The sequence below is a fragment of the Paenibacillus cookii genome (assembly GCF_018333375.1).
Taxonomy (GTDB): domain Bacteria; phylum Bacillota; class Bacilli; order Paenibacillales; family Paenibacillaceae; genus Paenibacillus_AQ; species Paenibacillus_AQ cookii.
Genome location: NZ_BORW01000032.1, coordinates 1 through 54,748, shown reverse-complemented (window position 1 = coordinate 54,748; position 54,748 = coordinate 1). Strand labels below are relative to the sequence as shown.

General features: G+C 50.7%; 73 protein-coding genes, 1 rRNA gene and 1 other annotated feature (1 of these 75 cut by a window edge). Of the genes, 69 read left to right on the top strand and 5 right to left on the bottom strand.

The genetic code is table 11. The features are described from left to right. Positions 1-494, top strand: partial view of a CDP-diacylglycerol--serine O-phosphatidyltransferase gene (gene pssA / locus KI367_RS21650; RefSeq protein ID WP_036712512.1) — the 3' portion only. Its footprint begins 235 nt before the window's first position; only the last 494 of its 729 coding nucleotides appear in the window; its start codon lies off the left edge, out of view; its stop codon occupies positions 492-494. Between the two features lie 97 nt (positions 495-591). On the opposite strand, the gene KI367_RS21645 is transcribed toward pssA, so the two are convergent. Then, positions 592-987: a nucleoside triphosphate pyrophosphohydrolase family protein gene (locus tag KI367_RS21645; RefSeq protein WP_212952137.1), complete on the bottom strand. Its 396-nt coding sequence runs from the start codon at positions 985-987 to the stop codon at positions 592-594. A gap of 207 nt (positions 988-1,194) precedes the next feature. Here KI367_RS21645 and KI367_RS21640 point away from each other — a divergent pair, with 207 nt between their 5' ends. The 59 genes from KI367_RS21640 (at position 1,195) to rpsI (ending at position 45,303) form a co-directional block, all read left to right on the top strand. Next, the gene (locus KI367_RS21640; RefSeq protein ID WP_212952136.1) at positions 1,195-2,271 is read left to right on the top strand and encodes a PIN/TRAM domain-containing protein; all 1,077 of its coding nucleotides are present in this window, start codon (positions 1,195-1,197) and stop codon (positions 2,269-2,271) included. A gap of 59 nt (positions 2,272-2,330) precedes the next feature. After that, complete coding sequence (gene ispD / locus KI367_RS21635; protein WP_036712517.1) at positions 2,331-3,035, top strand: 2-C-methyl-D-erythritol 4-phosphate cytidylyltransferase; 705 nt, start codon at positions 2,331-2,333, stop codon at positions 3,033-3,035. Further along, positions 3,032-3,520 carry a 2-C-methyl-D-erythritol 2,4-cyclodiphosphate synthase gene (ispF, locus tag KI367_RS21630; protein WP_212952135.1) on the top strand — a complete coding sequence of 163 codons (489 nt, stop codon included), beginning with the start codon at positions 3,032-3,034 and terminating at the stop codon, positions 3,518-3,520. Before ispD ends, ispF begins: the two co-directional genes overlap by 4 nt. Before the next feature lie 51 nt (positions 3,521-3,571). Next, on the top strand, positions 3,572-5,035 hold the full coding sequence (gltX, locus tag KI367_RS21625) for a glutamate--tRNA ligase (RefSeq protein ID WP_036712522.1): 1,464 nt from the start codon (positions 3,572-3,574) through the stop codon (positions 5,033-5,035). A gap of 530 nt (positions 5,036-5,565) precedes the next feature. Continuing rightward, the gene (cysE, locus tag KI367_RS21620; protein WP_212952134.1) at positions 5,566-6,249 is read left to right on the top strand and encodes a serine O-acetyltransferase; all 684 of its coding nucleotides are present in this window, start codon (positions 5,566-5,568) and stop codon (positions 6,247-6,249) included. Between the two features lie 137 nt (positions 6,250-6,386). Continuing rightward, positions 6,387-7,793 carry a cysteine--tRNA ligase gene (gene cysS / locus KI367_RS21615; RefSeq protein WP_212952133.1) on the top strand — a complete coding sequence of 469 codons (1,407 nt, stop codon included), beginning with the start codon at positions 6,387-6,389 and terminating at the stop codon, positions 7,791-7,793. Next, positions 7,790-8,260 (top strand): Mini-ribonuclease 3, encoded by a 471-nt coding sequence (locus KI367_RS21610; RefSeq protein ID WP_052147138.1) that lies wholly within the window; start codon positions 7,790-7,792, stop codon positions 8,258-8,260. Before cysS ends, KI367_RS21610 begins: the two co-directional genes overlap by 4 nt. A 17-nt stretch (positions 8,261-8,277) precedes the next feature. After that, on the top strand, positions 8,278-9,021 hold the full coding sequence (rlmB, locus tag KI367_RS21605) for a 23S rRNA (guanosine(2251)-2'-O)-methyltransferase RlmB (protein ID WP_212952132.1): 744 nt from the start codon (positions 8,278-8,280) through the stop codon (positions 9,019-9,021). A gap of 6 nt (positions 9,022-9,027) precedes the next feature. Next, positions 9,028-9,549 carry an NYN domain-containing protein gene (locus KI367_RS21600; RefSeq protein WP_036712528.1) on the top strand — a complete coding sequence of 174 codons (522 nt, stop codon included), beginning with the start codon at positions 9,028-9,030 and terminating at the stop codon, positions 9,547-9,549. A 162-nt stretch (positions 9,550-9,711) separates the two neighbouring features. Then, positions 9,712-10,356: an RNA polymerase sporulation sigma factor SigH gene (gene sigH / locus KI367_RS21595; protein WP_036712530.1), complete on the top strand. Its 645-nt coding sequence runs from the start codon at positions 9,712-9,714 to the stop codon at positions 10,354-10,356. Between the two features lie 395 nt (positions 10,357-10,751). Next, positions 10,752-10,901 (top strand): 50S ribosomal protein L33, encoded by a 150-nt coding sequence (gene rpmG, locus KI367_RS21590; RefSeq protein WP_076176720.1) that lies wholly within the window; start codon positions 10,752-10,754, stop codon positions 10,899-10,901. A 21-nt stretch (positions 10,902-10,922) separates the two neighbouring features. Continuing rightward, complete coding sequence (secE, locus tag KI367_RS21585; protein ID WP_036712533.1) at positions 10,923-11,114, top strand: preprotein translocase subunit SecE; 192 nt, start codon at positions 10,923-10,925, stop codon at positions 11,112-11,114. Between the two features lie 31 nt (positions 11,115-11,145). Next, positions 11,146-11,679 (top strand): transcription termination/antitermination protein NusG, encoded by a 534-nt coding sequence (gene nusG, locus KI367_RS21580; RefSeq protein WP_036712536.1) that lies wholly within the window; start codon positions 11,146-11,148, stop codon positions 11,677-11,679. Between the two features lie 71 nt (positions 11,680-11,750). After that, the gene (gene rplK, locus KI367_RS21575; RefSeq protein WP_036712539.1) at positions 11,751-12,176 is read left to right on the top strand and encodes a 50S ribosomal protein L11; all 426 of its coding nucleotides are present in this window, start codon (positions 11,751-11,753) and stop codon (positions 12,174-12,176) included. Between the two features lie 90 nt (positions 12,177-12,266). Then, positions 12,267-12,959 carry a 50S ribosomal protein L1 gene (gene rplA, locus KI367_RS21570; RefSeq protein WP_160045365.1) on the top strand — a complete coding sequence of 231 codons (693 nt, stop codon included), beginning with the start codon at positions 12,267-12,269 and terminating at the stop codon, positions 12,957-12,959. 68 nt (positions 12,960-13,027) lie between these two features. Next, positions 13,028-13,188, top strand: a sequence feature (ribosomal protein L10 leader region). 105 nt (positions 13,189-13,293) lie between these two features. After that, positions 13,294-13,797, top strand: coding sequence for a 50S ribosomal protein L10 (gene rplJ, locus KI367_RS21565; protein WP_212952131.1), 504 nt, complete (start codon positions 13,294-13,296; stop codon positions 13,795-13,797). A gap of 69 nt (positions 13,798-13,866) precedes the next feature. Next, positions 13,867-14,232: a 50S ribosomal protein L7/L12 gene (gene rplL, locus KI367_RS21560; protein ID WP_036712545.1), complete on the top strand. Its 366-nt coding sequence runs from the start codon at positions 13,867-13,869 to the stop codon at positions 14,230-14,232. A gap of 148 nt (positions 14,233-14,380) precedes the next feature. After that, positions 14,381-14,986, top strand: coding sequence for a class I SAM-dependent methyltransferase (locus KI367_RS21555; protein ID WP_212952130.1), 606 nt, complete (start codon positions 14,381-14,383; stop codon positions 14,984-14,986). A gap of 358 nt (positions 14,987-15,344) precedes the next feature. Then, positions 15,345-18,890 (top strand): DNA-directed RNA polymerase subunit beta, encoded by a 3,546-nt coding sequence (gene rpoB, locus KI367_RS21550; RefSeq protein ID WP_212952129.1) that lies wholly within the window; start codon positions 15,345-15,347, stop codon positions 18,888-18,890. A gap of 80 nt (positions 18,891-18,970) precedes the next feature. Beyond that, positions 18,971-22,585, top strand: a complete 3,615-nt coding sequence (gene rpoC, locus KI367_RS21545; protein ID WP_212952128.1) for a DNA-directed RNA polymerase subunit beta' — start codon at positions 18,971-18,973, stop codon at positions 22,583-22,585. A 184-nt stretch (positions 22,586-22,769) separates the two neighbouring features. Continuing rightward, positions 22,770-23,021: a ribosomal L7Ae/L30e/S12e/Gadd45 family protein gene (locus KI367_RS21540; protein WP_212952127.1), complete on the top strand. Its 252-nt coding sequence runs from the start codon at positions 22,770-22,772 to the stop codon at positions 23,019-23,021. A 165-nt stretch (positions 23,022-23,186) separates the two neighbouring features. Next, the gene (gene rpsL, locus KI367_RS21535; protein ID WP_036712553.1) at positions 23,187-23,606 is read left to right on the top strand and encodes a 30S ribosomal protein S12; all 420 of its coding nucleotides are present in this window, start codon (positions 23,187-23,189) and stop codon (positions 23,604-23,606) included. Positions 23,607-23,654: 48 nt separating this feature from the next. Beyond that, on the top strand, positions 23,655-24,125 hold the full coding sequence (gene rpsG, locus KI367_RS21530; RefSeq protein WP_212952126.1) for a 30S ribosomal protein S7: 471 nt from the start codon (positions 23,655-23,657) through the stop codon (positions 24,123-24,125). Positions 24,126-24,175: 50 nt separating this feature from the next. Next, complete coding sequence (gene fusA / locus KI367_RS21525; RefSeq protein ID WP_212952125.1) at positions 24,176-26,257, top strand: elongation factor G; 2,082 nt, start codon at positions 24,176-24,178, stop codon at positions 26,255-26,257. A 110-nt stretch (positions 26,258-26,367) separates the two neighbouring features. Beyond that, entirely contained in the window at positions 26,368-27,558 is a 1,191-nt protein-coding gene (gene tuf, locus KI367_RS21520; RefSeq protein WP_036712560.1) for an elongation factor Tu, read from the top strand. A gap of 337 nt (positions 27,559-27,895) precedes the next feature. After that, positions 27,896-28,204 (top strand): 30S ribosomal protein S10, encoded by a 309-nt coding sequence (rpsJ, locus tag KI367_RS21515; RefSeq protein WP_005544556.1) that lies wholly within the window; start codon positions 27,896-27,898, stop codon positions 28,202-28,204. A 42-nt stretch (positions 28,205-28,246) separates the two neighbouring features. Beyond that, entirely contained in the window at positions 28,247-28,870 is a 624-nt protein-coding gene (gene rplC, locus KI367_RS21510) for a 50S ribosomal protein L3 (RefSeq protein WP_036712563.1), read from the top strand. A 26-nt stretch (positions 28,871-28,896) separates the two neighbouring features. Then, the gene (rplD, locus tag KI367_RS21505; RefSeq protein ID WP_036712566.1) at positions 28,897-29,520 is read left to right on the top strand and encodes a 50S ribosomal protein L4; all 624 of its coding nucleotides are present in this window, start codon (positions 28,897-28,899) and stop codon (positions 29,518-29,520) included. Next, on the top strand, positions 29,520-29,813 hold the full coding sequence (gene rplW / locus KI367_RS21500; protein ID WP_036712569.1) for a 50S ribosomal protein L23: 294 nt from the start codon (positions 29,520-29,522) through the stop codon (positions 29,811-29,813). The genes rplD and rplW overlap by 1 nt, the downstream gene beginning before the upstream one ends. A 12-nt stretch (positions 29,814-29,825) precedes the next feature. Further along, a complete protein-coding gene (gene rplB, locus KI367_RS21495; protein WP_212952124.1) occupies positions 29,826-30,656 on the top strand; it encodes a 50S ribosomal protein L2 in 831 nt (276 codons plus the stop codon). A 69-nt stretch (positions 30,657-30,725) separates the two neighbouring features. Beyond that, a complete protein-coding gene (gene rpsS, locus KI367_RS21490) occupies positions 30,726-31,004 on the top strand; it encodes a 30S ribosomal protein S19 (RefSeq protein WP_036712573.1) in 279 nt (92 codons plus the stop codon). Between the two features lie 35 nt (positions 31,005-31,039). Continuing rightward, the gene (gene rplV / locus KI367_RS21485; protein ID WP_212952123.1) at positions 31,040-31,372 is read left to right on the top strand and encodes a 50S ribosomal protein L22; all 333 of its coding nucleotides are present in this window, start codon (positions 31,040-31,042) and stop codon (positions 31,370-31,372) included. A 13-nt stretch (positions 31,373-31,385) separates the two neighbouring features. Then, positions 31,386-32,051, top strand: coding sequence for a 30S ribosomal protein S3 (gene rpsC, locus KI367_RS21480; RefSeq protein WP_036712579.1), 666 nt, complete (start codon positions 31,386-31,388; stop codon positions 32,049-32,051). Positions 32,052-32,053: 2 nt separating this feature from the next. Continuing rightward, positions 32,054-32,488, top strand: coding sequence for a 50S ribosomal protein L16 (gene rplP / locus KI367_RS21475; protein WP_036712583.1), 435 nt, complete (start codon positions 32,054-32,056; stop codon positions 32,486-32,488). Further along, on the top strand, positions 32,478-32,675 hold the full coding sequence (gene rpmC / locus KI367_RS21470) for a 50S ribosomal protein L29 (protein ID WP_036712586.1): 198 nt from the start codon (positions 32,478-32,480) through the stop codon (positions 32,673-32,675). The genes rplP and rpmC overlap by 11 nt, the downstream gene beginning before the upstream one ends. Before the next feature lie 43 nt (positions 32,676-32,718). Next, positions 32,719-32,985, top strand: coding sequence for a 30S ribosomal protein S17 (rpsQ, locus tag KI367_RS21465; protein WP_025336666.1), 267 nt, complete (start codon positions 32,719-32,721; stop codon positions 32,983-32,985). A 38-nt stretch (positions 32,986-33,023) separates the two neighbouring features. Continuing rightward, the gene (rplN, locus tag KI367_RS21460) at positions 33,024-33,392 is read left to right on the top strand and encodes a 50S ribosomal protein L14 (protein ID WP_036712594.1); all 369 of its coding nucleotides are present in this window, start codon (positions 33,024-33,026) and stop codon (positions 33,390-33,392) included. A 79-nt stretch (positions 33,393-33,471) separates the two neighbouring features. Continuing rightward, complete coding sequence (gene rplX / locus KI367_RS21455; protein WP_052147139.1) at positions 33,472-33,825, top strand: 50S ribosomal protein L24; 354 nt, start codon at positions 33,472-33,474, stop codon at positions 33,823-33,825. 31 nt (positions 33,826-33,856) lie between these two features. Beyond that, complete coding sequence (gene rplE, locus KI367_RS21450) at positions 33,857-34,399, top strand: 50S ribosomal protein L5 (RefSeq protein WP_036712597.1); 543 nt, start codon at positions 33,857-33,859, stop codon at positions 34,397-34,399. 47 nt (positions 34,400-34,446) lie between these two features. Further along, positions 34,447-34,632 carry a type Z 30S ribosomal protein S14 gene (locus KI367_RS21445; RefSeq protein ID WP_013312154.1) on the top strand — a complete coding sequence of 62 codons (186 nt, stop codon included), beginning with the start codon at positions 34,447-34,449 and terminating at the stop codon, positions 34,630-34,632. 32 nt (positions 34,633-34,664) lie between these two features. After that, a complete protein-coding gene (gene rpsH / locus KI367_RS21440; protein WP_036712600.1) occupies positions 34,665-35,063 on the top strand; it encodes a 30S ribosomal protein S8 in 399 nt (132 codons plus the stop codon). Positions 35,064-35,093: 30 nt separating this feature from the next. Continuing rightward, the gene (gene rplF / locus KI367_RS21435) at positions 35,094-35,636 is read left to right on the top strand and encodes a 50S ribosomal protein L6 (protein ID WP_036712604.1); all 543 of its coding nucleotides are present in this window, start codon (positions 35,094-35,096) and stop codon (positions 35,634-35,636) included. Between the two features lie 83 nt (positions 35,637-35,719). Continuing rightward, a complete protein-coding gene (rplR, locus tag KI367_RS21430; protein WP_036712607.1) occupies positions 35,720-36,088 on the top strand; it encodes a 50S ribosomal protein L18 in 369 nt (122 codons plus the stop codon). A 26-nt stretch (positions 36,089-36,114) separates the two neighbouring features. Then, the gene (rpsE, locus tag KI367_RS21425) at positions 36,115-36,612 is read left to right on the top strand and encodes a 30S ribosomal protein S5 (protein WP_036712609.1); all 498 of its coding nucleotides are present in this window, start codon (positions 36,115-36,117) and stop codon (positions 36,610-36,612) included. A gap of 12 nt (positions 36,613-36,624) precedes the next feature. After that, the gene (gene rpmD / locus KI367_RS21420; protein WP_036712612.1) at positions 36,625-36,810 is read left to right on the top strand and encodes a 50S ribosomal protein L30; all 186 of its coding nucleotides are present in this window, start codon (positions 36,625-36,627) and stop codon (positions 36,808-36,810) included. A 48-nt stretch (positions 36,811-36,858) separates the two neighbouring features. Next, a complete protein-coding gene (gene rplO, locus KI367_RS21415) occupies positions 36,859-37,299 on the top strand; it encodes a 50S ribosomal protein L15 (protein WP_036712615.1) in 441 nt (146 codons plus the stop codon). Continuing rightward, the gene (gene secY, locus KI367_RS21410; RefSeq protein WP_212952122.1) at positions 37,299-38,597 is read left to right on the top strand and encodes a preprotein translocase subunit SecY; all 1,299 of its coding nucleotides are present in this window, start codon (positions 37,299-37,301) and stop codon (positions 38,595-38,597) included. The genes rplO and secY overlap by 1 nt, the downstream gene beginning before the upstream one ends. An 89-nt stretch (positions 38,598-38,686) precedes the next feature. Further along, on the top strand, positions 38,687-39,331 hold the full coding sequence (locus tag KI367_RS21405; protein WP_036712617.1) for an adenylate kinase: 645 nt from the start codon (positions 38,687-38,689) through the stop codon (positions 39,329-39,331). A gap of 5 nt (positions 39,332-39,336) precedes the next feature. Continuing rightward, a complete protein-coding gene (gene map, locus KI367_RS21400) occupies positions 39,337-40,083 on the top strand; it encodes a type I methionyl aminopeptidase (protein ID WP_036712620.1) in 747 nt (248 codons plus the stop codon). An 11-nt stretch (positions 40,084-40,094) separates the two neighbouring features. Next, positions 40,095-40,409 carry a KOW motif-containing protein gene (locus KI367_RS21395; protein ID WP_373309307.1) on the top strand — a complete coding sequence of 105 codons (315 nt, stop codon included), beginning with the start codon at positions 40,095-40,097 and terminating at the stop codon, positions 40,407-40,409. A gap of 2 nt (positions 40,410-40,411) precedes the next feature. After that, positions 40,412-40,627, top strand: coding sequence for a translation initiation factor IF-1 (gene infA / locus KI367_RS21390; protein WP_006212898.1), 216 nt, complete (start codon positions 40,412-40,414; stop codon positions 40,625-40,627). Positions 40,628-40,856: 229 nt separating this feature from the next. Next, positions 40,857-40,970: a 50S ribosomal protein L36 gene (gene rpmJ, locus KI367_RS21385; protein WP_003322638.1), complete on the top strand. Its 114-nt coding sequence runs from the start codon at positions 40,857-40,859 to the stop codon at positions 40,968-40,970. Between the two features lie 21 nt (positions 40,971-40,991). Continuing rightward, positions 40,992-41,360 (top strand): 30S ribosomal protein S13, encoded by a 369-nt coding sequence (rpsM, locus tag KI367_RS21380; protein ID WP_036712625.1) that lies wholly within the window; start codon positions 40,992-40,994, stop codon positions 41,358-41,360. 19 nt (positions 41,361-41,379) lie between these two features. After that, positions 41,380-41,775 (top strand): 30S ribosomal protein S11, encoded by a 396-nt coding sequence (gene rpsK / locus KI367_RS21375; RefSeq protein ID WP_127606489.1) that lies wholly within the window; start codon positions 41,380-41,382, stop codon positions 41,773-41,775. 133 nt (positions 41,776-41,908) lie between these two features. Continuing rightward, the gene (locus KI367_RS21370) at positions 41,909-42,853 is read left to right on the top strand and encodes a DNA-directed RNA polymerase subunit alpha (RefSeq protein WP_127606487.1); all 945 of its coding nucleotides are present in this window, start codon (positions 41,909-41,911) and stop codon (positions 42,851-42,853) included. Between the two features lie 33 nt (positions 42,854-42,886). Next, positions 42,887-43,252: a 50S ribosomal protein L17 gene (gene rplQ / locus KI367_RS21365; RefSeq protein ID WP_036712632.1), complete on the top strand. Its 366-nt coding sequence runs from the start codon at positions 42,887-42,889 to the stop codon at positions 43,250-43,252. 239 nt (positions 43,253-43,491) lie between these two features. Next, positions 43,492-44,268, top strand: coding sequence for a tRNA pseudouridine(38-40) synthase TruA (gene truA / locus KI367_RS21360; RefSeq protein WP_212952121.1), 777 nt, complete (start codon positions 43,492-43,494; stop codon positions 44,266-44,268). Between the two features lie 184 nt (positions 44,269-44,452). Continuing rightward, the gene (gene rplM, locus KI367_RS21355; RefSeq protein ID WP_212952120.1) at positions 44,453-44,890 is read left to right on the top strand and encodes a 50S ribosomal protein L13; all 438 of its coding nucleotides are present in this window, start codon (positions 44,453-44,455) and stop codon (positions 44,888-44,890) included. Positions 44,891-44,910: 20 nt separating this feature from the next. Next, on the top strand, positions 44,911-45,303 hold the full coding sequence (gene rpsI / locus KI367_RS21350) for a 30S ribosomal protein S9 (RefSeq protein ID WP_036712641.1): 393 nt from the start codon (positions 44,911-44,913) through the stop codon (positions 45,301-45,303). Positions 45,304-45,421: 118 nt separating this feature from the next. On the opposite strand, the gene KI367_RS21345 is transcribed toward rpsI, so the two are convergent. Together KI367_RS21345 and KI367_RS21340 are read right to left on the bottom strand one after the other, a co-directional pair. Then, complete coding sequence (locus tag KI367_RS21345; RefSeq protein ID WP_036712642.1) at positions 45,422-45,649, bottom strand: hypothetical protein; 228 nt, start codon at positions 45,647-45,649, stop codon at positions 45,422-45,424. 70 nt (positions 45,650-45,719) lie between these two features. Then, positions 45,720-46,043 (bottom strand): hypothetical protein, encoded by a 324-nt coding sequence (locus KI367_RS21340; protein WP_036712643.1) that lies wholly within the window; start codon positions 46,041-46,043, stop codon positions 45,720-45,722. A gap of 197 nt (positions 46,044-46,240) precedes the next feature. Between KI367_RS21340 and KI367_RS21335 the strand changes: the two genes are divergently transcribed. The 5 genes from KI367_RS21335 (at position 46,241) to salA (ending at position 50,771) form a co-directional block, all read left to right on the top strand. After that, positions 46,241-46,696, top strand: a complete 456-nt coding sequence (locus tag KI367_RS21335; RefSeq protein WP_052147141.1) for a spore coat protein — start codon at positions 46,241-46,243, stop codon at positions 46,694-46,696. A 191-nt stretch (positions 46,697-46,887) separates the two neighbouring features. Beyond that, positions 46,888-47,580 (top strand): phosphoadenylyl-sulfate reductase, encoded by a 693-nt coding sequence (locus KI367_RS21330; RefSeq protein ID WP_036712645.1) that lies wholly within the window; start codon positions 46,888-46,890, stop codon positions 47,578-47,580. Between the two features lie 26 nt (positions 47,581-47,606). Beyond that, the gene (gene sat / locus KI367_RS21325) at positions 47,607-48,776 is read left to right on the top strand and encodes a sulfate adenylyltransferase (RefSeq protein WP_212952119.1); all 1,170 of its coding nucleotides are present in this window, start codon (positions 47,607-47,609) and stop codon (positions 48,774-48,776) included. Between the two features lie 69 nt (positions 48,777-48,845). Further along, positions 48,846-49,604, top strand: coding sequence for an N-acetylmuramoyl-L-alanine amidase CwlD (gene cwlD / locus KI367_RS21320; protein WP_212952118.1), 759 nt, complete (start codon positions 48,846-48,848; stop codon positions 49,602-49,604). 78 nt (positions 49,605-49,682) lie between these two features. After that, positions 49,683-50,771: an iron-sulfur carrier protein/transcriptional regulator SalA gene (gene salA / locus KI367_RS21315; protein WP_036712655.1), complete on the top strand. Its 1,089-nt coding sequence runs from the start codon at positions 49,683-49,685 to the stop codon at positions 50,769-50,771. Positions 50,772-50,833: 62 nt separating this feature from the next. On the opposite strand, the gene gerD is transcribed toward salA, so the two are convergent. Continuing rightward, complete coding sequence (gene gerD, locus KI367_RS21310; RefSeq protein WP_212952117.1) at positions 50,834-51,559, bottom strand: spore germination lipoprotein GerD; 726 nt, start codon at positions 51,557-51,559, stop codon at positions 50,834-50,836. Positions 51,560-51,686: 127 nt separating this feature from the next. On the opposite strand from gerD, the gene KI367_RS21305 reads away from it, so the two are divergent. Next, entirely contained in the window at positions 51,687-52,277 is a 591-nt protein-coding gene (locus tag KI367_RS21305) for a KinB-signaling pathway activation protein (protein WP_212952116.1), read from the top strand. A 35-nt stretch (positions 52,278-52,312) separates the two neighbouring features. On the opposite strand, the gene pdaB is transcribed toward KI367_RS21305, so the two are convergent. Further along, the gene (pdaB, locus tag KI367_RS21300) at positions 52,313-53,119 is read right to left on the bottom strand and encodes a polysaccharide deacetylase family sporulation protein PdaB (RefSeq protein WP_036712661.1); all 807 of its coding nucleotides are present in this window, start codon (positions 53,117-53,119) and stop codon (positions 52,313-52,315) included. 92 nt (positions 53,120-53,211) lie between these two features. Here pdaB and KI367_RS21295 point away from each other — a divergent pair, with 92 nt between their 5' ends. From KI367_RS21295 to KI367_RS21285, 3 genes are all read left to right on the top strand, one after another. Next, entirely contained in the window at positions 53,212-53,820 is a 609-nt protein-coding gene (locus KI367_RS21295; RefSeq protein WP_212952115.1) for a stage II sporulation protein M, read from the top strand. 162 nt (positions 53,821-53,982) lie between these two features. Then, on the top strand, positions 53,983-54,213 hold the full coding sequence (locus tag KI367_RS21290; protein ID WP_036712662.1) for a hypothetical protein: 231 nt from the start codon (positions 53,983-53,985) through the stop codon (positions 54,211-54,213). A gap of 410 nt (positions 54,214-54,623) precedes the next feature. Beyond that, a 16S ribosomal RNA gene (locus KI367_RS21285) occupies positions 54,624-54,748 on the top strand; the annotation flags it as partial.

Below are 54,748 nucleotides of genomic sequence, written 5' to 3'. Positions count from 1 at the left end.
TTATCATGTACGTTACTTCTTTTCATGGCATGCACCATGCGCTCATCTGGGCCGTGACGGCCATATTCCCGATTTGCGGCGCTTTGCGCCTCGCAAGGTTTAACGTTCAATCCGGGATTCCGGGCTATTTCATTGGTTTGCCTATACCGGCTGCAGGTGGCGTTTTGGCCACGTTGTCGCTGTTCCATAAAGAAATTTCGGCTCCTTACATGATTTTTGCCATGTTGGTCCTGTCGTATTTGATGGTTAGCACGGTGAAGTATCCGAATTTCAAGAAAGTGGGGCTCCCGAAAAAAGCCGTGATGTACGCCCCCGTCGTGATTATCGCGGGAGTCGCCGTCGCCGTGATTTTTCCGGATCAGATATCCAAGCTTATTTTCGTTCCGCTGGTACTGTATGCGGCCTACGGATTAAAGCAAAACGTGGAGAAGCTGACCCGCAGACGGAATCATGACCAATCGGCGGATCAAAACGTGTTTAACGATCATTCCTAGCCGGAAAAAATAAAAAGCATTTATTTCTCGCTGTCCGCAGCGGAAATAAATGCTTTTTTTGTTGCCGTTTATTCGAATGCGCGGGATTTCTTTCGTTCTATGACAGATTAAACAAGCCAAGCGTGGAGCATTTCTGGGACTCCTTCTGGACCACTTCATCCATGTTGATGCCGAGGAGGTTGCACAAGGCCGACATGTAAAAAATATTGCGTCCCAGTTCGGCGCTGATGATTTCCTTGCAATTTTCGCATAACTCTCCGCGTACGTGAGTCCGGGCCACGTCTTTCGCTTCCTCCAGGCTCACTTCGGGTTCAAAGGACTGTTTGGTGGCGTGGAGTTCGATACAGCCGCAGTCCGTAACGGCCTTGGCAACAGCCCGGTTGACGGATGCGCTGCTTTGCCCGTTTTTGGACAAGACATCCAGCAGACTGCGGTGACGGAGCAACAATTCGGAAACCTGATCCTGAAAAGCCTGTAAACTTGGTGCGCTCATTTTTCCTTTTCACCTCTAGCTTAAGAATTGAGTTCATTATATGCCAGGCATTTGCCCATTTTCAACCAAAATTGAGACTCCTAACGAAAGGACCTTTTGCAGATCCGATAGAAAAATTTGGGCTGCGAAGGATTATGTGCTCCAAAATTGGACCATACTGCTAAGGAAATATGTATGACTGATACAATCAAGGAGGTGTGGGAACTTATGCTGAGAAAATTCATCGTGGCGTTTGCCGGTCTGTGCGGCGCTTGGACAGGTTATTCCCTTCATCAATCAGCCGGATGGACGTTCCCGAGTTTAGGTATTGATCAATCCGTATGGGGCAGCTTGATGTTTGCAGGACTTGGAGCAATTTTATTTTTGTTGATAGGTTCCCTGTGCGCTCAGGCGCTCGCGGCACGCTTTCAATCGATGATCCAGATGTTTGCGGGAATGCCGATGAATGAACTGGCGGCGGGAGCGGCCGGTTTGACGGGAGGTTTGCTGTTATCCCTGCTGATCTATCCGAGCCTTGCTTGGGCGGGAAAAGCGGGTGAGATTGCAGCCGTGGGGCTGACGTTGTTTTGCGGATACATCGGATTCCGGGTCGGTTTGGACAAAAAAGACGAGCTGGCGACGCTGTGGACCTCGGGACGGTGGAGCAAGGCCGATGCGTACGAGGACCGGAAAATCGAAGAGCATAAAATTTTGGACACCAGCGTCATTATCGACGGCCGCATCGCGGATATTTGCAAAACCGGGTTTATCGAAGGAACGATCGTCATTCCCGAGTTCGTGCTCGAAGAGCTGCAGCATATCGCGGATTCGTCGGATTTGCTCAAACGCAACCGCGGCCGCAGAGGGCTCGATATTTTGAACAAAATCCAGAAGGAGCTGGACGTTCGGGTCCTGATCTACGAAGGGGATTTCGAGGAAATTTCCGAAGTCGACAGCAAGCTGGTCAAGCTGGCCAAGGTGCTGCAGGGGAAAGTCGTCACCAACGATTTCAACCTGAACAAGGTGTGCGAGCTGCAGGGCGTGTCGGTGCTTAACATCAATGATCTGGCAAACGCCGTAAAGCCGGTCGTGCTGCCGGGAGAAGAGATCATGGTACAGGTCATCAAGGACGGCAAAGAACACGGCCAAGGCGTGGCCTATCTGGATGACGGCACGATGATCGTGGTCGAGGGCGGGCGCGATTACATCGGCAGCATGATGGAAGTGCTGGTGACAAGCGTGCTTCAAACTTCGGCCGGACGGATGATCTTCGCCAAACCGAAACTGTTGGAAAAAGCCCAGTAAAAGGGGTATGATGGGGGTATACATTTTTTCTTACGGTGGTTGAGGAGGCAAATCTCGTTTTGGACAATCAAAATAGCGTGGGCGTCGTGGTGGTTTCCGCGGGCAAGGGTTCAAGAATGGGGACCCGCGAAAGCAAGCAGTACCTGCTAATGGACGACAAGCCCATCGTGATCCATACATTGGAGGTTTTCGACCGGATGCCGCTGGTTCGGGAAATCGTCCTGGTGACCGGAGCGGAAGACATCGAACGATGCGCCGGGTGGATTGACCGGTACGGGCTTCGCAAAGTGGCGAAAATCGTGCCGGGCGGCAAGGAAAGACAGCAGTCCGTGTATAAAGGCTTGTTAGAGATCAGCACGGAATGGGTAATGGTTCATGACGGCGTCAGACCGTTTGTCGAACCGGAAAGAATCGAGGCATGCCATCAAAAAGCCCTGCTCACCGGGGCGGCGGTACTGGCGGTTCCCGTGAAGGATACCATCAAGTGGGTGAGCGGTTCGGGAATGATCGAAGGAACCCCCGACCGCCGAAGTCTGTGGGCGATCCATACCCCACAGGCTTTTCGTCTTTCCGATTTGAAAAAAGCGCATGAGCTGGCCGAGGCCGACGGCTTCGTCGGCACGGACGATTCCATGCTCGTGGAACGAATGGGCATTCCCGTTGCGGTCGTCGAAGGCAGTTACACCAACATCAAAATCACGACGCCGGAAGATCTGGAGTATGCCGCATTCATGTTAAAACGCAGGGGAGAGAAGAGTAGATGATACGAGTAGGACAAGGATTTGACGTGCATCAGCTGGTGGAAGGCAGGCCGTGCATCATCGGGGGCGTCACCATTCCTTACGAAAAAGGCTTGCTTGGCCATTCCGACGCGGACGTGCTTTTGCACGCGGTGACCGATGCGATTCTCGGCGCGCTGGGGCTTGGCGATATCGGCAAGCATTTTCCGGATACCGATCCGAAATTCAAGGACGCAGATAGTTTGAAGCTGCTGCTGCATGTATGGGAGATGGCCAAGGAGCGGGGATACCGCCTGGGGAACATCGACTCCACCATCATCGCGCAGAAGCCGAAAATGGCGCCGTACATCCCGCAGATGGCCGAGGTGATCGCCCGCGCCCTTGATGCGGACCTGGAACAGGTGAACGTCAAGGCGACGACGACCGAACAGCTCGGCTTCACCGGCAGAGGCGAAGGAATCGCGGCGCAATCGGTTGTCTGCCTTGTCAAAGATGTGCTATCATCTTGAAGGATTTGAGCGGTAGAAACGTAAGTAAACACAATGCGGAGGGGTATGACCATGACTGATAAAGTTCGCGTACGGTACGCACCGAGTCCTACGGGACATTTACATATCGGAAACGCCAGAACGGCGCTGTTCAACTATTTGTATGCCCGCAATCAGGGCGGGGACTTCGTGATCCGGATCGAGGATACCGACGTCAAGCGCAACATCGCCGGGGGCGAAGAAAGCCAGCTGAAATATTTGAAATGGCTCGGCCTCGATTGGGACGAAAGCATCGATATCGGCGGGGAGTACGGACCTTACCGTCAGACCGAACGTCTCGACATTTACAACAAATACACGCAGGAGCTGCTGGACAGAGGGCTTGCTTATTACTGTTACTGCACGGAAGAAGAGCTTGAAAAGGAACGGGAAGAGCAGCTTGCGCGCGGCGAAACCCCGCGTTATTCCGGCAAGCACCGCAATCTGACCGAAGAGCAGCGCAAGGCGTACGAAGCGGAAGGGCGCGTGGCAAGCATCCGTTTCCGCGTTCCCGAAAACAAAACGTATACGTTCGACGATATGGTCAAAGGAACGATTTCGTTTAATACCCAGGATACCGGCGACTTCGTCATCGTCAAAAAAGACGGCATTCCGACATACAACTACGCGGTCGTCATCGACGATCACCTGATGCAAATCAGCCACGTGCTGCGCGGGGAAGACCATATTTCCAACACGCCGCGGCAGCTGATGATTTATGAAGCGCTCGGCTGGGAGCCGCCGCGTTTCGGCCATATGACGCTGATCGTGAACGAAAACCACAAAAAGCTCAGCAAACGGGACGAATCGATCATCCAGTTCATCGAGCAATACGACCAGCTCGGATATTTGCCCGAAGCGCTCGTCAACTTCATCGCCCTGCTCGGCTGGTCGCCCGAAGGGGAAGAGGAGATCTACAGCCTGGAGGAATTGATCAAAATCTTCAATCCGGACCGTCTGTCGAAAAGCCCGGCGGTGTTTGACCAGAACAAGCTGGCGCACCTGAACAACGCATACATTAAAAAAGCCGACCCGGAACGTATCGCCAAGCTTGCGATTCCGCATTTGCAAAAAGCGGGCCGCCTTCCTGCCGAGCTTTCCGCCGAACAGGAAGCGTGGGCGAAAAAACTGGTTGCCCTGTACCAAGAGCAAATGGTCGCCGCTTCGGACATCGTCGAATTATCGGCCATGTTTTTCCGGACCCATCTGGAAGTGGACGCCGAAGCCCTGCCGATTTTGGGCGAGGAGCATGTGCCGGCCGTGCTGAAAGCCTTGCTTGAAAAAATCGAAGCTTCCGCCGAATATTCGGCGCCGCAGATCGCGGCCATGATCAAAGAGGTGCAAAAGGAAACGGGCTTTAAAGGCAAACAGCTCTTTATGCCGATCCGCGTGGCGCTGACGGGCCAGATGCACGGGCGCGACCTGAACGAAACGATCTATTTGCTCGGCAAGGACCGGGTCATCGAACGGCTGAGATCGCAGATCAAGGGAGCTTGACCGGGAAGGCTGCGCCCAAATCCCGAAAACTTTCTTGTCAGCCCGATGTATTTTCGGATATAATAACTACCAAAATAAGATCTATAGAGCCTGTCTATAAGAACAGGCCGGATATTATAGACGAAGTGATCGAAAGAGCGATGAGCAGGAGAAGTACGCTTTAGCCTCAGGCATTTACCAGAGAGGATAACCTCATGGAGAATTTGCTTTCCATGCTGGCTGGAAGTTATCCATATGCCGGCTGCGGAAATGCGCCTGTGAGCTGCATGGATGAGCGGTTCCGTCCGGAGCCGTTAGACTATGCCGGAAGGTCCCCCGTTATCAGGGCAATCGAGTGGAATCCAGCCGTGCGCATCAGAAAGAACGACGCGCCGATCAGGCCGGATTCAAGCAGAGTGGAACCGCGTATCATAACGCCTCTGCAGCGTAAGCTGCCGAGGCGTTTTTTGGTTTTCAGGCGAGCCGCCGGGCGGCGGCAGCCTGCGCTTATGGGAGCGAAGGAAGAGAAGAGCACAAAGAGGGGAACGGACATGTTTAAAAGAATCAGATCGGACATCCAGACGGTATTTGAAAACGATCCGGCCGCCAGAAGCCTGTTCGAAGTGGTATTTACCTACTCGGGATTGCACGCCATCTGGGCTCACCGGATCGCGCACAAGCTGTACACCCGCCGATGGTTCACCCTTGCCCGCGTCATTTCGCAGTTCAGCCGTTTCATGACGGGAATCGAAATCCACCCCGGCGCGAAAATCGGCAACAGGCTCTTTATCGACCACGGCATGGGCGTCGTGATTGGGGAAACCTGCGAGATCGGCGACGACGTCGTCATTTACCAGGGCGTAACGCTTGGCGGTACGGGGAAGGAAAAAGGCAAACGCCATCCGACGATCGGCAACAACGTCGTCATCGCTTCCGGCGCAAAGGTTCTGGGTTCTTTTAAGGTGGGCGACCAAAGCAACATTGGAGCCAACTCCGTCGTGCTCAAGGAAGTACCGCCGAACAGTACGGTCGTCGGCATTCCGGGCCGGATCGTGAAGCAGGACGGCCGCCGCGTCGACCGGCTCAGCCACCAGCTGCCCGACCCGATCGTCGATTCGCTTCGCAGCATGCAGCAGGAGATCGACCGGCTTCGCAGCGAACTGGAAAACCTGAAAAGCGAACGCGGCGAGCTGGTCCGAATCCATGCCGCACGGGAACCGGAGCAGGGGGAATAAAGCCCGTTCCGGGCAAGGACGTTGCACGCGGGAGGCGGAAGCCGACGCCGATGATTCGCCTGAATCGCGATTGGATAAGAAAGATAAGAAAAACCGAGGATTTTGGCTGAAAATCCCGAACGAAAGGAAAAGTGACTATGGCGCTTCAAATATATAATACGTTGACACGCTCCAAAGAAGAGTTTGTACCGATGGAACCGGGAAAGGTAAAAATGTATGTGTGCGGGCCGACCGTGTATGACTACATTCATATCGGCAACGCCCGTCCCATGATCTTTTTCGACGTGGTCCGCACGTACCTGGAGCAAATCGGCAACGAGGTCAATTACGTCGTCAACTTCACGGACGTGGACGACAAGCTGATCCGGAAGGCAGAGCAAATGGGCAGCACCGTGCCGGAGGTTGCCGATACGTTCATCAAGGCTTATTACGAGGATCTGGAAGGACTGGGCATCGAAAAGGCAACGGTCAATCCGCGAGTCACCGAGAACATGGACAATATCATCGCTTTCATTCGGGAGCTGGAGGAGAAAGGCTTCGCATACGAAAAAGGCGGCGACGTCTTCTACCGTACGAACAAATTCCCGGATTACGGCAAGCTGTCGCACCAAAAGCTGGATGAACTCCAGTTCGGGATCCGGATCAACGTCGACGAGCGAAAGGAAAATCCGGAGGATTTCGTGCTTTGGAAAGCGGCGAAACCCGGCGAAATTTATTGGTCCAGCCCGTGGGGAGACGGACGTCCGGGTTGGCATATCGAATGCTCGGCCATGGCCCGCCGTTATTTGGGGGACACGATCGACATCCACGGGGGCGGGCAGGATTTGCAGTTCCCGCACCATGAATGCGAAGTGGCCCAATCCGAAGCGCTGACGGGCGAGCCGTTGGCGCGCTACTGGATGCATAACGGCTACATCAAAATCAACAACGAAAAAATGTCGAAATCGCTCGGCAACGGCATACTCGTCAAAGATTTGCGCAAGGAATTCAAAAAAGAAGCGATCCGCTATTTCATGCTTTCGACGCATTACCGCAACCCGCTGAACTTCAACGCCGAAACGATGAATCAGGCGACGAACAGCGTGGAGCGCATCGCGAACGCCGTCTCCAACCTGAAGCACCGCCTGGAAACGGTGACGCCCGACGGGCATGGAGCGGTCCGCGAGGAGCTGAAGCAGAAGCTGGACGGCATTTTGAGTCAGTATTACGACAAAATGAACGACGACTTCAACACGCCGGATGCGATTACCTCGGTTTTCGAATGGGTCAACGAAACGAATTCGCTGCTGCAGCAGCCTGTCGTCAATCCGGAAGAGCTGAAGCTGATGCTGTCCGCCTTCGAACAACTGAACGCCGTGCTTCGCCTGTATGGCGGGGAAGACGCCGTGCTTTTGGATGAAGAAGTCGAACAACTGATCGTGGAGCGCGCGCAGGCCCGCAAGGATAAAAACTGGAGCCGTGCCGACGAAATCCGCGACCAGCTGGCGGCGCAGGGGATCGTGCTGGAGGATACGGCGCAAGGCATGCGCTGGCGGCGCAAATGAGCGGCCGGGACAATGCAGGGCTGCCGCCGGAAGCGGGGGATGAATGGAACGGCTGGTTCGAATACCCGCCTTCCAGGCAGCCTCGGCTGATTCCCCCGATCGTGCTTGCGTACATCGGGGATGCCATTTATGAAGTGGCGGTCAGGCAGTACCTGATTTCCAAACGGAACCTGAAGCCGAACCAGCTTCACCACCAAGCGACCGGCATCGTATCCGCGAAAGCGCAAAGCCGGATTCTGGCGGCGCTCGAGCCCGTCTTGACCGACGAGGAGAAGGACGTCGTCAGGCAAGGGCGCAACGCCAAATCCGGCAGCATTCCGAAAAACGCGAACGTGCTCGAATATCGTCATGCCACGGCGTTCGAGAGTTTGATCGGGTATTTGTATTACGCGCAGCGGCACGACCGGATGCGGGAGCTCATCGGCATGGGAATCGAATACATGCTGCAGCAGAGTCATATCAAATAAAGCTAGTGGAGGATATCATGGAGGAAGAAATTATCGGCGGGAAGCATTCGGTCATCGAAGCGCTGAAATCCGGCCGCACGATCAATAAAATCTGGGTTGCCGAAAATGCGCAAAAGCATTTGACGCAGCCGATCGTCGTCGAGGCGAAAAAACTCGGCGTCGTCATCCAGCACGTAGACAAGCGCAAGCTCGACCAGCTGGCGCCGGGCGTTCAGCATCAAGGCGTCGTGGCCCAGGCCGCCCCTTACGCTTACGCCGAAGTGGAGGACATCTTGCAGGCTGCCGAACAGAAAGGGGAGCCGCCGTTCATTTTGCTTTTGGACGAAATCGAGGATCCGCATAACCTGGGGTCGATCCTTCGTACGGCGGATTGCACCGGCGTGCACGGCGTCATCGTTCCGAAGCGCCGTTCGGCGCAGGTGACCGCCACCGTGTCCAAAACTTCGGCCGGCGCGGCCGAATACGTGCCGGTAGCCAGAGTCACCAACCTGGGGCAAACGATCGATTCTTTGAAGGAAAAAGGGATCTGGGTCGTAGGTACCGATGTGTCGGCCGCTGCGGGGATCTACGAAACGAATGTTTTCGACGGGCCCGTAGCCATCGTCATCGGCAACGAAGGCAAAGGCATGGGGCGGCTGATCCGGGAAAAATGCGACGTTCTGGTCAAGCTGCCGATGAACGGGCGGATCAACTCGCTGAACGCCTCCGTGGCCGCCGGCGTGGTCATGTACGAAGTATTGCGGCGCCGCACCCAAGGTTAGATCGGGATGGCGGATTTGCGGGACGTGCTCCTGGTGGACGGCTACAATATGATCGGTGCTTGGCCGTCTCTTGCGAAGCTGTCGCAAATCAGCATGCAGGAGGCGCGTGACAATCTGCTAAGCAAACTGGCCGATTACCAGGCTTTTACCGGCCGGAAGGTGATCGCCGTCTTTGATGCGTATCGGGTGCCGGGGCTTGGCAAAGCCTTTTCCCAAAGCAAAGTTCAGGTTTACTTCACGAAAGAGAAGGAAACTGCCGATGAATGCATAGAGCGGCTGGTCGGGGAACTCAGCCTCCGCAGCCGCAAAATCTATGTGGCCACCAGCGACTTCATCGAGCAGCATGTCATCTTCGCTCGCGGCGCGCTGCGGCTTTCCGCCCGGGAACTGCTTATCGAAGTGGAAAACTGCGAAAAGGCGATTCAGCATCGGATTCAGCGCGAGCATGCGCCGAAGACGAGAAATACGCTGGACGGCAAGCTGAAACCGGAGCTTAGGGAGTTATTCGAGAAATGGCGCAGGGAATGACAGAAATTGGAACCAATTACAAATTTGCATCTCTTGACAATTTTGTTAGCGGTGTTCTTTTTTAGGTAATACGTGGTTGACGGTGTCAACTGCCATCATTTATACTGTTCGTATATTTCACAGAGTAACGGGTACCTTGCGTTGCAGCCGGGGGGATTCTTGGTGAGTGTAGACCTCAAAGAATTAACGTTGTCGGATTACGAGTACAAGTCGGATGAGGACGTCGTCGAATATTTTCGTGAAGGCGATAGCGAAGCGCTCGAGTTTTTGATTAACAAGTACCGGAATTTCGTGCGCGCCAAAGCCAGGTCTTACTTTCTGATCGGCGCCGACCGGGAGGATATCATTCAGGAAGGCATGATCGGATTATACAAATCGATCCGTGATTTTCGGGTGGACAAGCAGTCTTCGTTCAAGGCTTTCGCCGAGCTCTGCATCACGCGGCAGATTATTACGGCGATCAAGACGGCGACGAGACAGAAGCATATTCCACTGAATTCTTATGTCTCTTTGGACAAGCCGATTTACGATGAAGATTCCGACCGGACGCTCCTGGACGTCATTTGCGGTTCGCAGGTGTCGGACCCGGAGGAATTGATCATCAACCAGGAAGAGTTCGTGGGTCTGGAGGACAAGATGTCCGAGATTTTAAGCGACCTGGAACGCAAAGTGCTGATGCTGTATTTGGACGGCCGTTCCTATCAGGAGATTGCGGTCGACCTCAAGCGGCATGTGAAATCGATTGACAACGCCTTGCAGCGTGTCAAACGCAAATTGGAACGTTATTTGGAAGTTCGCGACAATTAGACGCTCGGTAACGAAAAGGCTCTTAACGGAGTCTTTTTTTCACAATTGGACATGACAAGGTTTAAGCGCCACAGGAATGAATCATAATGGTAAATGAATGCAGGCGGCTTTCAGTAGAGGAAAAAGGCTTGAAAACACTAGGGATGTAGCGATCCCGGCATGCCGGAAACAGGGCTATTCTTTCGTTGACACGGTTTAACCCTTATGATAAAGTGTTTTAGGTAGGCCTAAATTCGCGTGTTTTAATGGATGAGCAGGCAAAGACCGCAAGGTTTTTGTTTCTTATTCATTTCGCAAGAACGGTTTTTTCTTTTCAGCAATGAAGGGCTTGGGCTGTTCTGCTAGGGAAATATAGAGCCTTCTGAAAAGAAGGACGTCTTCGGGAGGTGCACAGCATGCGGGTAATTATCACTTTGGCTTGTACGAACTGCAAACAAAGAAACTACACAACTACCAAAAACAAGCGAAATCACCCCGACCGCATGGAGATGAAGAAATTTTGCAAGTTCTGTAACGAGCAAACTCCTCATCGCGAAACCAGATAGTTTTTTGGAGGTGTAGTCGGCGTGAAAAGTAGTTTCAAGTCTCTGTTTTCCTTTTTCTCTGAAAGCTGGGCGGAGCTCAAAAAAGTTCGCTGGCCTAATCGTAAAGAGCTGACGAATTATACTCTGATCGTCCTCGGCACCATTGTATTCGTCACGATTTATTTTTGGGTTCTGGATATCGGCATTTCCGCTGTGATCGAAGCGATTATTTAAGAAGGGTCCCGGGTGGCTTGATATGGAAACTATGGAAAAAAGATGGTACGTTGTTCATACCTATTCCGGGTATGAGAACAAGGTCAAGGCCAATTTGGAGAAACGCGTCGAGTCCATGGGCATGGAGGACAAGATATTCCGCGTTCTTGTTCCGATGGAAGAAGAAGTGGTAAACAAGGACGGCAAGAAAAAAACCGTCATGAGAAAAGTTTACCCGGGGTATGTCTTGGTTGAAATGATCCAAACCGACGACTCTTGGTATGTTGTCCGCAACACGCCGGGGGTGACGGGCTTCGTTGGTTCGACGGGGTCGGGTTCCAAACCTACGCCTTTGCTTCCGGAAGAAGTAGATCAAATCCTGAAGCATATGGGCATGGAAGAACCTAAACCAAAAATCGAATTCGACATTAAGGAATCCGTGCGGATCAAGGTTGGTCCATTTGCGAATTTTGTGGGCTCTGTAGAGGAAATTCTCGCCGACAAGAGCAAACTCAAAGTTCACGTCAACATGTTTGGACGGGAAACCCCGCTTGAGCTGGATTATACTCAGGTGGAGAAGATATAAATATTTTCTTCAGGTTTCTTGTGGGAGGGGCGCAAACGTCCCGTTAACCACTTTTGAAGGAGGTGTCTTACATGGCAAAAAAGGTAATCAAAATGGTAAAACTGCAAATTCCTGCAGGTAAAGCGAATCCGGCTCCGCCAGTAGGTCCTGCATTGGGTCAAGCAGGTGTCAACATCATGGCATTCTGTAAAGAATTCAACGCTCGTACCGCTGACCAGGCTGGTCTGATCATTCCGGTTGAAATCTCGGTATTTGAAGACCGTTCCTTTACGTTTATCACGAAAACTCCACCGGCTGCAGTTCTGCTTCGCGTAGCTGCAAAAATCGAGAAAGGTTCCGGCGAACCTAACAAGAAAAAGGTGGCAACGGTTAAACGCGACAAGGTCCGTGAAATCGCTGAAACAAAAATGCCTGACCTGAACGCTGCTTCCGTCGAAGCTGCTATGCGTATGGTCGAAGGTACTGCCCGCAGCATGGGTATCACGATCGAAGACTAATTTTATTTTCGGTTTTTCTGCGACAACCGGTCGATTGGGACCGGCATATGTGGGAGGAATTTCCGTTAAAACCACAAAGGAGGAACAAACATGGCGAAACATGGTAAGAAATATGTTGAAGCTGCCAAGCTGATTGACAGCGAAGCATTTTACGAGCCAGCAGAAGCCGTTGAGCTTGTGAAAAAGGCTGCGACTGCCAAATTCGACGAAACCGTTGAAGTTGCAGTTCGTTTGGGCGTAGACCCACGTAAACAAGACCAAGCCGTTCGCGGCGTCGTTGTCCTGCCTCACGGCACGGGTAAAACGCAACGCGTATTGGTATTTGCGAAAGGTGACAAAGCGAAAGAAGCGGAAGCGGCTGGCGCGGATTATGTTGGCGATCAGGACATGATCAACAAAATCCAACAAGGCTGGTTCGAATTCGACGTCTGCGTAGCTACACCTGACATGATGAGCGAAGTCGGTAAACTGGGTCGTCTGCTCGGCGGTAAAGGCCTCATGCCTAACCCTAAAGCAGGCACGGTTACATTCGATGTTGCCAAAGCGGTTCAAGAGATCAAAGCGGGTAAAATCGAATACCGTCTGGATAAAGCAGGTCAAATTCACGCTCCGATCGGTAAAGTATCCTTTGATGCGGCGAAACTGAATGAGAACCTCAAAGCTCTCATCGACGCCCTCAACCGTGCTAAACCGGCAGCTGCGAAAGGCGTTTATCTGAAAGGGATCGCAGTATCCTCGACGATGGGCCCAAGCGCTCGCGTGAACACAGCTTCTTTCAGATAAGAAATTAACGTTGACTTCCGTCGCGTTATCTGATAATCTGTAAAAGTTGTTGTGAAAGAACTGACCATTAAAGTTGAATATGCTTACCGTAGACAGTAGGTGCCCCGCAAAGGCTTAATTTCCTACCGAGGTGTTGTGATAGAATGAGGATGGTTGCTCCTGACGTTCGTGTGGACAATCATCATTTATCAGGCCTTCGTGATTCTACGGAGGCTTTTTACATGCCTAGAATCATTAGGAACGGGAAGCAAGTCAGACTTTTCATCCAAACGATAGCAGTACATGTTCCGGTCGTTTAGGTACCGGACAGCGAAACTTTCAGGAGGTGTGAACATTGGCAAACGCAAAAGTGATTCAAGCGAAACAAGAAGCAGTGGAAGCAATCACGGCTAAGCTGCGCGAAAGCGCATCTACCGTTGTTGCCGACTACCGTGGATTGAACGTTGCCCAAGTGACCGAACTGCGTAAGCAGCTTCGCGAAGCCGGCATCGAATTCCAGGTTCTGAAAAACTCATTGCTGCGTCGCGCTACCGCTGCTGCCGAGCTGACAGAACTGGACGAAGTGTTGACCGGTCCTACAGCGATTGCATTCAGTGGTGAAGATGCCGTAGCTCCAGCGAAAATCCTTAACGATTTTGCTAAGAAAAACGATGCATTGAAATTGAAAGGTGGCGTGGTCGAAGGTCGTGTCGTCGGCGTTGACCAAGTCAAAGCGCTGGCAGAACTGCCATCCCGCGAAGGTCTCCTTTCCATGCTCCTCAGCGTGCTTCAAGCTCCTGTGCGCAACTTCGCGCTTGCAGTTAAAGCCGTTGCAGAGAAAGAAGAACAAGGCGCGTAAGCACCTGTTCCTCGATGCAGTATTGAAAGACAAACACAAAAACTTTAATTATAAAATGGAGGTTTAACCATGAGTAAAGAGCAAATCTTGGAAGCAATCAAAGGCATGACTGTATTGGAACTGAACGATCTGGTTAAAGCAATCGAAGAAGAATTCGGCGTAACTGCTGCAGCTCCAGTTGCTGTAGTAGGCGGCGCTGCTGGCGCTTCCGAAGCTGCTGAGCAAACTGAATTCGACGTAATTCTGGCTAGCGCTGGCGCTTCCAAAATCAACGTTATCAAAGCGGTTCGCGAAATCACTGGCCTCGGCTTGAAAGAAGCTAAAGACCTGGTTGACAACGCACCAAAACCACTCAAAGAAAAAGTGGGTAAAGAAGAAGCTGATTCCATCAAAGCTAAATTGGAAGAAGCAGGCGCTACTGTAGAAGTGAAGTAATTCCTTCTTACGAGTGATTAAACATAACAAACCCCTTGAAAATTCAAGGGGTTTGTTTTTGTAAACGGGATTCCCCGTTTGGGTGGATTGAAATGAAACTGATCGGGACAATCTGTAAAAGGAAGACGAAACGAGACGGAGGGACGGCATGTCACAGCATTATTATTCGAATCAGCCTGAAGCCGGCCATGACCGGCGGGAGCTGGAGGAACGGTTGCGGGGACAGATCTTCAGGTTTATCAGCGACGCGGGCGTATTCTCCAAAAAAGGTATAGACTACGGCAGCAAGGTGCTGATCGAAGCGATGGATATTCCGCAGCATGCCGAAGTTTTGGACGTGGGCTGCGGGTACGGCCCGATCGGTTTTGCGGCCGCCAAACTTGCCGCCAGCGGTCATGTGACCATGCTTGACGTGAACTCCCGTGCAGTCGCCCTGGCGAAGGAAAACGCAAAGCTGAACGGCATTCAAAACGTAACCATTCTGGAGAGCGATTTGTTTGCGGCCGTGCAGGGAAAAACCTTCGATGTCGTGCTGACCAACCCGCCGATCCGTGCCGGCAAAGAAACCGTGCATGCGATTTTCGAACAGGCCTACGCGCACTTGAAAAACGGAGGTTCCTTGTGGATCGTCATTCAGAAAAAGCAGGGAGCGCCTTCGGCGAAAGCCAAGCTGGAGAGCTTGTTTGGACAGGTCGAGGAAGTGACGAAGGATAAAGGGTACCGGATTTTTAAGGCAACAAAAACTTTTCGGTAATTTGCAATAGGACTATTGACTTGAAAATACTGATGTGATATTATTATAAAATGTCAGTATTAGGATAGGCTTCTTGTCTTTAGTTGACTGAAATGTCAATAGTTTTTATGCGGAGAGATGCATAAACAAGAGCATGTTCACGTATAATATGTACATTTTGGGCAAATCTACAGGATATGAAGCCACTTCCGTGTTTAGCTAGGAAGACCATGGATAAGTTGCTCTTTGTTCGAAAGCATTCGGGTAAGGGCTTTTCTTTATTTGTGGATGGAATCCTCTGCATGAATCCATTATAAGGTTCCAAACAGAGGTTCGCAATCAATTTTTGAAGTGAGTAGACATGAGGGGTGAGTTAAAGTTGGCAGGACATCTTGTTCAGTATGGTCGACGCACTCGGCGAAGTTATGCGCGAATTAATGAAGTACTTGAGGTTCCGAACCTGATCGAAATCCAACAAAAATCATACGAATGGTTTTTGGAGGAAGGATTGCGCGAAATGTTCCAGGATATCTCGCCAATTCAGGATTTTACGGGAAATTTGGTGCTGGAGTTCATTGACTACAGCCTTGGTGAACCGAAATACACCGTCGATGACGCGAAGGAACGCGACGTGACGTATGCGGCGCCTTTGCGGGTGAAGGTGCGGCTCATCAACAAAGAAACCGGAGAAGTCAAAGAACAGGAAGTATTCATGGGTGATTTCCCTCTGATGACGGAAACCGGTACGTTTATCATCAATGGCGCAGAACGGGTCATTGTCAGCCAGTTGGTACGCTCTCCTAGCGTCTACTTCAGCACGAAAGTCGATAAAAACGGCAAAAAGACGTACACCGCGACGGTCATTCCGAACCGCGGGGCATGGCTTGAACTGGAGACGGATGCGAAGGACATCATGTATGTCCGCATTGACCGTACCCGTAAAATTCCGGTTACCGTTTTGCTGAGAGCGCTTGGTTTCGGCAGCGACGCCGAAATTTTGGACCTGCTCGGTAACGACGAATATATCCGCAACACGCTTGATAAAGACAACACCGATTCGACGGAAAAAGCGCTCATCGAAATCTATGAACGCCTTCGTCCGGGCGAACCGCCTACGCTGGATAACGCGAAAAGCCTCCTCGTAGCGCGCTTCTTTGATCCGAAAAGATATGATCTGGCCAATGTCGGCCGTTATAAAATCAATAAAAAGCTTCACATCAAAAACCGTCTGTTCAACCAGCGCCTTGCCGAAACGCTGATCGACACCCAAACGGGCGAAATCATCGCGGAAGCCGGCCAAATGGTTGACCGTCGTTTGCTGGACGAGATCATGCCGCATCTGGATACGATGGTGGGCCACAAAACCTATCATGTCTCCAACGGCGTGCTCGACGCCAACGACATTCCGCTGCAAACGATCGACGTATTCTCGCCGATCGAAGACGGCAAAGTGGTCAAGGTGATCGCGAACGGCAACATCGACAAGTCGGTGAAGCACATTACGCCTGCTGATATTATTTCCTCGATCAGCTACTTTATTAATTTGCTGCACGGCATCGGGAACACCGACGACATCGACCATCTGGGCAACCGTCGTCTGCGTTCCGTCGGCGAATTGCTGCAGAACCAGTTCCGTATCGGTTTGTCCCGTATGGAACGCGTGGTCCGCGAAAGAATGTCGATTCAGGATGCCAACGTCATTACGCCGCAGGCGCTGATCAACATCCGTCCGGTCATCGCGTCGATCAAAGAGTTCTTCGGAAGCTCCCAGCTTTCGCAGTTCATGGACCAAACGAACCCGCTGGCGGAACTGACGCATAAACGTCGTCTGTCCGCGCTCGGACCGGGCGGTTTGACGCGTGAACGCGCAGGCTTCGAAGTCCGCGACGTTCACCACAGTCACTACGGCCGGATGTGTCCGATCGAAACGCCGGAAGGTCCGAACATCGGTCTGATCAACTCCTTGTCCACGTTCGCCCGCATCAACGAGTACGGCTTCATCGAAGCTCCTTACCGTTGGGTCGATCCGAAGACGGGCGTCGTTACCGATCATATCGACTACCTGACGGCCGATGAGGAAGACAACTACGTCGTCGCCCAGGCGAACGCGAAGCTGAATGAAGACGGAACGTTTGCGGAAGATATGGTTATCGTCCGTTACAACAAACAGTCCGACAACATTTTGCCGATGCCGAGCGATCGGGTAGACTACATGGACGTTTCGCCTAAACAGGTCGTATCCGTCGCGACGGCGCTCATTCCGTTCCTCGAGAACGACGACTCCAACCGCGCGCTGATGGGATCGAACATGCAGCGGCAGGCGGTGCCTCTGCTCGTGCCTAAAGCTCCGCTGGTCGGAACCGGCATGGAGCATAAGGCTGCGAAGGACTCGGGCGTATGTATCGTTTCCAAGCACGACGGCATCGTGGAGCGCTCCAGCGCCGACGAGATCTGGGTGCGCCGGATCGAAAACGTGGACGGAAAAGAAGTCAAAGGCGACATCGTTAAACATAAATTGCACAAATTCATGCGTTCCAACCAAGGAACGTGCATCAACCAGCGTCCGATCGTCAAAAAAGGCGACATCGTCAAAAAAGGCGATATCCTGGCCGACGGACCTTCCACGGAGATGGGCGAACTTGCCCTCGGCCGCAACGTCGTCGTTGCGTTCATGACGTGGGAAGGTTACAACTACGAGGATGCCATCTTGCTGAGCGAAAAGCTGGTTAAAGAGGACGTGTACACTTCGATCCACATCGAAGAGTACGAATCCGAAGCGCGCGATACCAAACTCGGACCTGAGGAAATCACCCGCGATATTCCTAACGTAGGTGAAGATGCGCTTAAGAACCTCGACGAGCGCGGCATCATCCGCATCGGTGCGGAAATCAGCGCCGGCGACATCCTGGTCGGCAAAGTAACGCCGAAAGGCGTAACGGAACTGACGGCGGAAGAGCGTCTCCTGCACGCGATTTTCGGCGAAAAAGCCCGCGAAGTGCGTGACACCTCACTGCGCGTACCGCATGGCAGCGACGGCATTATCGTCGACGTCAAAGTGTTTACCCGCGAGAACGGCGACGAGCTGCCTCCAGGCGTAAACCAGCTGGTTCGCGTGTACATCGCCCAGAAGCGTAAAATCTCCGAGGGCGACAAAATGGCCGGACGTCACGGCAACAAAGGGGTCGTGGCCCGCATTCTTCCGGAAGAAGATATGCCGTTCCTGCCGGACGGCACGCCTGTACAGGTCGTGCTGAACCCGCTCGGCGTACCTTCGCGGATGAACATCGGGCAGGTGCTCGAAGTCCATCTGGGCTTCGCGGCCATGCAGCTCGGCATTCACGTGGCAACGCCGGTATTCGACGGAGCCAACGAATACGACGTATTCGATACGATGGAAGAAGCAGGCATGCAGCGCAACGGTAAGACCGTGCTGTATGACGGCCGTACCGGCGAGCGTTTCGAACGCGAAGTGACCGTCGGCGTCATGCACATGATCAAACTCGCGCACATGGTTGACGATAAAATCCATGCCCGTTCCACGGGTCCTTACTCCCTCGTTACGCAGCAGCCTCTGGGCGGTAAAGCCCAGTTCGGCGGTCAGCGCTTCGGGGAGATGGAAGTGTGGGCGCTCGAAGCCTACGGCGCGGCGTACACGCTCCAGGAAATCCTCACCGTCAAATCCGACGACGTGGTTGGCCGGGTGAAGACGTACGAATCCATCGTCAAGGGCGAAAACGTTCCGGAACCGGGCGTTCCGGAGTCGTTCAAAGTCTTGATCAAAGAGCTTCAGTCTCTCGGCATGGACGTAAAAATCCTGAGCGGCGACGAGCAGGAAATCGAGATGAAAGAGCTCGATGACGACGACGATACTGCAGGCGATAAACTGAGCCTCAATTTGGAAGGCGCGGAAGTCGGAGTGGAATAAGTTCGCGGATGGACGGCGGACGGGGCAAACCCGTCTGCCTCATTCGCGGATTAAAACAATAGGACTAGGAGGGTTGCTCCTTGTTGGACGTAAACAATTTCGAATTCATGAAAATCGGGCTTGCATCCCCGGAAAAAATTCGTTCATGGTCCCGCGGAGAAGTAAAAAAACCGGAAACCATCAATTACCGTACGCTGAAACCGGAGAAGGAAGGCCTGTTCTGCGAACGGATTTTTGGACCGCAAAAAGACTGGGAATGCCATTGCGGCAAATATAAGCGTGTCCGTTACAAAGGCGTCGTCTGCGACCGCTGCGGCGTAGAAGTTACCCGCTCGAAGGTGCGCCGCGAACGGATGGGCCATATTGAGCTGGCAGCTCCCGTTTCCCATATCTGGTACTTTAAAGGCATTCCGAGCCGTATGGGTCTCGCTTTGGATATGTCTCCAAGATCTCTCGAAGAGATCATCTACTTTGCATCTTATGTCGTGACCGACCCAGGAGATACGCCTCTGGAGAAGAAACAGCTTTTGTCCGAAAAAGAATACCGCAGCTACCGTGAAAAATACGGCTACGGATTCCAGGCGGGCATGGGTGCCGAAGCCATCAAAAAGCTTCTTCAGGATCTCGACGTGGAAAAAGAGCTGGAATTCCTGAAAGAAGAGCTTCGCACCGCTCAAGGCCAACGCCGCAACCGCGCGATCAAACGCCTTGAAGTGATCGAAGCGTTCCGCAATTCCGGCAATAAGCCTGAATGGATGATCATGGACGTCCTTCCGGTCATTCCTCCGGAACTTCGCCCGATGGTACAGCTGGACGGCGGACGTTTTGCGACGTCTGACCTGAACGACTTGTACCGCCGCGTCATCAACCGTAACAACCGTCTGAAACGCCTGCTTGACCTGGGCGCTCCGGACATCATCGTGCAAAACGAAAAACGGATGCTGCAGGAAGCGGTAGACGCCTTGATCGACAACGGCCGCCGCGGCCGTCCCGTAACGGGTCCGGGCAACCGTCCGCTCAAATCCCTCAGCCACATGCTGAAAGGTAAGCAAGGACGTTTCCGCCAAAACCTGCTCGGTAAACGCGTCGACTACTCCGGCCGTTCCGTTATCGTCGTTGGACCGTACCTGAAAATGTACCAATGCGGTCTGCCGAAAAAAATGGCGCTTGAACTGTTCAAGCCATTCGTCATGAAAGAATTGGTCAACAAAGGCCTTGCCCATAACATCAAGAGCGCGAAACGCAAGGTTGAGCGCGTAAGTCCGGAAGTCTGGGACGTTCTTGAAGAAGTCATTAAAGAGCATCCGGTTCTGCTGAACCGTGCCCCTACGCTTCACCGTCTCGGTATCCAGGCGTTCGAACCGATTCTGGTCGAAGGCCATGCGATCCGTTTGCATCCGCTCGTATGTACGGCGTACAACGCCGACTTCGACGGCGACCAAATGGCGGTGCACGTTCCGTTGTCCGCCGAAGCTCAGGCGGAAGCGCGCCTTCTGATGCTCGCTTCCGGCAACATCCTGAACCCTAAAGACGGCAAGCCGGTCGTAACTCCGTCCCAGGATATGGTCCTCGGTTCCTTCTATCTGACGATGGACAACAAGGAAGAAAAAGGTTCCGGCATGATTTTGGGCTCGGTCAACGAAGCGGTGTCCGCTTACCAACGCGGCACGGCAGGATTGCATGCGCGCGTGGCCATTCCGGTTAAAGCGCTCGGCAAAACCAGCTTTACCGAAAAACAGCAAGACGCGATGCTCCTGACCACGGTCGGACGCATCATTTTCAACGAAATTTTCCCAAGCAGCTTCCCGTACATCAACGAAGCGACCCGCGACAATCTTTTGAACGGTACGCCTGAGAAATATTTCGTTTACGAAAAAGGCGTGGATATCCGCGAACGTATGAATGAACTGCCTGTCAGCAGCGCTGTCGGCAAAGAGTACCTGGGCCAAATCATCGCCCGGTGCTTCGAGATCTACCATACGACGGAAACATCCATCATTTTGGATAAAATCAAACAGCTCGGATTCACGTACTCTACCCGTGCCGGCGTAACCGTTGCGGTTGCGGACGTTATCGTTCCTGAAGAAAAACAGGCGATCCTGAAAGAATCCGAAGAGAAGGTTGCGGTCGTTACCAACCAGTACCGCCGCGGTCTGATCACCAACGAAGAACGTTACGACCGGGTTATCGACATTTGGTCCAAGGCCAAAGACGATATTACGGACGTCCTCATGAAATCGATGGACCGTTTCAACTCCATCATGCTCATGGTCGACTCCAAAGCGCGGGGTAACAAATCGCAGATTACGCAGCTCGGCGGTATGCGCGGTCTGATGGCGAACCCGTCCGGCCGGATTATCGAGCTCCCGATCAAGTCGAACTTCCGCGAAGGTTTGACGGTCCTCGAGTACTTCCTGTCCACGCACGGCGCGCGGAAAGGTCTCGCGGATACGGCGCTTCGTACGGCGGACTCCGGTTACCTGACCCGCCGTCTGGTCGACGTTGCGCAGGATGTCATCGTGCGCGAGGAAGACTGCGGAACGGACAAAGGCTTTACGGTTAGCAGAATCCAGGACGGCAAAGAGGTCATCGAGGATCTGTACGACCGTATCGAAGGCCGGTACTGCTTCGAAACCGTTCGTCATCCGGAAACCAACGAAATTTTGGTTAACCGCAACGAACTGATCGATTCGGACAAAGCGAACCTGATCGTGAAATCCGGAATTACGAAACTGCAAATCCGCTCCGTGCTCAGCTGCCGCGCCCGCCATGGCGTGTGCAAGAAGTGCTACGGCCGCAACCTGGCGACGGGCAAACATGTCGAAATCGGGGAAGCAGTCGGCATCATCGCCGCGCAATCCATCGGTGAACCGGGAACCCAGCTCACGATGCGTACGTTCCATACCGGGGGCGTAGCGGGCGACGATATCACGCAAGGTCTCCCGCGTATCCAGGAGCTGTTTGAAGCCCGGAATCCGAAAGGTCAGGCGACCATCAGTGAAATCGACGGCGTCGTCAAAGAAATTCGCGAAGCAAAAGACCGCCGCGAAATCGAAATCCAAGGGGAAGCCGAAACCAAGGTTTACTCCGTCACTTACGGTTCCCGCCTGCGCGTGACCGAAGGCATGGAAATCGAAGCCGGCGACGAGCTGACCGAAGGTTCGATCGACCCTAAAGAAATGCTGCGCATCAAAGGGATCCGCGGCGTGCAGAACTACATCCTTCAGGAAGTTCAGCGCGTATACCGGAACCAGGGCGTAGAAATCAACGACAAACACGTCGAAGTCATGATCAAGCAGATGCTGCGCAAAATCCGCATCGTCGATGCGGGAGATACGCCGCTGCTGCCGGGATCTTTCGTCGATATTTACGAATACGAAACAGCCAACAAGGAAGCGATCCTTTCCGGCAAGGAACCGGCCGTTGCCAAGCCAGTCCTGCTCGGGATCACGAAAGCTTCCCTCGAAACCGACTCGTTCTTGTCTGCGGCTTCCTTCCAGGAAACGACGCGGGTGCTCACCGACGCAGCCATCAAAGGCAAAGTCGACCAGCTGCTCGGCCTGAAGGAAAATGTCATCATCGGTAAGCTGATTCCTGCGGGTACCGGTATGAACCGTTACCGCAACGTCAGATTCGATGACCCGAACGCGGAAGAAGACGGTTCGAAAGAGTTGGAAACGGCAAACGTGGAGTAACTTCAAACGGAAAGCGGCTTGCGGGGGCGGGCGATTGACCGCCTGCTCTCGCAAAAAGCTTTTTTACAATGATTTTCCTAGCGAAAATTAATAGCCGTTTTTCTTGACATCGGCGAATGCAGGTGCTAATATATCAAAGGTGCGTGAGTAGCAACATCCCTGTGCTTTTGGAGGAATCGTAAAGATGTCTAATGATAAAGGATTACAGGATGCTCATGTCAAAATCGGGGCCAAACAGACCATGAAACTTGTGGAGTCAGGCCAAGCCGCAGAAGTTTATGTGGCAGAGGATGCGGAATTCCGGCTCATTTCCAAGATCGAAGGGCTGTGCAACAAGCACGGCGTGAAGATCACCTATGTGGACACCATGCAGCATTTGGGAAAAGCATGCGGGATTGAAGTGGGCGCAGCGATGGCTGCCATCGTGAAACCATAGCAATATGGGATGCAAGTTAATACGGTAAGAAACGTTTTTGTTAGGGAAGCCAGGCTTCTCTCGGCAAAAACTTTTCATTTGTTCTTTTATGAACCGCCTGGGTCTGTGGACTTAAAAAAAGAGGTTTGTAAGGAGAATGAACATATTGGAAGGAGGTGGCTAACAATGCCAACAATTAACCAACTGGTTCGCAAAGGACGTCAAGCTAAAATCTACAAATCGAAGTCCCCTGCTCTGCAGAAAGGATACAACGCTTTGAAGCGTGAAGATACGGATTTGAGCGCTCCTCAAAAACGTGGGGTTTGCACCCGTGTAGGTACGATGACTCCGAAAAAACCGAACTCCGCACTTCGTAAGTATGCCCGTGTTCGCTTGACGAACCGCATCGAGGTTACTGCTTACATTCCGGGGATCGGACACAACCTGCAAGAGCACAGCGTGGTATTGGTTCGCGGCGGACGGGTAAAAGACCTTCCGGGTGTACGTTACCATATCGTTCGCGGCGCGCTTGATACGGCTGGTGTAAACAACCGCATGCAGGCTCGTTCCAAATACGGCGCTAAGCGTCCGAAAGCTAAAAAATAAGCGGCTAACCGCTTTGTAAGAACCAAGACGTAAGAAAGGGGGATATCCATGCCACGCAAAGGTCCAGTTGCCAAAAGAGACGTGCTGCCAGATCCGGTGTACAACAGCAAGCTGGTTACTCGTCTGATCAACCGCATCATGCTGGATGGTAAGAGAGGTGTTGCTCAAAGCATTCTTTACAACGCGTTCAACCTGATTCAAGAACGTACGGGTAAAGATCCTATGGAAGTATTTGAAGCAGCCATCAAAAACATCATGCCAGTACTGGAAGTTAAAGCTCGCCGTGTCGGTGGTGCGAACTACCAGGTGCCTATCGAAGTAAAACCAGAGAGACGTACAGCTCTCGGACTTCGTTGGCTCGTAAACTACTCCCGCAGCCGCGGTGAGAAAACGATGGAAGAGCGTTTGGCTGCAGAGATCATCGATGCATCCAACAACACAGGCGCTTCCGTCAAGAAACGCGAAGACACGCACAAAATGGCTGAGGCGAACAAAGCGTTTGCTCACTACCGCTGGTAGGATTCAGTTCATCATATATTACACTTCAATTTTGAAGGGAGACTATTTTCATGGCAAGAGAGTTCTCCTTGAAAAATACACGTAATATCGGGATCATGGCGCATATTGACGCTGGTAAAACGACCACCACAGAGCGGATCTTGTTCTATACAGGCCGTACGCACAAAATCGGTGAAGTTCACGAGGGTGCAGCTACGATGGACTGGATGGAGCAGGAACAGGAGCGCGGGATCACGATTACTTCCGCTGCGACGACCGCTTCTTGGAAAGGTCACCGCGTCAATATCATTGATACCCCAGGGCACGTTGACTTCACTGTTGAAGTTGAACGTTCCCTTCGTGTATTGGATGGGGCAGTAGGCGTTTTCAGTGCGAAAGAGGGCGTTGAGCCTCAGTCTGAAACCGTATGGAGACAGGCTGACCGTTACGGCGTACCACGGATCGCATATGTAAACAAAATGGATATCATCGGTGCCGACTACCTGAACGTCGTAAAAGACATGCGTGAACGTCTGCAAGCGAACGCGGTTGCGATTCAATTGCCGATCGGCGCGGAAAACGACTTCACTGGCATCATCGACCTGGTCGAACAAAAAGCTTACATGTACAAAGACGACCTGGGTCAAAACATCGAGGAAGCTGAAATTCCTGCAGAGTTCAAAGACCAAGTCGAAGAACTTCGCGCGGAATTGATCGAAAAGGTTGCGGAACTCGACGAAGAATTAACGATGAAGTATCTGGAAGGCGAAGAAATCACCGTTCCGGAACTGAAAGCTGCACTCCGCAAAGGGGTCTGCGAAGTTAAGATCTTCCCGGTTGTCTGCGGCTCCTCGTACCGCAACAAAGGGGTTCAGCTGATGCTGGACGCCGTTATCGATTACTTGCCATCTCCAGTCGACGTGCCGTCGATCCAAGGTCACCTTGAGGACGGATCCGAGGTAGAACGCCACTCTTCCGACGAAGAGCCGTTTGCGGCTTTGGCATTTAAAATCATGACTGACCCTTATGTCGGTAAATTGACATTCTTCCGCGTATACTCCGGTATCCTTCAATCCGGATCTTACGTATTGAATGCCACCAAAGGCAAACGCGAACGTATCGGACGTATCCTTCAGATGCACGCGAACAGCCGTCAAGAGATCAGCGAAGTTTACGCTGGTGATATCGCGGCTGCCGTAGGTTTGAAAGATACGGGTACGGGCGACACGCTTTGCGACGAAAAAGCTCCGGTAATCCTCGAATCGATGAACTTCCCTGAACCGGTTATCGAGATTGCCGTTGAACCTAAGACCAAAGCCGACCAAGACAAAATGGGCGTTGCTTTGAGCAAATTGACGGAAGAAGATCCTACGCTGCGTGCTCATACGGATGAAGAAACCGGTCAAACGATTTTGGCTGGTATGGGTGAGCTTCACCTCGACATCATCATCGACCGCATGCGTCGCGAGTTCAAGGTAGAAACCAACGTGGGTAAACCGCAGGTTGCTTACCGTGAAACCTTCCGTACACCGGCTCGCGTCGAAGGTAAATTCGTACGTCAATCCGGTGGTCGTGGTCAATACGGTCACGTATGGGTTGAATTCGAACCTTTGGAGCCAGGTACTGGCAGCCAGTTCGACAGCAGAATCGTCGGCGGCGCCGTACCGAGAGAATATATTCAGCCTGCACTGAATGGTATCGAAGAAGCCATGAAAAATGGCGTACTCGCCGGCTTCCCGATCGTGGACATCAAAGCTACGATCGTAGACGGTTCCTACCATGATGTCGACTCCAACGAAATGGCGTTTAAGATTGCCGGTTCCATGGCGCTTAAAGCAGCAAAAGACAAGTGTAATCCTGTCCTGCTCGAGCCAATCATGAAAGTCGAAGTTACCGTGCCTGAAGAATACATGGGCGACGTAATGGGTATGCTGAACTCCCGCCGCGGACGAATCGAAGGTATGGATTCCCGTTCCGGTGCTCAAATCATTCGTGCGAAGGTGCCTCTCTCCGAAATGTTCGGATACTCGACCACACTTCGTTCCGGTACCCAAGGACGCGGCGTGTTCTCGATGGAAATCTCTCACTATGAGGAAGTTCCTCGCAACATCGCCGAAGAGATCATCTCGAAGTCCAAAGGCTCTGCCGAATAAGTTTTACGTTTTAAAGACTGGCCGGAACATTAACATCCAAGAAACCCTGCATAAATGCCGGCCGGCATAAACATACAACATTTATTCCATTTAAGGAGGAATTGTTCAAAATGGCAAAGGCTAAATTTGAACGTACTAAACCGCACGTTAACATTGGCACGATTGGTCACGTCGACCATGGTAAAACTACTTTGACTGCAGCAATCACAACTGTATTGTCCAAAAAATACGGTGGCGCTGCCGTAGCATTCGACCAAATCGACAAAGCTCCAGAAGAGCGCGAACGCGGTATCACGATCTCTACTGCACACGTAGAATACGAAACTCCTGCTCGTCACTATGCACACGTTGACTGCCCAGGACACGCCGACTACGTTAAAAACATGATCACTGGCGCAGCTCAAATGGACGGCGCAATCCTGGTTGTATCCGCAGCTGACGGCCCAATGCCGCAAACTCGCGAACACATCCTGTTGTCCCGTCAGGTAGGCGTTCCTTACATCGTCGTATTCCTGAACAAATGCGACATGGTTGAAGACGACGAACTGCTTGAACTGGTTGAAATGGAAGTGCGCGATCTCCTGAGCGAATATGAATTCCCAGGCGACGACACTCCAATCATCCGCGGTTCCGCTCGTGAAGCTCTGCAAAACCCAGACGGCGAGTGGGCTGAAAAAATCGTTGAAATGTTCAACATCATCGACGAGTACATCCCAACTCCAGAGCGCGACACTGACAAACCTTTCCTTATGCCAGTCGAAGACGTGTTCTCCATCACTGGCCGCGGTACCGTTGCTACTGGCCGCGTAGAGCGTGGAACAGTTAAAGTCGGCGACGAAGTTGAAATCGTCGGTATTGCTGAAGAAACTAAAAAATCCGTCGTTACCGGCGTTGAAATGTTCCGCAAATTGCTTGACTCCGCTCAAGCCGGCGACAACATCGGTGCTCTTCTTCGCGGTGTAGACCGTAAAGAAATCGAACGCGGTCAAGTACTTGCTAAACCAGCTTCCGTAAACCCACACACTGAGTTTACTGCTCAAGTTTACGTACTGACTAAAGAAGAAGGTGGCCGTCACAAGCCTTTCTTCTCTGGATACCGTCCACAGTTCTACTTCCGTACAACGGACGTAACAGGTATCATCAACCTGCCAGAAGGAACTGAAATGGTTATGCCTGGCGACAACATCACTGTAACTGTACAACTGATCTCCCCAATCGCGATCGAAGAAGGAACGAAATTCTCCATTCGCGAAGGCGGACGTACGGTTGGCGCCGGTGCAGTAGCAAGCATCATCAAGTAATGATTTTGGAATGAAGCAGCTTCGGTAACGAAGCTTCAAATTCCGGAGTCTGAACGATATATTATATGCAACATTGTGCTGGAACGAGTAACGTTGTGACGTAAACGCAAGGAATGCAAAAGGTACTTCTTTTTCCGGGAAGTGCCTTTTGCTTTTTTTCTTATTAAAGCTTGCATTACGCCCAATCTTTCTATATAATAGTGAATGTTGTTCTGAGACGTTGCGATGATGTGAGAGGTTACTGACACACCCGGCCCCTTTGCCATGGAGCAGGATGTCAGAAAATTTTCACGGAGTATGTCCGATACCAAATTGGGCGATAGAAGGAGGGACTAAAATGGCAAAGCAAAAAATTCGTATTCGTTTGAAAGCTTACGATCACAGAATTCTTGATCAATCCGCTGAGAAAATCGTTGAAACTGCGAAACGTTCTGGTGCTGGCGTATCCGGACCGATTCCTCTTCCAACTGAAAAACAAATCATTACTATTCTCCGTGCGGTACACAAGTATAAGGATTCTCGGGAGCAATTCGAAATGCGCACTCATAAGCGTCTGATCGACATTGTGAACCCAACTCCACAAACTGTGGATGCTCTTATGCGCTTGGACCTGCCGTCCGGTGTCGATATCGAAATCAAACTGTAATTTCCGAATCAAAGGGATTAAGAAGGGAAAAGAGGTGTCAACATGAAAGGTATCTTAGGAAAAAAACTCGGAATGACTCAAGTATTTACCGCTGAAGGTAATGTAATTCCTGTAACTGTAGTGGAAGCAGGTCCTTGCGTTGTTCTGCAAAAGAAAGATGTCGAGAACGATGGATACGAAGCGATCCAAATCGGTTTCTCCGATAAAAAAGAAAAAAGTGCCAATAAACCGGAAGCAGGACATGCCAAAAAGGCTAATACTGCACCTAAGCGCTACGTTCGCGAAATCCGCGGTGTTGACCTCGGAGCATACGAGGTTGGCCAAGAGCTGAAAGCTGACATTTTTGCGGAAGGCGAGTATGTTGACGTAACCGGCACGTCCAAAGGTAAAGGTTTCCAAGGTGTTATCAAACGTTGGGGACAAAGCCGCGGACCGATGGCTCACGGTTCCCGTTACCATCGCGGACCTGGTTCCATGGGCTCCATTCAAGCAAACCGCGTTCCTAAAGGTAAACACCTTCCAGGACATATGGGTCATGTGACCGTTACGGTTCAAAAGCTTGAGATTGTTAAAGTTGACGCAGAGCGCAACGTACTGCTGATCAAAGGTGCCATCCCAGGCCCTAAAAACAGCTTCGTGAAAATTAGTGAAACGGTGAAAAAATAATCACCTAAGGAAAGGAGGAACAATAAATGCCAAAAGTATCCGTGTTTAACGTTAGCGGAAGCCAAGTAGAAGAATTGGAACTGAACGATGCGGTATTCGGTATTACGCCAAACGTTCATGTCATGAACCAAGCCGTATTGCTGCAAAGAGCATCTTTGCGTCGCGGTACGCATAAAGTGAAAGGCCGTTCTGAAGTGCGCGGCGGCGGACGTAAGCCTTGGAAACAAAAAGGCACAGGGCGTGCTCGTCAAGGTTCGATCCGTGCACCACAATGGAAAGGCGGCGGTACTGTGTTTGGCCCAACGCCACGCAGCTACTCGTTCAAACTTCCTAAAAAAGTTCGTCGTCTGGCGATCAAATCTGCGTTGTCTTCCAAAGTGATCGACAACAACATCATCGTTCTGGATGCACTTGCGTTGAACGCTCCTAAAACCAAGGAATTCGCAACCATCCTGAACAACCTGAAAGTGGAACGCAAAGCTCTGATCGTGGCTCCTAGCTATGATGATAATGTGGCTCTTTCCGCTCGTAATATTCCTGGCGTGAAATTCGTAGCGGCAGACGGCATTAATGTTCTTGACGTACTTCTGTACGACAAGCTGATCATTACGAAAGAAGCAGTTCAGAAGGTAGAGGAGGTGCTCGCGTAATGAAAGACCCTCGTGATATTATCAAACGTCCGGTGATTACGGAACGTACGGTCGACTACATGAGCGACATGAAGTATGCTTTTGAGGTTGACATCCGTGCCAACAAAACCGAGATCAAACAAGCCGTTGAGTCTATTTTCAAAGTGAAAGTGACTAATGTTAATACTATGCGCGTCCCAGCGAAGCCAAAACGTTATGGCCGCTACAACGGTTACACAACCGAGTGGAAAAAAGCCATCGTAACGCTGAGCCAAGACAGCAAACCGCTCGAGTTTTTTGAATCTGTAGAGTAAGGAGGAGTAAACGTGCCTATTAAAAAGTATAAACCGACTTCCCCGGCAAGACGTAACATGTCGGTCTCTACGTTCGAAGAGATCACGACAAACCAGCCGGAGAAATCGCTCTTGGCGCCGCTGAGCAAAAAAGCCGGCCGCAACAACCAAGGTAAAATTACTGTTCGTCATCACGGCGGCGGACATAAGCGTAAATACCGCATCATCGATTTCAAACGTACGAAAGATGGCATACCAGGTACCGTTGCTACGATCGAGTATGATCCGAACCGTACTTCCAATATCGCTCTGATCCACTATGCAGACGGAGAGAAACGTTACATTCTCGCTCCAAAAGGTCTGAAAGTCGGAGACAAGATCGAATCCGGCCCTAACGCCGACATCAAAATCGGTAACGCACTTCCGCTGGAAAACATTCCGGTAGGTACCGTTATCCACAACATCGAACTGAAGCCAGGCAAAGGCGGACAATTGGTTCGCGCTGCCGGTACCGAAGCTCAGCTTCTTGGTAAAGAAGAGAAATACGTATCCGTACGTTTGTCTTCCGGCGAAGTTCGCAAGCTTCTGAAAGTTTGCCGCGCAACGATCGGTTCCGTAGGCAACGAAGACCATGAATTGGTCAAAATCGGTAAAGCAGGCCGCAGCCGCTGGCTCGGACAACGTCCTGAAGTTCGCGGTGTCGTCATGAACCCTAACGATCACCCTCACGGTGGTGGTGAAGGCCGCGCTCCAATCGGACGTAAATCGCCTATGTCTCCATGGGGCAAACCAACCCTTGGTTACAAAACGCGTAAAAAAGGAAAAGCTTCTGACAAATATATCGTTCGCCGCCGCACAAAATAATGCACGCTGTGCATAACTTTGTGAAGTGCCGAAAGTAACGAGAGATTGGACGAAGGGAGGATTTTATAGATGAGTCGCAGTTTGAAAAAAGGACCTTTCGTTGATGGGTACCTGTTGAAAAAGGTAGAAGCGATGAATGAGTCGAACAAAAAGGCTGTTATCAAGACTTGGTCCCGCCGCTCTACGATTTTCCCGCAATTTATCGGTCACACGTTCGGTGTATATGATGGACGCAAGCACGTTCCTGTATACGTAACGGAAGACATGGTAGGTCACAAGTTGGGCGAGTTCGCGCCAACGCGTACTTACAAAGGTCATACGGACGATGACAAGAAAACAAGAAGATAAAACTGAAGCTCTTTGTTTGAGAGGAGGTAAAACAAATGGAAGCAAAAGCACATGCCAGATCGATCCGGATTGCTCCTCGTAAAGTCAAGCTCGTGGTTGACTTGATCCGCGGTAAGCAAGTTGGTGAGGCCATTGCCATTCTTCGCCACACTCCAAAATCGGCTTCCCTGGTCGTAGAGAAGCTGCTGAACTCGGCGATCGCCAATGCTGAGCATAACTACTCGATGGATATTAACAATTTGGTTGTTAGCCAGGTTTATGTGAACCAAGGGCCAACCATGAAGAGATTCCGTCCACGCGCCATGGGCCGTGCGAGCCGAATCAACAAGCGCACCAGCCACATTACTTTGGTGGTATCTGAAAAATAAGGAGGGATAACGTGTGGGCCAAAAGGTAAATCCAGTCGGACTCCGGATCGGTATTATCCGTGATTGGGAATCGAAATGGTATGCAGGCAAAGATTTCGGAAATCTTTTGCTGGAAGACGTTAAAATTCGTGAATACCTTAAAAATAAATTGAAAGACTCTGCCGTATCTCGCATCGAAATCGAAAGAGCGGCAAACCGTGTGAACGTAACGATCCACACTGCGAAACCAGGCATGGTTATCGGTAAAGGTGGTTCTGAAGTCGAAGTACTGCGGAACCAAGTTACGAAAATTGCAGGCGGCAAAAAAGTTCACATCAACATTTCTGAAATCAAGCAAGCGGACATGGACGCTATTCTGGTTGCAGAAAGCATTGCACAACAATTGGAACGCCGCGTTTCTTTCCGTCGTGCACTGAAACAAGCAATCCAAAGAACGATGCGTGCAGGCGCTAAAGGTATCAAAACTCAAGTCAGCGGACGTCTTGGCGGCGCTGAAATCGCTCGTACAGAAGGCTACAGTGAAGGAACTGTTCCACTTCATACACTTCGTGCTGACATCGACTACGGTACAGCTGAAGCGCATACGACTTACGGCCGTATCGGCGTAAAAGTATGGATCTATCGTGGAGAGGTTCTTCCTACAGCTAAGAAACAAGTAGCTCAGGAAGGAGGCAACTAATCATGTTGGTACCAAAACGTGTAAAACACCGCAAGCAGCAGCGCGGTCACATGAAAGGTATGGCAAAAGGCGGCACTGAAGTGAGCTTCGGCGAATACGGCTTGCAGGCTTTGGAGCCATCCTGGATTACGAACCGCCAAATCGAAGCAGCGCGTATCGCGATGACTCGTTACATCCGCCGCGGTGGTAAAGTCTGGATTAAAATTTTCCCGGATAAGCCGATTACTCAAAAACCTCTTGAGGTTCGTATGGGTAGCGGTAAAGGTAACGTTGAAAAATGGGTCGCAGTTGTCAAACCAGGCAAGATTATGTTTGAACTTGGAGGCGTGCCAGAGGAAGTTGCTCGCGAAGCGATGCGTCTCGCCGCTCACAAGCTGCCGATCAAAACGAAGTTTGTGAAACGTGAAGAATTGGGTGGTGAAGCAAATGAAAGCTAATGATCTGCGTAACTTGACCACTGCAGAAATTGAGCAAAAGATTGCGGGCTTTAAAGAAGAACTCTTTAACCTCCGTTTTCAATTGGCTACCGGACAGCTTGATAACCCGACTCGGATCCGTGATGTGCGCAGGGAAATAGCTCGTGCTAAAACCGTCATCCGTGAAAGAGAACTTGGGATTAGTTAATTGATGCAGTCATTTTTGCCTGTATTCAGGAAGGAGGCTAACGATGAGCGAAGAACGCAATGCTCGTAAAGTGCAAATCGGTAAAGTTGTCAGCGACAAAATGGATAAAACCATCGTCGTAGCTGTTGAAACTTACAAGAAGCATGATCTCTATCACAAGCGCATTAAATACACGAAAAAATTTAAAGCGCATGATGAGAACAACACTGCACAAATCGGAGATACCGTTAAAATCATGGAAACTCGTCCACTCTCCAAAGACAAACGCTGGAGACTGGTAGAAGTCGTTGAAAAAGCGGTTATCATCTAAAGATATAACGACAGTTTTCCCGAAAGGAGGAAATTCCAATGATTCAACCATTTACACGTCTGCAAGTAGCTGACAATTCCGGTGCGAAGGAACTGATGTGTATCCGCGTATTGGGAGGAACAGGACGTCGTACTGCAGCGATTGGGGATTTGATCGTTTGTTCCGTAAAACAAGCAACACCAGGCGGCGTTGTCAAAAAAGGTGACGTAGTCAAGGCTGTTGTCGTTCGTACGAAACGTTCCGTTCGCCGTAAGGACGGATCTTACATTGCATTTGACGAAAACGCAGCGGTTGTTGTTAAAGACGACAAGAGCCCACGCGGAACTCGTATTTTCGGACCGGTGGCACGTGAACTTCGTGATAAAGACTTCATGAAAATCGTTTCCTTGGCGCCGGAAGTTATCTAAGACTGAATTGATCGGATACCCGATTGAATAAATCGTTCCAAGTTATCTTGCCGAAGGCAAGCCGCAGGAGGTGTAACGAATGCCAAAAGTGAAAAAGGTTCTGGAATCCTACAACAACAAGCTTCACGTTAAAAAAGACGATACGGTGATGGTGATCAGCGGTAAAGACAAAGGCAAAAAAGGCCGTGTCATTGCAGCTTATCCTCGTGAAAACCGCGTGCTGGTGGAAGGCGTGAACATGGTGAAAAAACACCAAAAGCCTAACCAAATGAACCCGCAAGGCGGAATCATCGAACAGGAAGCGCCAATCCATGTATCCAACGTGATGCATATCGATCCGAAGAGCGGCAAAGTAACCCGCATTGGTTATAAAGTGCTCGATAACGGTAAGAAAGTTCGCGTAGCGAAAAGATCCGGAGAAGTTATCGACTAATCGAGAGCTAAAGAAAGGAGGTTTATGATTCATGGCAGCAAGATTGAAAGAACGTTTTTTGAATGAAGTTACTCCTGCTTTGATGCAGAAGTTCAACTATTCTACTGTTATGCAAGTACCTAAAATCGAGAAGGTTGTCATCAACATGGGTGTGGGTGATGCCGTATCCAACTCGAAAGTGCTTGATTCCGCAGTTAACGACATGCAGCTGATCGCTGGTCAAAAACCGGTAATCACTCGTGCTAAAAAATCCATCGCAGGATTCAAATTGCGTGAGAATATGCCGATCGGTGTGAAAGTAACGCTGCGCGGTGAGCGCATGTATTACTTCCTGGACAAATTGTTCAACATCACTCTTCCACGCGTGCGTGACTTCCACGGCGTGTCCACGAAAGCATTCGACGGACGCGGAAACTATACGCTTGGCCTCAAGGAGCAACTGATCTTCCCTGAGATCGAGTACGATAAAGTGGATAAAGTCCGCGGTATGGATATCGTTATCGTAACGACGGCTAAAACTGACGAAGAGTCCCGCGAGCTGCTCGCTCAATTGGGAATGCCTTTCGCGAAGTAAGATCGCGAATCCATTTCTCCGAAAATTTTTAGGAGGTGTCAGGCTAAGTGGCAAAAACTTCGATGAAAGTAAAACAACAACGTACGCCTAAGTTCAAAGTACGTGCTTACACACGTTGCGAACGTTGTGGTCGTCCACATTCGGTACTGCAAAAGTTCAAAATTTGCAGAATTTGTTTCCGTGAATTAGCTTATAAAGGCCAGATCCCTGGCGTGAAAAAAGCAAGCTGGTAAGAAGTTTATAATCGGGAAGGAGGTTTACACACATGACTATGTCTGATCCAATTGCAGATATGCTTACTCGTATTCGTAACGCGAACACAGTGCGTCACGAAACAGTTGAGATGCCTGCTTCGACGATGAAAAAACAAATCGCTGAAATCCTGAAGCGTGAAGGTTTCATCCGTGATGCAGAATATATCGAAGATAATAAACAAGGGATTATCCGTGTTTTCCTGAAATACGGTCCTAACAACGAACGCGTTATCTCCGGCTTGAAGAGAATCAGCAAACCAGGTCTGCGCGTATACACGAAGAGCAACGAAATCCCTCGTGTACTCGGCGGTCTCGGAATTGCGATTATCTCCACTTCCAAAGGAGTTATGACCGACAAAGAAGCTCGTCAATCCAAAGCTGGCGGAGAAGTTATCTGCTACGTTTGGTAATACACGTCACAGAACAAGGAGGTGCAACACATGTCCCGTATTGGTCGCAAACCAATCGCAGTACCTAGCGGTGTGGATGTCACACTGAACAACAGCGTAATCACTGTTAAAGGACCTAAAGGCTCTTTGACTCGTGAACTTCACAAAGATATGAAAGTAACGGTTGAGAACAACGAAATCGTCGTTGAACGCCCATCCGACAACAAACTGCATCGTTCCCTTCACGGCACGACCCGCAGCGTTGTCAACAACATGGTGAGCGGCGTAACCGAAGGATTCTCGAAATCTCTGGAACTTGTTGGGGTCGGATATCGTGCAAACAAGTCCGGAGAGAAGCTGGTCCTGAACGTTGGTTACTCTCATCCTGTTGAAATCACTCCAGAACCGGGTATTGAATTCGAAGTGCCTGCAACTACGAAAATCATCGTTCGCGGGATCGACAAAGAGCGCGTAGGTGCATATGCCGCTAAAATCCGTTCCGTTCGCGAACCTGAACCGTATAAAGGCAAAGGGATTAAGTACGAAGGCGAACGCATTATCCGTAAGGAAGGTAAAGCTGGTAAGAAGAAATAAGCTTTCTAGGCTTACCGGTCTTTTGCCTTGTGCGTCTTAAAGTGAAGCTGTAATGGCAAACTGAAAGGAGTGAAAAGGAAGTCATGATTACAAAACAGGATAAGAACAAGGCGCGTGTCAAACGTCATCTGCGTGTGCGTAAGAAAATCCAAGGTACCGCAGCTCGTCCGCGTTTGAACGTATTCCGTTCTTCTAAACATATCTATGCTCAGCTGATCGATGACGTTGCAGGCGTAACGCTTGTATCCGCGTCTACGGTTGACAAAGAACTGAGAGGTTCCGTGAAAAACGGCGGCAGCGTGGAAGCAGCTCGTCAAGTCGGCGAACTGGTTGCAAAACGTGCAAAAGAAAAAGGACACACAGCGGTTGTATTCGACCGTGGAGGATATCTGTATCATGGACGGATTCAAGCCCTGGCTGAAGCAGCGCGCGAAGCAGGCTTGGAATTCTAAGAATTTCTAAAAAGGAGGTAAACGACTTGCGTGTAGATCCGAACACTTTAGAACTGACTGAAAGAGTTGTAAATATTAACCGCGTAGCTAAAGTTGTAAAAGGCGGACGCCGTTTCAGCTTCAGCGCACTGGTTGTTGTCGGCGACGGCAAAGGCTGGGTCGGTGCAGGTATCGGTAAAGCCGGTGAAGTACCTGACGCGATTCGCAAAGGTATCGAAGATGCGAAGAAAAACTTGATCCACGTTCCGATCGTAGGAACAACCATTCCTCACTTGGTTACCGGCCACTTTGGCGCTGGACGCGTTCTGTTGAAACCAGCTTCCGAAGGTACCGGAGTTATCGCCGGCGGTCCTGTTCGTGCAGTACTCGAGCTGGCTGGTGTAGGTGACATCTTGACAAAATCTTTGGGTTCTTCGAACTCCATGAACATGGTCAACGCGACTCTGGAGGGCTTGTCCCGTCTGAAACGCGTTGAAGAGGTTGCCAAACTTCGTGGCAAATCTGTCGAAGAACTGCTCGGTTAAGGAGGGAATGTCATGGCTAAACTTCAAATTACCCTCGTCCGCAGTGTAATCGGTCGTCCTGAAACTCAGCGTACTACCGTGAAAACTCTCGGCTTGCGTAAACTTAACTCCAGCGTGGTGCACAACGACAATCCTGCGATTCGCGGTATGATCAACAAAGTGAGCCATCTGGTATCCGTTAAAGAAATTGAAGGTTAATCTCTTAAGGCAGATTAATCTACAAATATTAAGGAGGTGCAACGAACGATGAAGTTACATGAACTTACTTCTGCTGCGGGTTCCCGTAAAGACCGCAAGCGCGTAGGTCGCGGTACAAGTAGCGGTACGGGCAAAACATCCGGTCGCGGTCACAAAGGTCAAAACGCTCGTTCCGGCGGCGGTGTACGTCCTGGATTCGAGGGTGGCCAAAACCCGCTGTATCGTCGTTTGCCAAAACGTGGTTTTGTAAATCCTACCCGGAAAGAGTATGCGATTGTTAACATCGAGGAACTGAACAGCTTTGCAGAGGGCACTGAAGTTACTCCTGAAATTTTGGTGGAGAGCGGCGTAGTGAAAAACACGAAAAGCGGCATCAAAATTCTTGGCAACGGTGAAGTAACCGTGAAGTTGACTGTAAAAGCAAACAAGTTCTCTCAATCTGCGGTAGAGAAGATCGAGGCTGCCGGCGGTAAAACCGAGGTGATCTAATGTTTAAGACCCTGAAGAATATATGGCGGGTTGAGGACCTACGAAAAAGAATTTTGTTTACCTTGTTTGTGCTGATCATTTACCGTATTGGTTCATTCGTTCCTGTTCCTGGCGTCAATAAGGCGGTCCTGGAACAGACGAATCAACAAGGTTCAGAATTGTTTGGTCTCTTAAACACGTTCTCAGGGGGAGCACTGCATCAGTTCTCTATCTTTGCCCTCGGGATCGTGCCGTATATTACCTCGTCCATTATCGTGCAATTGCTCTCGATGGACGTTATTCCGAAGCTGGCCGAGTGGGCAAAACAAGGCGAGCACGGGAAAAAGAAATCGGCTCAATTGACCCGATATGGTACGATCGTGTTGGGTCTCATCCAAGCATTTGCGATGTCCATCGGTTTTAACCGTTTGTACGGTACGCAGATGATTCCCAACGCCACTTTCGTGGACTACTTGCTGGTTGCGATCGTGTTGACCGCAGGTACCGCGTTCTTGATGTGGCTGGGTGAGCAAATTACGGAAAAGGGAATCGGCAACGGTATTTCCATCTTGATCTTCTCCGGGATTATCGCCAACATTCCGACATACATCCGTTCTACGGCTCAATCCAATTTCATTCAAGAAGGCCAGGCCTTTATGAATACGCTGAAAACGCTGATCGTCCTGATTGTCATCGTGGCGATTATCGTGGGTGTCATCTACATCCAGCAGGCGATTCGTAAAATTCCTGTACAATATGCCAAACGTGTAGTCGGCAACAAGATGTACGGTGGTCAGAATACGCATATCCCATTGAAAATCAATGCGGCCGGCGTTATTCCAGTCATCTTCGCCGTATCCTTGCTGCAGTTCCCTACCATCATTGCGAGCTTCTGGTCAACTCATGCTTGGGCGCAATGGATTCAAACCAACTTGAGATATGACTATCCTTTGGGTATGGTGCTGTACGTCCTGATGATTATCGGTTTCACGTTCTTCTACACCTTCGTGCAGATGAACCCGAACCAGATGGCAGACAACATGAAGAAAAACGGCGGCTATATCCCTGGCATTCGCCCTGGTAAAGCAACCGAGAAATATCTGACCCGCGTCATGTCCCGGTTAACGATGACCGGCGCCATCTTCCTGGCGGTTATTTCTCTCTTGCCGATTGCTTTCGGTACGCTGGCCGGCTTGCCTAGCTCGGTCAAAATCGGAGGCACTTCACTGCTGATCGTCATCGGGGTTGCGCTCGATACGATGAAGACCATCGAAAGTCAGTTGATCAAACGCCACTACAAAGGTTTCATCAATAAATAAGTAATAGGTTCCGGTGAAGTCGTTTTGGCGCTTCCCGGCAACTTATTGCCTTGTTTCTTGTAAGGAGCAAGTCGGAGGGAGAGAGAAACGTGAACATACTATTCATGGGCCCTCCTGGGGCAGGGAAAGGTACGCAGGCAGAAGTCATTGTCAATGAATTCGGCATTCCCCACATTTCCACCGGCGATGCGTTTCGTCTGGCGATTAAACAGGGAACACCCATTGGGGTTAAAGCCAAAGAATACATGGACCAAGGGCTTTTGGTACCGGATGATGTCACGATCGGCATCGTGGAGGAACGTCTGCAGCAGTCCGATTGCGAAAAAGGTTTTTTATTGGATGGTTTTCCAAGAACTCTTTCGCAAGCGGAAGCGCTGGATGATATCCTTGGCAGACTGAATACCAAGCTGGATCATGTCATCAATCTGAAAGTGGACCGCGACAAGCTGCTCGCCCGCTTAACGGGCCGGCGGATTTGCAAAAGCTGCGGCGCCACGTACCATGTGATCTTTAACCCTCCTAAACAGGAAGGTGTTTGTGATAAATGCGGAGGCGAGCTGTATCAGCGCTCGGATGACAACGAAGAGAGCGTCGGTACCCGTCTGGACGAATATATCAAAAAAACAGCACCACTCCTTGCATTTTATGAGAACAAAGGTCTTTTGCGTCAGATCGATGGTGATCAAGAAATCGATGCGGTATCGAAAGAAATCGTATCGGTGCTGCGAGGTTAGTCGTAATGATCATTTGTAAGTCCGAAACGGAACTCGGCTTTATGCGGGAAGCAGGGCGAATTGTGGCGGAAACGCACCGTCTTATGGCAAAGCACATTGAACCGGGCATCACGACCGGGGAACTGGACGCTATTGCTGACCACTACATTCGCAGTCAGAAAGCACTGCCGTCTTTTAAGGGCTACAATGGTTTTCCTGCCAGCATTTGCGCTTCAGTCAATGATCAGTTGGTGCACGGATTTCCCGGCAAACGCAAATTAAACGAAGGCGACATTGTTACGCTAGACATCGGTGCGCAGTACCGTGGTTACCATGGAGACTCCGCTTGGACCTATCCTGTAGGCAGGATTTCGGAGGAAGCCCAGCGTCTGCTGGACGTTACCGAACAATCTTTGTATGCAGGCTTGGAGCTTGTCAAACCAGATGTGCGCCTGTTCACGATCTCACATGCCATCCAACGCGTCATCGAAGACGCCGGCTTCTCGGTTGTTCGGGAGTATGTCGGACACGGAGTTGGGGCAGAACTGCATGAAGAACCGCAAATTCCGAACTTTGGCGTTCCGGACCGGGGCCCGAGGCTCAAAACCGGTATGGTGCTGGCGATTGAACCGATGGTCAATGCCGGATCCCGTTATGTCAAGACGCTTGAAGACAATTGGACGGTCGTTACGGTCGACGGTTCCTTGTGCGCCCATTTCGAGCATACGGTGGCCGTTACTGCCGATGGTCATGAAATTCTCACAAAACTCTGATATGTAGGTGATTGTTCTTGAGTCATCAAAGCACCCTGCAAATCGGCCAGATTGTGAAGATCCTGAAAGGCAAAGACGCCGGTCAGGTGGCCGTGGTCGTATCCATCGAAGACAGCAGGTTCGTGTATATTGCGGACGGGAACAAACGGAAGTTTGATCAGAGAAAGAAGAAAAACCTTCTTCATCTGGAGCCCCAGTCCTTCATTAGCAGCGAGGTCGCAAACAGTTTAAATGAAAGCGGTCGGGTCACAAACGGAAAACTGCGTTATGCAGTGATGAAGTTTATGAAGTCCACCGAAACCCATGCTGAAGAGAAAGGAGACTGACTGTGGCCAAAGAGGATGTTATTGAAGTGGAAGGCACGGTTATCGAGCCGCTGCCGAACGCAACGTTCAAAGTTGAGCTTGAGAACGGTCATCAAATTCTTGCCCATGTTTCCGGTAAGCTGCGGATGCACTTTATCCGTATTCTGACAGGCGACAAAGTGGTCGTACAGTTATCGCCTTATGATTTAACCAAAGGCCGTATAACGTACCGCAAGTAAATTTTACCGTTTCTTTCATTAGGTTGCCCTGGATGTTATGATCCTATAGGGCGCTTGAAAATGTTTGACCGCAGGTTTACACTTGTAAAGTCCGGTTGATCTAAATATGAATTTGCTTCCTTCACGATGGGGGTAAATTCTCTGAAGAAAGTTTTGCGTAAAGCAAAGCTTTAGTCAATCCTTACGAAGCGAGTTTTGCTTTTGGCAAAACTTGAGGGAGGTAATTAACATGAAGGTAAGACCTTCTGTAAAGCCTATTTGCGAAAAATGCAAAGTCATTCGCCGCAAAGGGACTGTAATGGTTATCTGTGAAAATCCGAAGCACAAACAAAAACAAGGTTAAGAGAAGGGGGTGTAGCGTAAAATGGCTCGTATAGCTGGTGTGGATTTGCCACGTGACAAACGCGTTGAGATCGCCTTGACTTATATTTTCGGAATCGGTAAAACGACTTCCCAGAAAATTCTGAGCACTACAGGCATCAATCCGGACACTCGTGTTCGTGATTTGACGGAAGATGAAGTCAGCAAACTGCGTGAAACGATCGACAAAACGGTTAAGGTTGAAGGTGACCTGCGTCGTGAAATTTCCTTGAATATTAAACGTCTCATTGAGATCGGCTGCTATCGTGGAGTGCGTCATCGCCGCGGTCTGCCGGTTCGTGGACAACGTACTAAAACGAATGCTCGTACACGGAAAGGCCCTCGTCGTACTGTAGCGAACAAGAAGAAATAAGAAGGGGGGATAAAAGACAATGGCTAAACCGAAAAAAGTCGTACGTACTAAACGTCGTGACCGCAAAAATATTGAATCCGGAGTGGCTCATATCCGTTCCACGTTCAATAACACTATCGTAACGATTACGGATCCTCATGGAAACGCGATTTCTTGGGCAAGCTCCGGCGGCCTTGGATTCAAAGGTTCCCGTAAGTCGACTCCGTTCGCAGCGCAAATGGCTGCCGAATCCGCGGCTAAAGCTGCGATGGAACATGGCATGAAGTCGGTAGAGGTTATGGTTAAAGGTCCAGGTGCAGGCCGTGAAGCAGCGATCCGCTCTTTGCAAGCTGCTGGTCTGGAAGTCAACCTGATCAAAGACGTAACTCCAGTTCCGCATAACGGTTGCCGCCCACCTAAGCGTCGTCGTGTCTAATTGAAGCAAACCTGTAAAATGTGGTATATTTCCGGCACAATCTGCTAATAATGGTTGTTTAGGCATACTACATGAGTACACAAGGGTAATGACAGTTTCAAATAGGAGCGACGCTTGAAGGAGGGGTACTTGCGTGATTGAAATCGAAAAGCCGAAAATTGAGACCGTAGACGTCAGTGAAGACGGTGCCTATGGCAAGTTTGTAGTAGAACCGCTTGAGCGCGGATATGGAACGACCCTGGGGAATTCCCTTCGCCGGATCCTGTTGTCCTCGCTGCCAGGCGCAGCCGTAACGTCCGTTCAAATCGATGGCGTACTGCACGAGTTCTCAACGGTTCCGGGTGTAATGGAAGACGTGACGGAAATTATTCTGAACCTGAAGGCTCTTTCCCTGAAAATTCATTCCGACGAGGAGAAAGTCCTTGAGATTGATGCTGAGGGCGAAGGAGTCGTGACGGCAGGAGATATCCGGGCGGACAGCGATGTTGAAATTCTCAACCCAGACCTGCATATTGCTACCATGGGACCAGGTTCGAGACTTCACATGCGTATTTTTGCTAACCGCGGTCGTGGCTATGTCCAAGCAGATAAGAATAAACGTGATGATCAACCGATTGGCGTCATCCCGGTCGATTCTATCTATACCCCGATTAGCCGCGTGAATTATGGCGTGGAGAATACGCGGGTTGGTCAAGTGACCAACTACGACAAATTGACGCTTGAGATCTGGACTGATGGAAGCATCCGTCCGGAAGAGGCCGTAAGCCTCGGCGCCAAAATTTTGACCGAGCATTTGATGCTGTTCGTCGGCTTGACCGATGAGGCGAAAGATGCGGAAATCATGGTCGAAAAAGAAGAAGACAAAAAAGAAAAAGTGCTTGAAATGACGATCGAAGAGCTGGATCTCTCTGTTCGTTCCTACAACTGCCTCAAGCGTGCCGGTATCAACACGGTACAAGAGCTGACCACGAAGACCGAAGAAGATATGATGAAAGTCCGCAACCTGGGCCGCAAGTCTTTGGAGGAAGTTCAAGAGAAGCTCGAAGAGCTCGGTTTGGGACTCCGTACAGAAGAATAGCATCTTAGGATTGTTAGCGAAGGAGGGGAAAACATGGCATACCAAAAGTTGGGCCGCGATTCCAGCGCACGTAAAGCTTTGTTCCGTGACCTGGTAACCGACCTGTTCTTATATGAGCGCATTCAAACAACGGAAGCGAAAGCGAAGGAAGTTCGTTCCATCGCTGAGAAGCTGATCACGAAAGCGAAGAAGGGTGACCTTCATGCTCGCCGCCAAGTGGCAGCATTCGTACGTCGTGAAACGGTTGACGGAGAGCAAGACGCGATCCAAAAACTGTTCAGCGAGTTGGCTACCCGTTACGCTGAGCGTCCAGGCGGATACACTCGTATCCTGAAGCTCGGACCTCGCCGCGGTGACTCCGCGCCTATGGTTTATCTGGAACTGGTTGACCGCGCGTAAACAGGTGAGGATGGGGAAAGGGGGGAAGGAATCGCATGATTCTGATCGAACCCTTTTTTTCACGTCCGGGGCCTGTATACGGAATAAGATTTTTCTTATCCGGATAAGAGGCCCCGTTTCGTGTTCCTTTTGAATTACCTTGGAACGGCTTCGCCGTGAATTACGGCGGAGCCGTTTTATGTTTGCGGCATGAAGCGCGTCATCGAAGCAGGAAGCAAGAGGTCAGGAGGATTTGGGGAATGCGCAACATTTGCATGAAAGTCAGTTATGACGGTACGAATTACAGCGGGTTTCAGACGCAGCCGGACGGAAACGCCATTCAGGATTATTTGGAGAAGGCCATTAAGCTGCTGACGGGCGAGCAGGTGAAAATCCATGCCTCGGGCCGGACGGACGCCGGCGTTCACGCGATCGGGCAGGTGTTTCATTTTCATACCGCCTCCCAAATTCCCGTGGAACGATGGTGCCTGGCGCTGAATTCGAGACTTCCCAAAGATATTTTGGTGACCGAAGCCCGGGAGGTTTCCCTGGATTTTCACTCCAGAAGAAACGCGAAGCGAAAAACGTACCGTTACACCATCAATGCCAATCAATATCCGGATCTGTTCCGCAGAAATACGGAGCTTCATCATCCCGGCAAGCTCGATGTAGAAGCGATGTCCGAAGGGTTGAAGCACTTGATCGGCACCCATGACTTTACTTCTTTTGCTTCCCGTCATTCCACCAAGCCTTCCCATGTTCGCACCGTATATGATGCCCATATCGAAAGGGATCAATCCATGTGCCGCCCGGGAACCCGGGATCAGGGCTTGATCCATGTCTATATCACCGGAAACGGCTTTTTGCAGCATATGGTCCGCATTATCGTGGGCACGCTGCTGGAAGTGGGCAAAGGCCGTAGACGTCCTGAGGACATTGCGTCGATCCTGAAGGCCAAAGACCGGATGAAAGCAGGTCCGACGGCCGAATCGAAGGGTCTCATGTTATGGAATGTGGAGTATGAGAATTTCGATTAAAAACATTGAAAATCGGCTTGCGATTTATCTGCCTATACTGTAAAATAAAAGTTGTGTTTTCTTATGGCTCTCCCACAGCCCCCAGTAAGAAAACGACAAACCTAACATTACAAATGACTTTCTTTTCATAACAAAGATGAACGAAGATAAATGATTTTCGGACGATTACAAGGAGGAACTATTCATGCGTACCACCTATATGGCGAAGCCAAATGAAGTTGAGCGCAATTGGCACATCATCGATGCCGAAGGCAAAACGCTTGGTCGTTTGGCGAGCGAAGCAGCTGCTTTGATCCGCGGCAAACACAAGCCACAATTTACACCTCATGTTGACGGCGGCGATTTCGTTGTCATCATCAACGCTGAGAAGATCCATCTGACAGGCAAAAAACTGCAAAACAAAAAATACTACCGTCACTCCCTGCATCCAGGCGGTCTGAAAGTGACCAACGCTCAAGACCTCTTGAACAGCAAACCTGAACGTGTATTGGAATCCGCTGTTCACGGCATGCTTCCTAAAACCCGCATGGGCGAAAAAATGAAGCTGAGACTGAAAGTATATGCAGGTTCCGATCATCCACATGCAGCACAAAAACCAGAAGTTTACGAACTTCGCGGATAATTAAAAGGAGGACAAGTTTCATGGCACAAGTACAATACTATGGGACAGGTCGTCGTAAACATTCGGTAGCACGTGTTCGCCTTGTACCGGGTGAAGGACGCATCGTCATCAATAAACGCGACATCAACGAATATTTCGGTTTGGAAACCCTCAAACTGATCGTGAAGCAACCGCTGGCTCTGACTGAAACGCTCGGACAATACGACGTACTCGTTATCGCTAACGGCGGCGGCATCTCCGGTCAAGCAGGCGCAATCCGTCACGGTATCTCCCGTGCGCTGCTGAAAGCTGACCCAGAATTCCGTCCGGCTTTGAAAAAAGCGGGCTTCCTGACTCGTGACCCACGCATGAAAGAACGTAAAAAATACGGTCTCAAAGCGGCTCGTCGCGCGCCACAATTCTCGAAACGTTAATATTTCCTGGATTTCAGGATACAAGCCTCTGGCCTTTACCGGTCAGGGGCTTTTTATTTTGCCCGTTCCAGAAAAAAACTGCCTTGCGGCAGTTGGATTAAACCCCAAAAAAGCGGAGTTATTCATTTTGCAAAATATGTAATGCATCATCGACAGAGCCGACTTCCCCGTACGCATGTTTTTTCATGAGCTGGGCATGGCAGGCCGGGCACTCGGCAAAAACCTCGCTGTAACCCAATCCGTCGTCATTCCGTCCGTCTTTCCACCATACGTTGATCTGTTCGTTTTCCTTGCCGCATTGGCTGCAATACAACGATTGGCCAAGCTGGTTGGAGGAAACAATCATGCTTTTTCACCTCATCGGAATTTTGAAAGGAAATAGACCGGACTGCTCGATCTATTTCCCGTTTGGATGATTATTGACGCTGAAAGCCTTGGTAGTTGGTGCCCATTCCGTATTGCTGTTGGCCAAAGCCGGTGTAGGAATGGCTGACGTTTTCCATTTGGTGAGCCATATTGGAAATTTGCTGCAGCTGTTGAATCGCGGTTTGGTGTCCTTGCAGCGCGTTTTGGATCACCTGGGCTGCATGGCGCTCACGCTGGGCGAGCTGCTCGAGCTGCATCGCGTTGCTTTCTTCTTGTCTCAACAGCTGTTGGTAAGCTTGCGAAGCCTGTTGGGTTTGCTGAATCAACTGCTGGACAAGCTGGGTAATTTGCTGCGTTTGGTTGAACTGGTTCAAAGGGAATGCCTCCTTCGGTAGTCTGGTATGTTTTGATCCCTTACGTATTGTTCCTTTGAAGGGCGGAATCTTATTCTTTTTTGGCAAGACAATGTGCCCATTGGGCGGATTCATCATATGCTGTAGCATAACTCGAACGGAGGGATTTGATTTTGCAACCTAACGCACAGCATAAACATTTGGCATGGCATGAAACGATGGAGCTGCATGAACTTACCGCTTCGCAGTCCAACACTTTGATGGGGCTTAAAATGCACGTCCATGACGTGGCGGATCCGAAGCTGCGGGGGCTATATGAGGAGACGATCCGCTCCACGGAGTCCAACCTGAAGGAGCTGCTGCAATTTTATCCGATGGCCCCCATGGAAGCGAGAAACAACAAAAGCAAGCCGCATCACGAAGACCTGACCGCCTTTTATGCCGGCCATCTGCTCGGGATAGCCAAAAACTGCGTCAAAAACTACGCGGCAGCCGTTACGGAGGCAGCTACTCCGCAGCTTAAAGATACATTCGTTAAACATCTGAACCATGCGATCAAGCTGCATACGAAGGTGTTTAATTTCATGCATGAACGCGGATTTTATCCGGCATACGATTTGCATCAGCTGCTCGAAAACGATAAGAAAACCGCCAAAAAAGCGCTGGAGATGTAAGGGCCCGGCCAAGAAAAAGATCTTTCGCAGCGAAAGGTCTTTTTCTTCTTCGCAGGTTTCAGGACCTTTTATAGGATTGACAACTAAAGATATTGCTTTATACTGGATTTAAATCATATTAAACCGCTTGGTATTCACTGATTATTATTGCAATGATTATGATACGAATTATTGGAAGGGGAGACATTCGCATGAATTTGCTTGAAAAAGAAAAGTGGATCGAGGTTCAAGCCGCCGAGCTGGAGCATGCTTCCGCCGAAGAGGTCATTCGGGTTGCCGTCGAGAAATTCCCGAATATTACGTTTGCGTGCAGTTTTGGGGCCGAGGACGTGGTTTTGGTTGATATTTTGCAAAAGGTGAGTCCGTCCACCGATATTTTTTATTTGGATACGGACTTCCACTTTAAGGAAACGTACGAAACGAGAGACCGGCTGGAATCCAAATACGGGATCCAGTTCGTGCGCGTGTCTCCCAAATTGACGCCGGAGGAGCAAGCGGCCAGCCATGGCGAGGAATTGTGGAAAATCGACCCGAACCAGTGCTGCAACATCCGCAAAGTCGAGCCGCTCACCCGGATTCTTTCCCAATACGACGCCTGGATCACGGGGATCCGCAGAGACCAGGCTCCGACCCGCGCCAATGCCAAGAAAGTGGAATATGATCATAAGTTCGGGCTGGTCAAATTCAACCCGATTGCCGATTGGACATCCGACGATGTCTGGACATATATTCGCGATAACCAAGTGCTGTACAATCCTCTCCATGACCGGAACTATCCGAGCATCGGTTGCGAACACTGCACCCGTCCGGTGCAGCCGGGCGAAGACCCAAGAGCCGGCCGCTGGTCCGGCAGCGAAAAAACGGAATGCGGACTGCATCAATAAATTTCGAAATAGGAGGAATGAACGGCATGACTGGAATACTCCCGCATGGCGGCAAGCTGGTTAACAGGTTCGCAGAAGGAAACGAACGCGATGAGCTTCTGAAGGCTTCGCCGTTTATGAAGCAGATCCGGGTGAACAATTGGACCATTTCCGATCTTGATTTAATCGGGAACGGAGCATTTTCTCCGCTTGAAGGATTTTTGAACGAAGAGGATTACCGTTCGGTGGTCAGCACGATGCGGCTTGCCGATGGAACGGTATGGAGCATACCGGTGACGTTATCCGTCGATGAAACGACGGCCCAAGGGCTTAACCTGGGGGATCAAGTGGCGTTGACCGGAGCCGAGGACGGCGTCGTGTATGCCGTTTTGACCGTGGAAAGCGTGTACGAAGCCGATCAGGAGGAAGAAGCGCTGAAGGTGTTCAAAACGAGCGATCTGGAGCATCCCGGCGTGAAAAAGTTGTTCGAGCGTTCCCCGATCTATGTCGGCGGAAGCGTCAAGGTCCTTAACCGCCCGCAGCCTGCAAGGTTCCGCGAATTTTATTTCGACCCGGCGCAAACCCGGGAGCTGTTCCGGGAAAAGGGCTGGAAAACGGTTGTCGGCTTCCAAACCCGCAATCCCGTGCACCGGGCCCACGAGTACATTCAGAAGACGGCGCTAGAGATCGTTGACGGCCTGTTCCTGAATCCGCTTGTCGGCGAGACGAAATCGGACGACGTTCCGGCGGACGTACGAATGAAGAGCTACCTGGTTCTTCTGGAAAACTATTATCCGCAGGACCGGACGTTTTTGGGCGTGTTTCCTGCCGCCATGCGTTATGCGGGTCCTAGAGAGGCTATTTTCCATGCGATGGTCCGCAAAAATTACGGCTGCACCCATTTCATCGTCGGACGCGACCATGCCGGGGTAGGCGACTATTACGGCACTTATGAAGCGCAGGAGATATTCTCGAACTTTACGCCTGAAGAGCTCGGCATTACGCCGCTGTTTTTCGAGCATAGCTTCTTCTGCAAAACATGCGGCAACATGGCGTCCAGCAAAACCTGCCCGCATCCGAAGGAAGATCACCTGACCCTGTCCGGCACCAAGGTACGCGGATTGCTCCGCGACGGGCAGTGTCCGCCGCCGGAATTCACCCGTCCGGAAGTCGCTGAAGTGCTGATCGCAGGCATGCGCGCGCAAGTAACGCCTTAAAGGTACTATTTGTCCACCTTCGCCCATATAGATGAGTAGAGTCGATATGGGAACGGAGGTGGATTTTTGATGTCCAAGCCTGGCAAGCAGGTGCTGTGGATCCGGCTGAGCTCCATCAAGAAGCTTTTCATCGGCATATGTCTGGCCATCGTGTTTGTCACCGTAGCCACGCTGAATATTCCTGCGGTTAAAACGACGGGGCAATGGGGCCTCCCGTTATCGGGAAAGGTCATCGTGCTCGATGCGGGCCACGGCGGCCCCGACGGCGGAGCCGTAAGCAAGCAGGGCCTGATCGAAAAGGATGTGAATCTGGCGATCGCCTTGTATTTGCGCGATTATTTGCAGCAGGCGGGGGCTGTCGTGTACATGACGCGGGAAGGCGACTACGATTTGGCAGGGAAGGATACGAAAGGATACTCCAAACGCAAAACGGAGGATTTGAAACAGCGCGCCAAGATGATCGAAAACTCCAACGCCGACCTGTTTCTGAGCATCCATTTGAACAGCTTCCCCGGCAGATGGAGCGGAGCCCAGACCTTTTATTATCCCAATCATCCCGACAATAAGACGCTGGCCGTATTCATCCAGGAGGAAATCAAGCGCAACCTGGAAAATACCGATCGCGTCGCCAAAACCGTAAACCACGTGTACCTTCTTAAAGCCGTGAAAATGCCCGCGGCATTGGTCGAAGTCGGTTTTTTGTCCCATCCGGAGGAGTCTCAGCTCTTAAGGGACGAAGGATACCAGCGGAAGGTCGCGGCTGCGGTGTATAAAGGGATGCTGCGGTATTTATCGGGGGAAAAGGCGAATTTGTCGCCAGAAATGTAAGCGTTGATGGTATAATGGCTTCTGGGGCGCATTCGCCTCGTGCGGATGCACAATATACAAAGCAGAGGTGCTGCCATCATGTTGTCACGTGAGCAAGTACAAGAGGTGCTACAGCCCGTAAGCGAGCCTGTTACCGGTAGAAGCCTTATGGAGCTGCAAATGATAAGAGATATCGTCGTGAAAGACGCCAGGGTGTCACTATCCGTGATTACGCTGGACGATTATGGACAAGCGCTGGAAAAAGAAATCCGCGAGCGTCTGCAAGCTGCCGGAGCGGGAGATGTGCACATCCGCATCCGTCCGGCCAACGAGCATGAGCGCGGCAAGATTTTGGGCGACCACGAACGAAAAACGGATAAAGACAAGCTGGTGAAGGGGCATGCGGCCGGCCTTGAAAGAAACGAGCTGCTGAACGATCCGGACGTCCATTTTATCGCGGTGGCGAGCGGTAAAGGGGGAGTCGGCAAATCCACGGTAACCGTCAACCTTGCTGCGGCGCTGGCCCGCCAAGGCAAGCGGGTCGGATTGATCGATGCCGATATTTACGGCTTCAGCGTTCCGGACATGATGGGAATCGAGGAAGGCCCCGTCGTCGAGAACGAATTGATCATTCCCGTCGAACGGTTTGGCGTCAAGGTGATGTCGATGGGCTTTTTCATCCGCGAAAACAGCCCGGTCGTATGGCGCGGCCCGATGCTCGGCAAAATGCTCCATCAATTTTTCGGCGACGTCAACTGGGGCAAGCTGGATTACCTGCTGCTCGATTTGCCGCCGGGAACCGGGGACATTGCGCTGGATGTTCACCAAATGCTTCCGCAAAGCAAGGAAATCATCGTGACGACCCCGCATGCCACGGCCGCTTTTGTGGCAGCCCGGGCAGGGGCCATGGCCATTCAGACGAATCATGAAATACTGGGCGTCGTGGAAAACATGGCATACTACGAATGCTCCCATTGCGGAGAAAAGGATTTCGTGTTCGGCCGGGGCGGCGGCGGACAGCTGGCGGAAACGCTTCACACCGAACTTTTGGCCCAGCTTCCGCTCGGAGCGCCGGACAACCATATTTCAGAGCCGGATTTTTCGCCATCGGTATATAAATCCGAATCCGCGAGCGGACGAATTTACAATGAGCTGGCGGCGAGCATTATCGCCAAATGCGAAAAATAGACCGTTTGGTTCAAAGAAAAAAAGCCCCGTCGCGAGGGCTTTTTTTCTTGTGCCATTCGATTTTAGGAAGCGTTGCCGCCACCGCCTTCTTCGCCTTCTCCGCCGCCACCGCCTTCTTTTTCTTTATCGCCTTTTTCCCCGCCTTCCTTCTGTTTGCCGCCTTCTTCGCCTTGGCCGCCTTCTTTTTCGACCTTCGGCTGAAGTTCCTGGGTCACCACGTTTCGCAGGAGCGACATCACTTCCATTTTGAACATCGGATTTTGCATCGCTTCCTGCATGACCGTCATCGATTGCTTGCGGTATTCCGGCGTTTTGGTCAAATCGAGGAACATCTTCATGACCTCGGGCGACTTCATGATATCGGAAATCGCCTTTTGATACGTCGGATCCTTGATCAGCTGCATGTGCAGCTGCTTGTTTTGGGTGCTGATCGCCTTGGCAAAGTCGCCGGCGAACTGCGGATCGGTCATGATTTTTTCGAATTCCTTTTTATATTCCGGCGAGGTGATGGTATCCTTGACCGCCGTTCGGATCTGATCGGTAGCCTGCATCGTCATCATTTGCATGCCGGGACCGCCGCTGCCGCCCGAAGAGCCTCCGCCGCCCTGTTTCAGCGCATCTTCGACGGCTTTTTTGCCTTCGTCGCTTTTCAGGATGTCGACCACCATCGTCTTCATTTCTTTATAATCGCCTTGAGGCGGTGCATAGCTCGGTTCGGATCCGCAGCCTGAGAGTACGGTGGTAAGTCCGAATATGATTCCCCAAATGCCTAAAACAGGCCACTTCATGAGCGTCACTCCTTTTGCTTATCATCCTGCATGTAGTATGCCGAAGTGGATTTCGAAATATGTCGTTTCCGGGCATGGTTTTTTAATGTGAACGTTGGTAAAATAAAGTCTTGGGGGTGCAGGCGATTTGAACTTGAAAAATTGGTCCAAGTTATTTTTGAAAACACTGCTTGTGGGAGCCGTAGTCTCCATCATCACCGGTTTTCTGCTGCCGTTCAGCAGGGAATCCATTTCCTTCAAGGATGTAAGCGATGTATTGTTTTACGTGCTTATTCTTTTCGGTTTTGGAGCACTGACGAGCGTTTACTCGCAGCTTGGTTTTTTTGCTTATATGATCCTGAATTATACGGCTATCGGTGTATTCCCAAAAAAGGCTTGGCAATACATACAGCTTGTTTTAGCAATATTGGCGCTGCTGGAAGTGATGTTCTTCCGTTCCTTCGTCGGCAAGGAAAACAGCCAAATGGCGGATTTGCTCCTGGGATTGGCGATTTTGGTCGTGGCTGTTGCCGTTGCCTACTTTAAAGCGAAAGCCACCAACGTTACCGCATGGGTGCCGACCCTCTTTTTCATGATCGCGGTGACCATCGTCGAAATGGTGGGCGGTCTGAAAATCAATGAGAACAATGCCACGATCTTTATTGTGGTTCCGCTCCTCGCATGCAATGCATACCAGATTTTAATACTGCATAAAGTGCTGAAACCAAAAAAGAGCTAAGAAACTTAGCTCTTTTTTCTTTAAATTTACGTATGCTACATGCCTGCCGCATCTTCAAGGGCTTGCTGCAGCGTCGCCTGATCCTGCACTTCTTTTCCTTTGGTATCGGCTTGCGACAATAAATCGGAGACCGTGACGAATTCATAACCTTGTTTCCGCAGTTCGTCGATAATGATCGGGAGCGCCTGGTGGGTTTGTTTGACCGAATCGCTTGCATGGAGGAGAACGATATCGCCCGGATGGGCGCTGCTTACGACGCGGTTCACGATATTGTCGACCCCGATGTTTTTCCAATCCTGCGAGTCGGTATCCCATTGGATGACCTTGTAATTCATGCTGTCGGCGATTTTAAGCACGCGTTTATCGAAGTCGCCGTTCGGCAGGCGGAGCAGGGTAGGTTCCTTACCCGTCAGATCGGTTAATATAGAGTTAGCCGTCATGAGCTGGGTTTTGATCTCCTCGTCGCTTAAGCTGCTGTAGTTGACGTGCTTATGGCCATGGCTTCCGATCTCGAAGCCCGCGGTTTTGATTTTATTGACGATATCCGGATGGCTTTTGCTCCAAGGGGTAGAGAGGAAGAAGGTGGCTTTGGTTACGCCTTTGTCTTTCAGAACGTTCAGGATAGGCTCGGTGCGCTTTTCTCCCCAGCTGATATCAAAGGTCAGGGCGATCACTTTCTTTTCGGTAGGAACGCTGTAAATGGCGGCTGGAGCCCCTTCGGAGAATACCGTGACATTGTCTGACTCTACATAAATGATGCCGATCGCAAACAGTGCCGCGGCGAGCACGAAGAAGGTGCGTTTGATTTTGCGGCCGTTCAGCACATAAAAAAATGAATTCATTTGCGTTTGTCGCTCCTTTCCCACAATGGAAATGCTTGTTTACTTTACATAGTATGCTCGTACCAGCGAGTTATACCAGGAGGAGGTTAACTATGCTTCGCCCTTCGGTTTTTCTGAAAGATTTGGGTTCGATCCGCAAAACCCTGCTGTTCGTTACGGTCCTGTTCGTTTTGGGCATCGTCGCAGGATGGTACAGCACCGGCGTATTGGCGCAGTTCATCGATCAGCAGATGGGAGGAATCCGCGACATCGGGGAAAGCCTGAGCAGGTCGTCCAACCCGAAGTGGAATTTTTTCGTGTTCATCTTTTTCAATAACAGCATCAAGGCCGTATTGATGATTTTTCTGGGGTTGTTTTTGGGCATCCTTCCGATTTTGTTTTTGCTTGTGAACGGCATGGTTGTCGGGTTCCTGGTTCATACCTCTATGGAGCAGGGAAACAGCTTGTTCGATCTGGTCGTGAAAGGTCTGCTGCCTCATGGGATCATCGAAATTCCCGCGATTATCATCGCTTGCGCTTTTGGGGTTCGGATGGGGATGCTTGTCATCGCGAGCCTTGGCGGGAACGGGAAGGAAGGATTAAAGGGGAAATGGAAAGAGGGTTTCCGGAAGGCATGGACGGCATCGGTATGGATCGTCATTTTATTGTTTGTGGCCGCCATTATCGAAAGCACGATTACTTACACGCTGATGAAGGGGTAAATAGGCATAGCGCCTATTTGCCTTTTTTCGGCATACCGCATTCATAAATTTCCCAAAAACTGTGCATAACATTAAGGCGGCATATCGAGCCACATTTTAGAATGTTGCAAATTCCGATAATTTCAGAAAATATGCTCTAGTCGACAAGGAGGCCAAGCAACCATGCTGGGTATGCTTTTTAACGATAAGGAATGCAAGGAACTGGATTATGTACTGCGTAAAGAGCTGGATGAAATGCTGTTTGACTTAAGCGACCATAGATTGGACCTGGAAGTGAGAAACGCGATCGCGAGCCGATATCGCACGGTGTTCCGCATGTATGCCAGATTCGCGCCCCCGAAGGAGCTCTCCAAATATGCGCGTAACAGCAAGCTGTCTCAATTCAAACAATAGATGCGAAAAAAGTGCTTGACGGTCAGCGGGGATCTATGATAAATTTATTTTCGCTTCGGTTTTAGTCAAATAAAACGGAAAGCTGCGAGATGTTGACGAATTTAAAACTTCGAAAAAAAGTTTTAAAAAAAGTCTTGCAAAACATCGAGCATGTATGATATATTATAAAAGTCGCCGCTGAGATGCGGTGATGAACGAAAACGAAAGAATTTGATCTTTGAAAACTGAACAACGAGTGAGATATGAGGTTTCGGCAACGAAACCGAAACGCGAAGCAAATCGGTCCAAGCCTATGGCTGGGTGTTTTTGTGGAGCAAACAATGAGAATTAAATTCTCGTCAGATTCAAAATGAGTCACAAACTTTTTGTTGGAACGCTACTCTCCTTCGGGTGAGCAGATTCTTCCAACTTTCTTGGAGAGTTTGATCCTGGCTCAGGACGAACGCTGGCGGCGTGCCTAATACATGCAAGTCGAGCGGAGTTGATGGAGAGCTTGCTCTCCTGAGACTTAGCGGCGGACGGGTGAGTAACACGT

Excerpts from the sequence above, each read along its gene's own strand:
- salA (WP_036712655.1), top strand. The coding sequence starts at position 49,683 with ATGTTGTCACGTGAGCAAGTACAAGAGGTGCTACAGCCCGTAAGCGAG.
- KI367_RS21610 (WP_052147138.1), top strand. The coding sequence starts at position 7,790 with ATGAGCGGCCGGGACAATGCAGGGCTGCCGCCGGAAGCGGGGGATGAA.
- KI367_RS21600 (WP_036712528.1), top strand. The coding sequence starts at position 9,028 with ATGGCGGATTTGCGGGACGTGCTCCTGGTGGACGGCTACAATATGATC.
- rplE (WP_036712597.1), top strand. The coding sequence starts at position 33,857 with ATGGCAGCAAGATTGAAAGAACGTTTTTTGAATGAAGTTACTCCTGCT.
- rplO (WP_036712615.1), top strand. The coding sequence starts at position 36,859 with ATGAAGTTACATGAACTTACTTCTGCTGCGGGTTCCCGTAAAGACCGC.
- rplP (WP_036712583.1), top strand. The coding sequence starts at position 32,054 with ATGTTGGTACCAAAACGTGTAAAACACCGCAAGCAGCAGCGCGGTCAC.
- KI367_RS21290 (WP_036712662.1), top strand. The coding sequence starts at position 53,983 with ATGCTGGGTATGCTTTTTAACGATAAGGAATGCAAGGAACTGGATTAT.
- rlmB (WP_212952132.1), top strand. The coding sequence starts at position 8,278 with ATGGAGGAAGAAATTATCGGCGGGAAGCATTCGGTCATCGAAGCGCTG.
- cysE (WP_212952134.1), top strand. The coding sequence starts at position 5,566 with ATGTTTAAAAGAATCAGATCGGACATCCAGACGGTATTTGAAAACGAT.
- rpmJ (WP_003322638.1), top strand. The coding sequence starts at position 40,857 with ATGAAGGTAAGACCTTCTGTAAAGCCTATTTGCGAAAAATGCAAAGTC.
- rplM (WP_212952120.1), top strand. The coding sequence starts at position 44,453 with ATGCGTACCACCTATATGGCGAAGCCAAATGAAGTTGAGCGCAATTGG.
- gerD (WP_212952117.1), bottom strand. The coding sequence starts at position 51,559 with ATGAAGTGGCCTGTTTTAGGCATTTGGGGAATCATATTCGGACTTACC.
- rplC (WP_036712563.1), top strand. The coding sequence starts at position 28,247 with ATGAAAGGTATCTTAGGAAAAAAACTCGGAATGACTCAAGTATTTACC.
- KI367_RS21555 (WP_212952130.1), top strand. The coding sequence starts at position 14,381 with ATGTCACAGCATTATTATTCGAATCAGCCTGAAGCCGGCCATGACCGG.
- rplL (WP_036712545.1), top strand. The coding sequence starts at position 13,867 with ATGAGTAAAGAGCAAATCTTGGAAGCAATCAAAGGCATGACTGTATTG.
- cwlD (WP_212952118.1), top strand. The coding sequence starts at position 48,846 with ATGTCCAAGCCTGGCAAGCAGGTGCTGTGGATCCGGCTGAGCTCCATC.
- KI367_RS21295 (WP_212952115.1), top strand. The coding sequence starts at position 53,212 with ATGCTTCGCCCTTCGGTTTTTCTGAAAGATTTGGGTTCGATCCGCAAA.
- rplR (WP_036712607.1), top strand. The coding sequence starts at position 35,720 with ATGATTACAAAACAGGATAAGAACAAGGCGCGTGTCAAACGTCATCTG.
- rpsL (WP_036712553.1), top strand. The coding sequence starts at position 23,187 with ATGCCAACAATTAACCAACTGGTTCGCAAAGGACGTCAAGCTAAAATC.
- rpsI (WP_036712641.1), top strand. The coding sequence starts at position 44,911 with ATGGCACAAGTACAATACTATGGGACAGGTCGTCGTAAACATTCGGTA.
- rplA (WP_160045365.1), top strand. The coding sequence starts at position 12,267 with ATGGCGAAACATGGTAAGAAATATGTTGAAGCTGCCAAGCTGATTGAC.
- ispF (WP_212952135.1), top strand. The coding sequence starts at position 3,032 with ATGATACGAGTAGGACAAGGATTTGACGTGCATCAGCTGGTGGAAGGC.
- fusA (WP_212952125.1), top strand. The coding sequence starts at position 24,176 with ATGGCAAGAGAGTTCTCCTTGAAAAATACACGTAATATCGGGATCATG.
- rpsS (WP_036712573.1), top strand. The coding sequence starts at position 30,726 with ATGAGTCGCAGTTTGAAAAAAGGACCTTTCGTTGATGGGTACCTGTTG.
- rplN (WP_036712594.1), top strand. The coding sequence starts at position 33,024 with ATGATTCAACCATTTACACGTCTGCAAGTAGCTGACAATTCCGGTGCG.
- rpsM (WP_036712625.1), top strand. The coding sequence starts at position 40,992 with ATGGCTCGTATAGCTGGTGTGGATTTGCCACGTGACAAACGCGTTGAG.
- rplW (WP_036712569.1), top strand. The coding sequence starts at position 29,520 with ATGAAAGACCCTCGTGATATTATCAAACGTCCGGTGATTACGGAACGT.
- cysS (WP_212952133.1), top strand. The coding sequence starts at position 6,387 with ATGGCGCTTCAAATATATAATACGTTGACACGCTCCAAAGAAGAGTTT.
- rpmG (WP_076176720.1), top strand. The coding sequence starts at position 10,752 with ATGCGGGTAATTATCACTTTGGCTTGTACGAACTGCAAACAAAGAAAC.
- rpsK (WP_127606489.1), top strand. The coding sequence starts at position 41,380 with ATGGCTAAACCGAAAAAAGTCGTACGTACTAAACGTCGTGACCGCAAA.
- KI367_RS21645 (WP_212952137.1), bottom strand. The coding sequence starts at position 987 with ATGAGCGCACCAAGTTTACAGGCTTTTCAGGATCAGGTTTCCGAATTG.
- secY (WP_212952122.1), top strand. The coding sequence starts at position 37,299 with ATGTTTAAGACCCTGAAGAATATATGGCGGGTTGAGGACCTACGAAAA.
- rplF (WP_036712604.1), top strand. The coding sequence starts at position 35,094 with ATGTCCCGTATTGGTCGCAAACCAATCGCAGTACCTAGCGGTGTGGAT.
- rplK (WP_036712539.1), top strand. The coding sequence starts at position 11,751 with ATGGCAAAAAAGGTAATCAAAATGGTAAAACTGCAAATTCCTGCAGGT.
- KI367_RS21345 (WP_036712642.1), bottom strand. The coding sequence starts at position 45,649 with ATGATTGTTTCCTCCAACCAGCTTGGCCAATCGTTGTATTGCAGCCAA.
- sat (WP_212952119.1), top strand. The coding sequence starts at position 47,607 with ATGACTGGAATACTCCCGCATGGCGGCAAGCTGGTTAACAGGTTCGCA.
- rplX (WP_052147139.1), top strand. The coding sequence starts at position 33,472 with ATGCCAAAAGTGAAAAAGGTTCTGGAATCCTACAACAACAAGCTTCAC.
- rpsJ (WP_005544556.1), top strand. The coding sequence starts at position 27,896 with ATGGCAAAGCAAAAAATTCGTATTCGTTTGAAAGCTTACGATCACAGA.
- rpmD (WP_036712612.1), top strand. The coding sequence starts at position 36,625 with ATGGCTAAACTTCAAATTACCCTCGTCCGCAGTGTAATCGGTCGTCCT.
- nusG (WP_036712536.1), top strand. The coding sequence starts at position 11,146 with ATGGAAAAAAGATGGTACGTTGTTCATACCTATTCCGGGTATGAGAAC.
- truA (WP_212952121.1), top strand. The coding sequence starts at position 43,492 with ATGCGCAACATTTGCATGAAAGTCAGTTATGACGGTACGAATTACAGC.
- map (WP_036712620.1), top strand. The coding sequence starts at position 39,337 with ATGATCATTTGTAAGTCCGAAACGGAACTCGGCTTTATGCGGGAAGCA.
- rpsH (WP_036712600.1), top strand. The coding sequence starts at position 34,665 with ATGACTATGTCTGATCCAATTGCAGATATGCTTACTCGTATTCGTAAC.
- KI367_RS21540 (WP_212952127.1), top strand. The coding sequence starts at position 22,770 with ATGTCTAATGATAAAGGATTACAGGATGCTCATGTCAAAATCGGGGCC.
- KI367_RS21335 (WP_052147141.1), top strand. The coding sequence starts at position 46,241 with ATGGAGCTGCATGAACTTACCGCTTCGCAGTCCAACACTTTGATGGGG.
- rpmC (WP_036712586.1), top strand. The coding sequence starts at position 32,478 with ATGAAAGCTAATGATCTGCGTAACTTGACCACTGCAGAAATTGAGCAA.
- rpsQ (WP_025336666.1), top strand. The coding sequence starts at position 32,719 with ATGAGCGAAGAACGCAATGCTCGTAAAGTGCAAATCGGTAAAGTTGTC.
- rpsG (WP_212952126.1), top strand. The coding sequence starts at position 23,655 with ATGCCACGCAAAGGTCCAGTTGCCAAAAGAGACGTGCTGCCAGATCCG.
- rplV (WP_212952123.1), top strand. The coding sequence starts at position 31,040 with ATGGAAGCAAAAGCACATGCCAGATCGATCCGGATTGCTCCTCGTAAA.
- rplQ (WP_036712632.1), top strand. The coding sequence starts at position 42,887 with ATGGCATACCAAAAGTTGGGCCGCGATTCCAGCGCACGTAAAGCTTTG.
- gltX (WP_036712522.1), top strand. The coding sequence starts at position 3,572 with ATGACTGATAAAGTTCGCGTACGGTACGCACCGAGTCCTACGGGACAT.
- KI367_RS21330 (WP_036712645.1), top strand. The coding sequence starts at position 46,888 with ATGAATTTGCTTGAAAAAGAAAAGTGGATCGAGGTTCAAGCCGCCGAG.
- KI367_RS21640 (WP_212952136.1), top strand. The coding sequence starts at position 1,195 with ATGCTGAGAAAATTCATCGTGGCGTTTGCCGGTCTGTGCGGCGCTTGG.
- rplD (WP_036712566.1), top strand. The coding sequence starts at position 28,897 with ATGCCAAAAGTATCCGTGTTTAACGTTAGCGGAAGCCAAGTAGAAGAA.
- tuf (WP_036712560.1), top strand. The coding sequence starts at position 26,368 with ATGGCAAAGGCTAAATTTGAACGTACTAAACCGCACGTTAACATTGGC.
- pdaB (WP_036712661.1), bottom strand. The coding sequence starts at position 53,119 with ATGAATTCATTTTTTTATGTGCTGAACGGCCGCAAAATCAAACGCACC.